Origin of the sequence: Loigolactobacillus coryniformis subsp. coryniformis KCTC 3167 = DSM 20001 (assembly GCF_002706425.1) — a bacterium.
Lineage (GTDB): Bacteria > Bacillota > Bacilli > Lactobacillales > Lactobacillaceae > Loigolactobacillus > Loigolactobacillus coryniformis.
Window position 1 is genome coordinate 2,767,174 of sequence record NZ_CP017713.1, and the last position, 57,671, is coordinate 2,824,844.

Below are 57,671 nucleotides of genomic sequence, written 5' to 3' on the forward strand. Positions count from 1 at the left end.
TACTGGCAAGTCAAGCGGGACCATTCCGCTTTTGACGACTTAATCGGTGTCCACGGTAGTTTAAGCACTAACATTCAGCTGGCAATCGAAGCAATCGTCTATCCAACACATGGATTGCCGATCTTCATCACTGGTCCAGCCGGTAGTGGCAAGTTGCCATTTGCTCAGGCAATTTATCACGAAGCCATTCGTCGTGAAGTGCTTAAGAAAACAGCTGTGTTTAAAATCATTGATTGTGCCAACTATAAGGATCATCCAGGGACACTCAAAAAGAAGTTGCAAAGTGAGAACAATGCAACGACGGCAGATGGCACCGCCGAAAGTGGCTACTTGTATATTAAAAATGTGCAGATGCTAGGCTCATCAGATCAACACTATCTTTTCACGCACACCAACCAGCAACAAACCACTGCTTTTCGTTACATCTATTCAGGAACAACTGAAATTTTCAAAGCAGCGCGCGTCTGGTTCAAAAGTGCAGCGGTTCAGATTAAACTAAGCGCTTTTAGCGATCGACCTTTAAACGAGCGCATTACGTTTGCGGCGATGTACCTTCAACAACAGGCTGATCAAATCAATAAAGAGATCTTGATCGCACCAAACGAGTTGATCAAACTGGCAAATTTTGATCACGTCAATAACATCACGGCATTGAATAACCGTGTTCAGTTGCTTTGCGCTGGCGCCTATGCCAAAGCGCCTGACCACACGCAGCTACGGCTTGGTCAAACCGATACAAGTGCGATTCTGGTAACGCCTAAACAACAGACCTTGCAAGCAAGAATCACATCTTTGATCACCAGCGCGTTGCAGCTTGGCCCAACAACTGATGCGCTTTTTAAGAAACTTTCTGACTCGCTAAACAATGGCGAGTCCATCACTGAACAGAATTTTCTTCTGGCGAAAGTGCTCAATCAAGTCGATACCATTGCTAGTGAAAAACTTCTATCTGTATTTGCGCAAGCCATTCAAAAAGACGCTAAAACGTATATCACGCATGTATATGGTGTAACGTTTCCAAGCGACAATATTTTCTGGCAAAATGTGGCACTTGCCTTCGCATTCGCGGGTCTTTGTCGCGACAACTTGCCAGACACACAATCAGCACTGAAAATTCAGAAAGCAATCAAGCACCGTTATCCTCGAAGTTACTACCTTTTCAAGCACTTTTTGACTAAGTTAAAAGCGCAGTATGTTCAAAGCCCTTACTATTATTTGCCATTCTTCATGATGATGATTCATTGCGAAAGTAAAATCGAATCAGTGCAATACAATGCCATCCTGCTTGCTCACGGCGAACACACCGCATCGAGCATCCAGCAAGTGGTGAATTCGCTTTGCGGTAATTACTTTTTTGAGGCATTTGATATGCCCATTGATGTGACACTTGATCAAATCAACGGTTACGTTCAGGAATACCTAACCGATCAAAGTCCATCTGCTAAGGGTAATATTGTCTTATTCGATATGGGTTCTTTGCGCCAGATGTTCAGAGAAATTAAAAAGGTATCTGATCAAGAACTGATTGTGGTCAACAACGTAACTACTGCTATGGCGCTCGATATTGGCCTGCGCGTTCAGCGTAATGATGCCTTCCAGTCCATCGCTGAAGCCAGCGAGCAATATGGTGCAACAACTGAAGCCCAATATTACGAAGGCTTATCAAACAAGAAGAACATTATCGTCTCTTGCATGTCTGGCGTCGGTCTGTCTGAAGAAGTCAAAAAGCTAATTGATGCGACCCTTTCGCCAGCACTTGAAGTCATTGCTGTTGACTACAAAGAACTCCATACCCTGCTCACCAATCATGATCGAAAATTTTTCTCCAATACCCAGTTAATCTTAACCACCACCGATGTTGCTGGCGATATCGGAGCCGATATCGGCATCGATATCGTGAATGTCTATAATGTTTTCGATAAGGCTTCCTCACAAAAAATGCAAACTGTCCTACGCAATTGTGGTGAAAGCCCCCAGTCCATTAATGAACTCATTGATCGATTGGTTCGCTTCTTGTCGATAGAAGGTATCCGCGGCCGCCTGCAGATCCTGAATCCCGATATTGTCATTCAAGAAAGTCAACGCATTGTCTCCCACTACGAAGATTTCTACAACGTCAAATTCGGATCCAGACTAAAGCTCAATCTCTTCATGCACTTGTCCTTAATGATTGAACGCATGATGACCAGCAAACGCAGCACTACTTCAATTGATCGCGCAACCTTAACCCCCCCTGAGCAAGAATTCTTCTCCCTTTCCAGCGGCATTTTTCAGCCAGTTGAGCAAAAATTCAATATCAAGGTGCAGGACTACGAAATTGCTTTGCTTTATCAACTGCTCAAGGACTTTATTTTTGGATAACAATGTGTTGAGTCAACTTAGCCAGTTTTACAGAGATCTAAGTAAGGTTGACACCAATGGTTCAGCATATTGGTCCAACCTATATGCTGATATAGTAAATAGTTTGGAAAATAAGCGTGATAAAGGGGGGCTTTTAAATTCATATAAAAAGTTCAATAAGTTTTCGTCAACTAAACGACTGTATCATGAAATAAGGAAAGATATTGGAGACTTTGAGGATCTAATAAATCCTCTAGAATTATTTGTACCCAAGATAGTTACCCCAAGAATTATTGATCAACGTATTAAGAATCAACAGGGGTTATTTATGTTTGTCCCTTTTGTTGATAATTATGGTGTTAGCGAAAATGGACAATCGACATTTATTGGCTCTGATGATGTTAAAGAGCGTACTCAAACCAGAATAAATATTCTAAGGCTTCTTTCTAGTCCTGAAAATCAACAACCAGTGACGTTTGTGATCCCACATGAAAAAAAAGAGTCAATAAGAACAGAGCTAGAAAGTATGGGGATTACAGAAAGCTTCATTTATCCAGATCCATCACATATTGCACATGAAATTTCAAAGTATTATTAAATCTAAATTGCTACAGCAAGATTCATTAGATGGATTAAGCTTACGGCCACTAGGGTATACCCTAGTGGCCGTTTTTGATTCTGTGCTATACTAGGAATTACAAATGTTCATTAGAACTGTCCAAAAGGAGAACTGGAAATGGCTAAAATCGGTTATGCGCGTGTGAGTTCCAAGGAGCAACATTTAGATCGACAGTTAGCGGCTTTAAAAGACGTTGATAAATTATTTACGGATAAATTAAGTGGGGCTAACACTAATCGGCCAGAACTGCAAAAAATGCTGACCTATATTCGTGAGGGTGATATTGTAATGGTCACTGAATTAGATCGCTTAGGCAGAAACAACCATGATTTGACTAAGATCATGAACTCCATTCAAAATAAGGGTGCCACCCTAGATGTGTTGAATTTACCGTCCATGACAGGGATTGCTGACCCAAATTTACGTCAACTGATGACCAACTTGATTATTGAACTCTATAAGTATCAGGCCGAAAGTGAACGTAAGCGAATCATTGAGCGCCAGCAGCAAGGGATTGCCTTAGCTAAGCAGCAGGGTAAATATCATGGGCGCAAACCCCAATACACCCAAGACGATCCCCGCTTGCAACATGCTTTTAAACTTTATCAGGCAGGCATGAGTGATGTCGATGTTGCCCGTAATACAGGAATTAAACGGACAACCTTTATAAGGTATCGAAAGAAATTTAATGTTAAGGTAGATTGTAAAATTAATCCGAACGCTGTTCGGACAAAAAAGATCAGCTTCCTTTAAAATGGTGTTTACCACAAACCCATCTTTTAGGAGCTGATCTTTTGTCTAGTATAGTGGCCGTTTAAAAACTATAACGTTCAAGCATTTCAACCCATAAGCTCATTATTGCGTTATAATAAATCCATAGAAAATTACCGATTTCGCACATTTCTCGTGCATTTTTCCAGAATATCCTTGGAGGTTATTTCATGGCATATCGTCACAGCCCGCTTCAACTATCATTTGAATCTTTTGGCGCTGGTCTAAGCACACCTCTTAGCCCAGATAACGAATGGGTTCAATTGGCGGAGGTTATGCCATGGAAGGCGCTCGATGACGCATACCAATTGGAGTTTACCAAGAATCTTGGCCGCGCTGCGAAGCCTTTTCGCATGCTTTATGGTGCTGGTTTGATTCAACAACGAATGGGGCTAACAGATCGTGGTGTAGTTGCGGCGATTCGGGATACACCGGCGCTTCAATACTTCATTGGTTTGTCTGAGTACAAAGCAGTGGCGCCATTCAGCTACTCCAGCTTGGCTCACTTTCGCAAGCGGATTGCCGACATTTCTGAGCTGATTACCAATATCATCAACGACACTGTCCGGGCTAAGATTGAAGCGTTGGTCCCGTTCAAGGTAGACACAGTCATCACTGATGCAACAGCGGTACCCGTTAAAATCAAGTATCCGCAAGATACTGTGTTGCTCAATCTTGAAGCGATGGCAATCGATATGGCACACCAATTGGGTGTGCCGAACCCACGCATGTATAAACGTGAAGCCAAACACTGTTGGACGGCGTTTTCGCGCCATCCAAAGCAACAACGCGGCGGCTTTCATAAGCAGGTCAAAGCACAATTGCAATACGTTCGTCGCGATCTGCGCTACATCAACGAGTTCTTAGACCTTGGGGCAACTTTGCCAGAAAAGCAGGCAATCCGCCTGGGAGTTATTCGGATCTTGTTTGACCAACAGTGGTACATGTATACCCATAAGACGCATCGCGTCGAAAATCGTATTGTCAGTCTCCAACAGCCATACATCCGCCCGATTCAGCGTGGCAAAGCAAATGCCAAAGTAGAATTCGGCGCGAAGATTGATTGTTCTCTAAGCGAAGGCGTAATCGATATCGAACGCTTAGACTTTAATGCCTTCTCTGAAGGCAAAGACTTTAAGGAGACCTTGGACCACTACTTTGACTTGCACGGACATTATCCTGATGAAGTACTAGCGGACACATTATATCGTAATCGAGAGAACCTGAAGCTATGCAAAGACTTAGGTATCCGCATCTGTGGTCCCAAATTGGGGCGTCATCCGAAACACGTTAACACTGAACAACGCCGAAAAGATACTGACGCCGAGAATCGACGAGGTGCCATAGAGCGCCGGTTTGCCTTTATGAAGGGTTCACTGGGGCTTGATTTGGTGAACACTCGAACCGCTGAATCGTTGGCCGTAAAGATCGATGAGGCAATCGTCCTGAGCAATGTGTTGGCCCTGATGCGGGTTTTTGCTATACCAATTTTTGTTTTGGCAGAATCAGAAGGAGTAACCTATCAAATTCGCTATAAATTTACTACGAAGGTTGAAGATATGGTGGCCTAATTAAACAGCCACTAAAGTAATTGCAATTCTTTTGGATAGTAATGATGAACTTGATGATGATACGTACGGAGAAGTCCAAAAATCTGTTGAACAAGTTGCTGCTTCGGCTGTAGGTGGAGTATCCGGTGCTGCTCTAGTTTCTGTGTTTGCAGCGTTAGTTCCTCTTGCTGGTACTATTTTAGGTGCTATGTCGGCGCTTAACTGGAAAAAATTATTGAAATAATGGTAACGTCAAAAGTTCTATGAAAACCGTGGTTCAGAAGGTGGTGTAGATGCAACTGTAGAAATCGACTTAAGGATTGAGTGGTCTAGTTGGTTAGTTCTGTACGCGCACAGTATTAATCCGGCCAATCGCCCGTTTCGAGGCAACACAAAGTCAGCTTAGACAAGTTTGATTCTAGTCCTAAACTAATGCTTGCTTATGCAGTTGGTAATTGGCTTTGTGCTAGATCAATCAAGGCCAACCATTTATCGTACATGCGCGGTTTATTGTCCAGCTCTGGTAGGTGTACCGGCACCTTATAATCTAGCGCTTCGTGCGGGCGTAAAAAGTTATAAGCCGCTGAATATAAGGCGGTATAACTGGCTGAACCGGTTGGTGAGTTAAAACCAGTGGCCGACCGATAATTGCCCTTAAAACTACGGTTTAAACGCTCAATTGTTTGTTTCAAGAAACGATACTCTTTACTGATTGGATCTTTGTTGGTCAACCCTACTACTTGCTTGATTTTAAAATTGATCCCTTGTTGAGCAAAATAAAGTTGTGCTACTTGATAAATGGGATTGGCGTCGACTACGAACTGTAGGTCGGCTGGACGTTCGGACATCTTCTGTAGGACTTGATTGATGGCAACGACCGCTGATTCAGTTGTGCGGTTGGGCGTTATATAGTCGGCTAGAATTAGCTTTTTAACCGCGTCGTAAAAGTAAAAGATATAGTTCCACTTACCTTTGACCTTGACGTAAGTCTCATCACCAACTAATTGGTTGGAAAGTTCGTAAGGATAGTTAGCCCAGAATGGTCGAATAACGGTCGCTACCGCCTCTTCGTAGTTGTGAATGGTTTGGTGGGAGATCTTAACGCCGTGAACGTCGTACATGATGGCTGCGGTACGACGGGCCGACAGGCCATAGTTAATGTGATAGGTCAGGACAAGCCCTAAAACCTCAGGGCTGGCTTGGATCTTACTCAAATCGACCTTGGCTTGAACTGGCGAACTAGCCGCTAAGCCTTTGAGATCGAATTTAAAGTTACGGAAAGTGTAGCGTACTTTGAAGCTAGATGGCTGTTCCTTGAATTGTTTGGCTTCAGCTACGGATAACTGCTTGATTTGTTTTAAACGAAATGAACATTGGTCATTAGGACAACGTAACACATCGAAGTTACTACGGTGGTGATGAGCTTCCAATCGATGTTGGCAGTATGGGCAACGAAGTACCACCGCTTTCTTCTTCTGCGCATCACCATTTTGGAAGCTAAAAGCGCAGATCTTACACTTAAGCTGATTACCTTTACCGTTATTAGCGTATAGATAGTCGCTTGGGGCATTACAGCGTGGGCAACGTTGGTTCTGGAACGTGATCACGGTGCCTTGTCGGCGCCGAATTGGTTTTAGATCTTTGCCGGTTTTGGTCATGTAGTCAATGATCAGTTGCTCATAATTAAGTGATTCTGGACCAATATCGGCTGCTAAAATTGGTAATTTATCGTCAACTTGAAATTGATTAAAGCGTTTATAGGTTGGTTTATCGGTGCTGGGCAAGCGCGAATGGTCAAAAATATCAATCAGCTGGGCCAACAAAAAGATGATCAATGCACGTTGGAACTTGATTATTTGGACTAAATAAGTTAATAATGGTGTAAGCACTCGGATCTCCTTCTTTCTTGGAATTCTTGTTGGTTGCACACCAAGGATAACAGAAGAATTGGTCCGGGTGTTTTTTAATTTCACTTAGATAATACAAAACCATTAGAAACAATAATTAAAACTAGACAAAATCGGGTACGTTTGACAGTACCGAAATAATTTGGAGGTAAAGATTATGGGAGCACCAGAGGGACATCCTTTCTTTGGAAATCAGTATACAAATGGTGGGTATCAACAAGGAAGTTATTCTTACGATGTTGAACCAGTTGTCGAAAAAATTCATAAAACTTTGTCTGAAACTTCAGCTAAATCATCGTATAATGGTTCAAACAATATGACAAGATCAGCCTCAAGTTCTGCCAAAGGTATTAGTGGTAAGGAAGCTATTATCATAGGTAGTGTAGTCCTAGCTCTGACGACAGTTGGCGGAGTTATTGCTTACAAATGGAAAAATAGAAAGAAAAAAGAAACAGTTAAAATCGATAATGTTGGTGTTTGTAGCAATTGTGGGAAGCCTTTGTTGGGAGCAACGTTCCACCCTAAGGACGATGAGAATGGAATTGAATCATACATCCAGTGTAAATATTGCGGAACCAAGAATTATGCTCACTATAACGATGAGCAGGAATCAATGGAGGAATAGTCGATGGATGAACTGGTAAAAAAACTTGCAGGCTTTGGTATACCTGCCATAATTCTACTTGTGGCAATGAGTGCTACAGGACTTGCTGGAGCCGCCGCATTTACAGCTGCATTGGCTGCTTTAGGGCCTTTTGGTATGCTTGGTGGTGCTGGATTGTTGCTTTTGATTGGACTTTCTGCTGATAAGATTACAGAGTTCGGCTATGAAAAAATTACTACAATGGTTATCAAGGAACAACTCAAAACAAATACAAAGGAAGATATGATTGAAAAGGTAAAAAAATATCCGATTACCAAAGGTATGAAATTGAAAGTAATCGACTTTATTCAAAAAGCCTAAAAAAGAAATCAACGATGTTAAAGCATTTGAAGTGCTTCATAATTGTTAGACAAACAGTCTAATGATTGTGAGGCACTTTTTGTATGGTCAAATATAATCCCGAGTTAAAAGCACAAGTCGTTGGTCAATTTCTTAATGACAAGATGAGCGTTGTTGAACTTGCTCAGAAGTACCGTGTATCTAAACGTCAGATTTGGTATTGGATTCAGCGGTATCGCTTAGGCGGCATCGAAACGCTAAAGCGAAAGGCCAATAAGCGAAAGTTTTCTACTGATTTCAAACTAAGTGTGATAGACTACTACCAAACTCATGATGAGTCTTTAGCTGCTGTCGCCACAAAGTATGATATTTTAGCCTGCCAAATTAGTGTTTGGCGAACTGGATTTAATCGTGATGGCATTGAAGCTTTACGGTCTCATCAAAAAGGTAGGCCTGCCAAAATGAAACGGAAGAAGAAGCTAACATCATCTCCAGAAAAACAAAGCGAAGTTGAACGACTGCGTGCAGAGCTCATGCAAAAAAATAAAGCGTTATACGAAACAAGGTTAGAGAATGATATTCTAAAAAAATCAATGGCTCTGTTCGGACCTTCAAAGGACGACGTAAAACACAAATAGTTGATCAGATCAGAGCTGACCAAGCTAAGCTTCCGAAGCCTGAACGTTATAAAATCGGAGATATCCTTAAGGCCATTGGCCTTAAGAAAGCGACTTATCATGATGAGCGTAAACGAATTAGTAATCGTAACGACAAATATGCGCGTGTGAAAGAGAAAATTATTGAAATCACAAATAATGGGAAATATCGGGGACGTTTAACTTATGGCTATCGCCGGGTTCAGACCGAACTGATCAAATTAAACATCCATTTAGCAGATACCGTTGTTCGCCATTTAATGAGTGAATTAAACGTTCAAGTGCGCCTATATAACCGACATAAGAACGGAAAATATTCATCCTACAAAGGGACTGTTGGCAAAATTGCAGCTAATATTTTAAACCAGGATTTCAGTAAAACTAAACCCTATGAGGCGCTTCATACCGACGTGACTCAAGTTCGTTTAGGAAATAATAAATGGGCTTACATCTCGGTTATCACCGATGAAGCAAGTAAAGAAGTTCTCGCATTTCAAATTAACGATAGTCCAAATCGGCAATTAATTATGAGTACCCTTAATGAACTAATCACAGCACTTTACAGCTTTTCACTGACCCCCGACCAACAAGAAGCCAACCACTGAATCACCACTTTGGCCGGTGTTGTTTTTAACCGCCTTTGCACTTGCCGCGCTAAACTAGCCAAAAACAGCGCCGCTTGAATTTGCCGACTTAACCAGAGTTTGCGTTCGCGCAAACTTTTGGTTGCCAAAAAAGCTAGTCTAGGCTGGGTCAATGGTAAAACGATCATCAAGGTGTACGCCGTATTCAATAAATGATGATCGGCTTCGATCTTGGCTACTGAACGCACGGCGTAATCACCGAAGTGCCAGAATGTTTTCATTTCATAAAAATAGGTCTCGATCGCCCAACGTTTTTGATAGTAGGCCAACGCTCGTAGCGCTGGCGCAGGGGCGCTGGTCTCCGGCGTCCGATAGGTGAGCTGGGTCGGATCAACGGCTAGGGTTTCGGTTGTGATCGCCGCTAATTCTTCGGGCGCGCTCGTCGCCATGAACAGACGACAAGTCGTCTTGCGTTGTACGCGGATCATGTAAACTGGCTGGGGCATCAAGCGTGTCAGACACCGCACTATACCGATCTGATCTCCGGCCGAACAAAGATTTAATGCAATATTTCCCAAATGGATCTGGTCACCATATTTCCGCGGCCGACCGCGCTTACCGGTGCGTTTGGGTAAGCCAAACATGGCGGTATCTTTACGCACATTGGCGATCATAGCTAGATTAGGTTGCGTCATGACCAGTTGGTTGATCTCAGCTTTGGGATACCAACTGTCACACAGTAGGAACACTTGTTGGTCGCTGGCGATCGATTTCAAAGTCGTCTTGATCATTTGCGCCGCTTGCTGGTATTTGGTCGCCTGTTCCGCCTGATAAAGGTGCGTGGCTAACGGCAAGAACGTATAAACTGGCTGGTCATCTTGGTCCCGCTGTGTTGGGATCATCAGACCTAAAGTAACGAAATCATGGGCATTGACGAGCCGCTTACCCGTATGTGCGGCGTGATCGAATAGATATTTGACGCCGGTAAATTTGTGGCCGAACTTGGGTTGGACCGTGTCATCCAGAACCAATAATAAGGGCAAGTCCTGACAAGTAGTGGGAATCAAGGTCAGTAAATACGTCAAGTTGCGCACTTCTAACTGTGGCAAGTGGTCACCGATCACTGCCAAAGCCCGATAAAACGTGTTCAAAGAATGCTTCGTCACCCGGCCCAGAAATTGTTCAAATAAGTGGCGGATCGAGTGGCGGTCACCGATCACTAACAACGCTAGACACAACCAAAAATAGTTAAGGCCCATTGGCTTAGACAAGCCAGCCGCTTTTAAATCAAAAAAATAGGCGTGGAGGGTGGTTAAAAGTGATGATTTTTGATAAAATGAGTTCAACACGAATCCTTCTTTCTGAGTGGTTTTTAGACGAACTCATTTTAGCAAAGAATAGGCATTCGTGCCTTTTTATATCCAAATTTTTTTAAAAAGCTGTAAAGTGCTGAACTAATCATTAAACTCCCTAAAAATGTTAAACCAATTGTTCATTCGGACCAAGGTTGGCAATATCAGCTCAATTATTATACGCAAAGGCTTTCAGATAATGACTTTATTCAAAGTATGTCTAGGAAGGGCAATTGTCATGACAATGCGCCCGTTGAAAGCTTCTTCCACATTTACAAGACAGAATGTTTGAGTGGACTTCCACCATGCCAAGATCTTGAGGAACTAAGTCATATTTCAAAAGACTATATTGATTGGTTTAATCATCATCGAATTTCTACGAAAACAAAAGGTATGTCCCCTTGTGAATACCGAGAACATACCTTAGCTGCGTAAAACTATTTATTTTTGTCTAACTTTTATGTTGCACTTCACATTTAGCAAAACACGCTAAGTGCTTTTTTCATACACAAAATTTGAAAGGTGGTGATTAAATGGCAGACAATTTTGGTTTAAAGATTGGTGTTGAGGGTGAAAAGGAGTTCAAGAACTCACTCCGAGAAATGGATGTAAGCTGATTCCTGAGACAACTTTTAAGAGAGGGTATAATGAATAAATCGTCTTTCGAAAGGAAGGAATTTTTACATGCCAACTCGTTACGACAAAGAATTCAAACAAAAACCTATATAAGCAAGGCGAATCAGCTGCCCAACTGGCCAGAGAATATGGCATTGGCTATTCAACAGTTCATAAGTGGATCCAGGGCCAGGCCAAAACTCAATCCGGTAAATCGCCAGACGAAATCAAAGCGATGGAAAAGCGACTGGCTTCGCTGTCTGAGGAGAACGAAATCCTAAAAAAAGCCCTGGGCTTCCTTGCGCAGAAGTAACCAATATCTTTGATTACATTCACCAAGAAAGCCATCACCACCAGGTAACCAAGATGTGCCGAATCCTCGGTGTTTCCAGAGCTCAGTATTATCGTTATCGATCCCCCAAACCTTCAAAACGCCGGGCCGAAGATGCGGGCTTGAAACAACGGATTCTGCGGATCTTTGCGGAATTTAAGCAGCGATACGGTGTTATGAAGATCCACCATGAATTGAATCTGGAACTTCAACCACTGCAGCTTCGGTGCAGTCCACGACGGATTTCCCGGCTCATGAAGGAACTGGATATCCACTCCGTTACCGTCAATAAGTGGAAAGCGGCTTCGGCTTCCAAAACCAAGGTTGAACAGCGTCCCAACTTGCTTAAGCAGGATTTCTCGACCACTGGTTTAAATCAAAAATGGACCGCTGATATGACCTATATTCAAACGAAGCGTAATGGCTGGTGTTACTTATCAACCATCATGGACCTGCACTCACGACGGATTATCGGCTATTCGTTCTCAAAAAAGATGGCTACTGATTTAGTCTTAAAGACCCTTGAAAGCGCGGTTAAAAATCGAACCATTACTGGGGACCTGATTATCCATACGGATTTAGGATCACAGTATACCAGCGATGATTACAATCAACGTTTAACTGAGCTACATATCCGCCACTCATACAGCCGTAAGGGTTGTCCGTATGATAATGCGCCAATGGAATCCTTTCACGCTTCCCTCAAAAAGGAATGTGTTTATCCAGTGCCGGTCTTTGAAGATTATGAAACTGCCGCTGCCGTCCTTTTTGAATAGGTGCATGCTTTCTACAATAGGAAGAGCATTCATAGTTCACTGGGCTACCAGACCCCCTTACAAGTTGAAATTGTAACACTTACGAGCCAAATGGCCGCCTGATTTAATGCTTTCCAGGGTTCAAATAAGTTATTAATCGCGATTAATGATTTATTTGAGCTGTGGAAGGTAAACGCGGTTCTGAATGTCTCTTAAAATCTGTCTCAAATATTGACTTCAATCCAGATACGCATCAAAAAAAGCGTATCATTGAAAGCGTATCATTGAAAGCGTATCATTGAAAGCGTAATGATTAAAACGTTTTTTACAAATGTTATAGAGGGGAGAAGTTAATATGGACTTAGTCGAAGAACTAGTCAATGTTGTTGGTAAAAAAAATGTTATTACTAACAAAGCAAAATCTTTACGTTTTAGGAAAGGGTACCGCTCAGGTAAGGGCGATGCAGTTGCAGTCGTATTTCCAACCACTTTAATGGCAATGTGGCGTGTGCTTAATGTTTTGCATGATAACAATATTATCATTATTATGCAAGCAGCCAACACTAGTTTGACTGAGGGATCCGTACCAGCCCCAGGTTATGACCGTTCTGCAGTTGTTGTGAACGGCATGAAAATTAAAGATTTACAGTTAATCAATAATGGGGAACAAGTACTAGCATTCCCCGGTACGACACTGTTTCACTTAGAAAATGAATTGCGACCACTTAAACGTGAACCACATTCAGTCATTGGCTCATCTAATTTGGGTGCATCGGTCATTGGTGGTATTAACAACAATTCTGGTGGTGCTTTGATCAGAAGAGGTCCAGCTTATACAGAGCTATCATTGTATGTTTGGATTGATGAACATGACGAAATGCACTTAGTTAACCATTTAGGCATTGATTTGGGCAAAACGCCCGAAGAGATTATTACTAATTTGCAGAACCGCAATTTTGATTTGAATCAAGTACCAGCTACTGAACATCATGGTTCAATGTTCCATCATGAACAGGTTGTGCGTGACGTTGAATCTGATAAGCCTATTCGATACAATGCAAATCCTAAAGAATTGTATGAAGTATCTGGATCGTCCGGTCACGTTGCGGCATTGGCTGTCCGCTTAGATACATTCCCAATGGATAAAAAAACACAAATGTTTTACATTGGAACGAATAATCCCGATGAGTTGGAAGATATTCGTCGCCATATTATGACGACATTCAAAGAATTGCCTGTTTCTGGTGAATATATGCATAAAAATGCTTATAAATTGGCCAAGAAATATGGTAAAGACTCACTAATTGTGATTGAAAAAATTGGTACGGGTCATTTGCCCCAAATGTTTGCGCTAAAAGCATGGGGCGAACGCTTTTTGAAGCACATTCCGTTTTTCAAACCTTATTTCCCAGATCGTTTGCTTCAAACATTAAGTAATTTATTTCCTAATCAAATGCCAAAGCGGTTAGATGATTATTACGAAAAGTACGACCATTACCTACAATTGAAAATGGCTGGTAATGGTATTGAAGAAGCGCGAGAGTATCTCAAATCTTATTTTGACAAAGCCAGTGGCGACTACTTTGAAGCCGATGCCAATGAGACCAGTAAAGCGGCAACTCACCGCTATGTAACAGCTGGGGTTGCGATTCGATATCAAGAATTAAAACAGGATAGTATTGACATTTTGCCACTAGATATCGCGTTGGCAAGTAATGATTATAAGTGGTTCGAGCATTTGCCTAAAGAGATTGAAGACAAAATAGAACACAAAATTTATTATGGTCACTTACTTGATCACGTTATGCACCAGGATTATATTCTAAAACCTGGCGTCGATGCGCATGAACTTAAAAAAGAAATGCTTAAAATTTTGGATGAGCGTCACGCTGTTTATCCAGCCGAACACAATGTTGGGCATCTATATTTGGCAGCACCGGCCTTAATCAAGCACTATAAGAAAAATGATCCAACTAATAGTTTCAACCCTGGCGTTGGTAAACAAACAATGTCTAAATATTGGGGCGAATGGTAGATTGTAAAATTAATCCGAACGCTGTTCGGACAAAAAAGATCAGCTTCCTTTAAAATGGTGTTTACCACAAACCCATCTTTTAGGAGCTGATCTTTTGTCTAGTATAACCTATTCCGAACGAATTAAAATCGAAACCTTTTGTGAACTAGGGCTGTCCAATATCCAAATGGGCGTTCGGCTGAACCGATCACCGTCAACAATTTCTTATGAATTATCTCGATGTCAACCTTATCAGGCTGAATTAGCACAAACAGATGCCGAATACAAGCGATCACGATGTGGTCGGAAAACTAAGCTAAGCGATGAGTTAAAGCAAAAAATTCTCAACCATTTACGTCTAAGCTGGTCACCAGGAATGATTGCTCACGAATTTAAACTAGCTACTAAATCTATTTATAATTGGCTAAATCAGGGGAGAATTGGTTTCTCCTTGAATGATCTACCCGAACATGGCGTACGCCAACGGCGTAACGTTGACCAACGATCCAAATATAACCAATCTTTGGGGCGATCAATTGAATAGCGTCCCATGATGATTAATCAACGTAATCGCATCGGCGATTTTGAACTAGATACAGTCGTTGGTCCTCGTGGGCATAGTAAGGCAGTTTTATTAACTTTAATCGATCGCAAATCACGGTTCCTTTGGGCATACCGGTTAAAAGATCGGACGACAGCGACTGTTAATGAAGCACTAACTAAGTTCCTAACCACTTTTAATGGTCCGGTGCACAGCTTTACTGTGGACCGTGGCACTGAGTTTAGTGGGCTAGTATCACTTGAATCACAATATGGTATTAAGACCTATTACTGCCATGCTTATACGCCAGCTGAACGTGGTAGTAATGAACGCTTTAATCGGAATTTACGTTATTTTTATCCTAAAGGGACTCGTTTTGAGCACATTAGTGCTCAAGATTTAACGACGACGTTACTCCAAATTAACCAGCGACCGCTTAAAATACTCGACTGGCAAACACCGTATCAGGTTATGCTGACAAATTTGTCCAAAAATTCGGATTAAATTTGCAATCTACCAATTTATCAATCCAATTGTCAAAATCCATTAACGAGCCGATAGTTGTTATTTTCCCCGTATCAGCTTCTTTTTTAGCTTTTGATGCCCCGGGAGAATCCAGAAAGTTAACCAACACTTCATTATTGGCAGTTTTAACCGGTGCAATCGTTTTATCTTTTCTAATACTCGGTACTCATTTAATTCGCCTCCAGATGTTTACCGTGTTTGTGCGACTGCAATTAACCTAATCCGTTATTGTAGGTGGACGGAAGCAAAAAAGCACGATTTACCGGCATAAAAATGCCACTAAATCGTGCTTTTTTAAGTTAGGGGCTCCCCTGCTAATTGAAACGCCCTATTCAGAAACCGCTGGAACCGGGGTGGCCAGAAATTCAACGGGAATTTGATGGCCATAACTCAGTAGTTGCTGATACCAGTAGTAGCTGTCTTTACGGTAACGGCTATAAGTCCCGTTGCCCGCATCGTCTAAGTCGACGTAGACGAGCCCGTACCGTTTGGACATTTGGTTGGACGATGCCGAGATCATATCGGTGGGGCCCCACATGCAGTAGCCCATTAGCTCGATGCCGTCCTCGGCCATGGAGATCAATAGCTGCTGAATGTGTTGGCGTAAATAGTCGATCCGGTACTGGTCGTGAACGTGATGGTCCGCCGTTAAAGTGTCCGTGGCCCCCAACCCATTTTCGACGATGAAGAGTGGTTTCTGGTACCGGTCGTACAAGTCGATCAGGGATAACCGTAACCCAACGGGGTCGATCTGCCAGCCCCATTCACTTTCTGGAAGGTAGCGGTTGTAAACCCCGGCCGTCCGGTTCGCCTTGGTCACTTTGAGACCAGTTGGATCGGCTGCCGTGCAGATCGACGAGTAGTAACTAAACGCAACGAAGTCTGCCGTGTTTTGTTGTAACAACGCGCGGTCTTCGGCGGAAATCGTTAACGGGATCCCCTTCCGCTTAAGTGTCGTCAGTAAGTACTGGGGGTAGCGCCCCCGAACCTGAATATCACTAAAGGCGTAGACGTCACGCATCGTTTCAGTCGCGGCCAGGACGTTTTGTGGATCACTATTATACGGATAAACCATGGTTCGTGTAATCATGGACCCCACTTGCAAATCCGCGTAACGTTGGTGACAGTATTGAACGACTTTGGCGGCGGCTAAGAATTGGTGGTGCATTGCTTGATAAATCACTGCTTCAAAGTTCTGGCCCTGAAATCGATCGGCAACTAGCCCGGCAGATGAAAATGGGTGGCGAATAATGCTATCGATCTCGTTGATTGGAATCCAGTACTTCACATCATCGTGCAAGTAATCGATCACCGTTTGGGCAAACTTGTTAAAGTAGCCGATGACTTGTGGATCGAACCAGGCGTCGTAGTTTAAGACGAGGTTTAGGGGCATTTCATAATGAGACAACGTCACGATCGGCGTAATGTTGTACTTTTTAAGTTCTTGGACGACCGCTAAGTAGTAGTCAAGACCGGCTTGATTTGGCTGGGCGTCATCCCCGTTGGGAAAAATTCGGGCCCAACTGATTGAGAAGCGGTACGTGTTGATACCCGTTGCTGCTAATAATTTAATATCCTCCCGGTAACGATGATAAAAATCAACGCCATGCCGCTTTGCCCAACCTTTTGTTGAATGATCAGTCAATGCAAGTTCAATTTCATGGCTGTCCATTTGATTAACAGCTTGATAATCATTTGTATCTATTTTTGGTCGATAGCGCATGCAGTCAGCAATTGACATTCCTTTTCCGTCTTCATCCCAACCACCTTCCACTTGATTCGCGGCAGTGGCAACTCCCCACATAAAATTCGGTGCCGTCTTGAAATAATCCATTGTAATTCCTCCAACTATGCCAGCATTAACAAGTTATTACCAACTTTTACAGATTGATTCGATTCCGGTACGGGCAAGACTTCTAAGAAATCCTTTGTATTTAATACAATAATCATCACGGTAGGATCATACCCGGCAGCCTTGATTTTCTCCAAATCAAACTTCAACAGTGGCTGTCCTTCATGAAAGCGTTCACCTTTCTTGACTAAGGTTTCAAAATACTTGCCGTGCAATTCAACCGTATCAATCCCGACATGAATCAACAAATCAGCATCATTATCCAAATGAATTCCAATTGCATGGCTAGTGTCAAATACTGCGGATGCAATACCATCGGCCGGTGCAACGACCAGGCCTTCACTCGGAATCACCGCGATACCGTTTCCCATAACACCACTCGCAAATGTCTCGTCGTTCACTTCACTTAATTTCCGTGTTTCACCGACAACTGGACTGTTGATTGTGTGTTTAGTCGTTACGACTTTATCAGCCTCAGCTTGTTCTTTTTTTGTCGTCTCATCACTCACTGGATCATCAAATCCAATGAGCCAAGTGGCAACAAAGGTTGCGATACTTGCAATAACAATGGTGGCAATGGCTAACACAACAAAATTTTCCGTCTTCGAGACCCACATCGGTAGACTTAACAATCCGGGGGTAACATAAATAAAAGCCTTCATTTTCATAAATCCAGCAAATAATCCAGCAATGGCACCACCAATCATCGCACCATACATCGGCTTCTTTAACTTCAAGTTAACACCAAACATTGCAGGCTCAGTAATACCACCTAAATAAGCCGTAACTGTCGAAGAAAGTGCTAAAGCGCGTAATTGCTTATTTTTAGTTTTTAATCCAACTGCTAATGAAGCTGCAGCTTGGGACATGTTCGAGCAAAGTGCGACCACTCGGATGATTGGATCGAATCCTTGCGTTGCAACTAGTTGAATACTGATTGGGCTCAATGCCTTGTGAATACCAATCGAGACCAACCATGGATAAGCTGCTGCTAACAATGGAATGGCAATGAAACCAGCATGTTCATACAAGAACATACTTACAGCGGCAATTCCCATAGAAATCAAGTTGGCAATCGGTCCAAGAACGATAAATGTTAAAGGCGCTGTGATTAACATGATTAGCATTGGCTCAGCAAACACTTTAATCATTCCTGGCGTAATCTTTTTAACAAATTTTTCAATATACGACATGATCCAAACGGCTAAGATCGCCGTGATCAAGGTTGACGAATAAGAGACCAGCTGAACTGGAATCCCGATAAAACTAACGGGTTTGGCAGCCGCAACTAAGGCCGTCCAGTTCGGATTGACCGTAACCAGGCCCATGAAGGCTCCTAAGTATTGGTTAGTTTTAAAAATTTTGGCGGCGGAAAACCCGATAAACGCGGGCATGAAGAAGTAGCCGGTATCAAAAATCAAATTTAGCATTTGATACGTTTGGCTCTTGTCGGAGAGTGCCCCGGTAAGCGTTAAGATAAGAAGGAGCACCTTCCCCATCCCGGCACCAGCTAAGAGCGGAATTACAGGGGCGATCGAACCGGTAATGGTCCCGATCACTTTATCAAATAAGTTGCGATTGTCTTTCCCCGAATCGGCGGTCGTGGCCTGGTTATCTAAGTCGAGCATATCAGCGAGCTCGTTATAGACATCTTCAACGTTATTGCCGATCACTAATTGGTATTGACCAGCTTTTTTGACGAGTTGTAGGATTCCTGGAATATTTTTGACGGCATCATCGTCCGCCTTGCTTTCATCATTCAAAACAAAGCGTAAGCGGGTCGCACAGTGCACGACCGATTTGACGTTGCCCGGTCCCCCGACGCCCTTAATAATGGCTTGATTCATTGCTTCATACTTCATCATGTTGCCTCCCCGTATTTTCGGTGATCCGTGCAATGTGAATCGTCATGTAGAGTAGGTCCTCATTGCTAAGATCATAATTATAAGTTTGGTGAATAAACGTTTTAATCTTTAACGCGCATTCGTACGCGGCGACCTTTTTACCTTTAATAATTGCAAGCATGTCGTTACTGAGGTCACCAATGGATTGTTTTTCATTGTTGTACATCATGTATTGCCAGAAAAATTTTAAGTGCGTGACAAACCGGTTATAATCGAGTGATTCCCGATCAATATCTATTGCCAGTTGGTACGTGACGATGCTGGTGAGTTTCTTAATAAAGTTGACGACAGCTTGAAAGTCATCTAACCGGTTCCCGAGTTCCCCGCTAATAATATGAATTGCCATGAACCCCGCCTCGTCTTCTGGTAGTGGTACCCCGCACTGTTGTTCGATCAGCTGTAATGCCCAGAGACCAATCGAAAATTCTTTGGGATAAAAGCTGCGAATCTCCCAAATAAATTGGTTGGTTAAAAATAAGTGTTCCTTGGCTCGGTCGACAGCGGACGCAATGTGGTCCGTTAAGGCGATGTAGACGCTGTCGGTCAGGTCGATCTGATCATCTGCTTGGGCCTTATCAACGATGCGTTTGGCAATTTGGAAAAACTGGATTGGGATATCGTTGATCATATCTAAAATTAGTTTTCGGTCCCCACGGCTAACCGGAGCAAACGTTTTATAAATCTTACTTTCATCAACCTCCTCATTGACGTGTTTACCGTAAGCCACGGCCTTGCCAATAACGATAAGTTCTTGGTGATCATCAGTGTGCGTGATAAATGCATTATTGTTCAGGATCTTTTTGATTTTCATCACATCACTCCCCCTTAAATGACGTTTTTTTAATAAAAAAAGCCCACTTAGCCCCTCGACTAAGTGGGTTTTGTGTAGCACTGAAACTTTGCTATAACAATCCCAATGAATTATTCGTCATTAATTTATGTGTTAATGTTAGCGCTTTTATTTACGGGTGTCAATCACCTTTTAAGCCTATTCAATGATAGCAATGGTCGACTTCCCTGGTTTAACGGGCCTGATCGTTAGTCAGAAGTTTCTAAGTCGGTACTGTCACCTAGTATCTGTGAAACATTGATAGTTGGTAAAATTAATGCTGGATATTCATTAGACGCATTAGTTATCCCTGATACTAAGGCCCGAACATAGGGATAAAGGATTGCAACGGCGTTTTTATTGATCAAGGTGTCAATGCCTACTTGTGCTTGGTCGCGGTTTGCTTTGATTAAAGCAACGACCGCTTTGGTCTCTTCCTCTTGGGACATCAAACCAACTCACAATCGAATGTTTTTCACTGCGATAATTTGTTACCTACAGGAAACAAATTACCTAATGATTAGGAATTAACTAAAATTTTCAGTATAAAATATCCGGTGGCGGTCATCAAAATTCATTGACTCTTGGCACCGGATATTTATAAAAATTATGATTAATATCGTGCTTTCTTTAAACCCCAAATTGCAAGAACAAATTAGCCACGCAATAAATCCCGGTAAGACAGTATTTTCATTGATATTCATATTTTAAAGATTCAATCTTTAGCCAGCGGCAGCGGAGAAAAGCTCTTTTGGGGTTTGGTAACCTGACTGCCGGCGTGGTAAGTTGTTTAGCTTGGCTTCCACTGCTTGGATATCACTAGGGCCCAAAGTATCCATGGACAGGCCCTTAGGCACATCACGACGGATCATTCGATTATGCGCCTCATTTGTGCCTCGTTCTGAAGAGCGGTAAGGGTGGGCATAATAAAGGTCGGCAACCCCGTCAAGCACCGTCCCCGCCGCTGCGAATTCTGCCCCGTTGTCAGCGGTAACGGACTTCATGATGTGTCCATATTCTTGGCAGATCTTAGCCAGTTCGTAGTTGACTGAATCGGCGTCACGGCCATCAATCAAACGCAGGATCTGACAGCGAGATTGGCGCTCGATCAGCGTTAGAATGACACTTTCTTGGCCATTACGTTTACCGACTACGGTATCCAACTCAAAGTGACCGAACTCTTGGCGCTGATCAATACTTTTAGGTCGCTCTTCGATACTTCGTCCGGCCAGACGCTTATGCTTGGGTGAATGGTGGTGTTTGGTGCGGCGCCGGTTTTTTTCGAGCAGATCAAGATTACGGACTTCAAGTAGTTGCGCATCGATATAGTGGTATAACGTCTTGGTCGAAACCATCTCCTCAGGTTGATATAAGCCTTCAAGTTTAGCACGGCCCACCGCGGCATCAGGCGACCAACCGTCTTGGTGCAAATGGGCCGTAAAGTAGTGGATAAAGTCAGCGACACCAGCGAGTTTCAAAGGTCGATGACAGGACATTCGGTTAGCTTCGTATTTGGCCTGTGCCGCTTCTGGCGAGTACTCGCGGTGATATTGCCGTTGACCGTTCACTTTTTTAACTTGGTCGATCTCACCACGGCGTAGCTCATTACTGATTGTTTGATGACAAACGCCGATAACTCTAGCAATTGCGCGGTTAGAGTATCCTTGGCTGTGTAGCGTGGCGATTCTGCCGCGCTCAAATGAAGTTAGGTGGTGACCTTTTTCTCGGACTGTGGTATTCTGTTCTTGCATCAAGACAATAACCTCTTTCATTTTTGTGTTGGAACATCAATGATAACAGAGATTTGTCTTGGTGTTTTTTATTTTTTCAATTAGCCGGATCTAATTGGCTAACTTGATTATAAAACGCGCGGTAATTTCTTTTAAATATTTGTAGGTTCCTTTAGTCTGCAAAACGGGTAATTCACTGGCTAAAACTGCTAATTCGTTGTTCATTTTATGATCTCCTTTGCTTTGTTAATCTCACCCGTTGTTCAGGTTTACTTTTAGGATTGTAAAAGTGAACCTAAATGACGGGTTAACCAACCGGAACGTAGTGTAGGGCGGTAGGCAGGTTCTAATCAAAATCAAAACTTAATTTATGGCCGTCAAGCTTTAACTTGGCAGCAAACGACTTTCCTTTTTTGCTCTTGAAACCCTTTAATTTGCTGGTTTCCCCCTTGGTGACCAGCGCTTTAATTGCGGTCTTACCAAGCGTCTTACTGCTCCATTTCTTGGGCAGGGTAAAGTCTTCGCCTTGCTTAGGCTTTACAATGTAAAACTTCTGTTTATTTAAAACGGTCGCTTGCGGTGTTTCTAAGAATACTTCGGCGGCTTTTTGCGCTTGCTGTTGGTGATCGATTTGTTGCTTAATGGCTGCACTGCCAGTCAATTGCGTGGGAACATCAGCAATCAATTTTTCCACGAACTTTTTGATTTGGTTCAAAAAGTTATCCGGGGTGCGTTCTTCGGTACTGATTTGCTGTAATGCTTGCTCCCATTTAGCCGTCATTTCTGGGCTAGTGAGCAAGGGTTCGAGTTCAACCGCTTTACATAAAGTAATTCCGGCTTCACTGACGTGGAGATTGTTCTTTTCAGTAACTAAATAGCCACGTTTCTTTAACACTTCTAGCACATTGGCCCGGGTCGCACTTGTCCCAATGCCTTGCACGTCTTTAAGAATCGCCTGGGCTTCCTCATCATCAAGCGTTTTGCCGGCGGTCTTCATTGCCGTAATTAGGGTACCTTCGGTAAAGGGTACCGGTGGTGTCGTTTCTTTTTGCGGTGTTTGCAGATTTGCTTGGACTTGATCACCTTGGTGAACGAGCGGTAAAGTTGCTGCTTCTTGCTGTTCGGCTTTGTGATCATCAAATAAAGCTTGCCAACCTTGCTTAGTTGGGACCTTACCGGTTGCTTTAAAATTGGCGTCACCAACTTGGGTAATAATGGTGGTTTCCTCGTACTCGTACGGATCAGCAAACATCGCTAACGTCGTTCTTAAAACCAGGTCGTAGACTTGTTGCTGTAATTTAGGCAAGCTGGCTAGTTTCTCTTTCGTCGGCACGTAACAAGAATACTGTTAAATCATCTATTAAAAACACTTATGCATAAAGAATCACAGAAAATAAATTAACAAGTTCATACATTCATTAACACCGCTAAATATCTGATAACAATTAAATTGCGCACAATTTTCATGATAACGTTGTGACCACGAAATTAAACTGCGTCTCCAAGAACATTGCAAGCAAATGTTGTCCGTCATATTTCTGTTAAATTCAGTCAAAAATCAGGTCATTTTTCGATTTTATGTTAAGACTTGTGCAATTTTAAGCAAATATCTAAAAATAATTCAAAAAAAATTCGCTTTTTATGTGACATTTACACATATTTAAACAAGTTCTAAGACCAAAGGCTTAGGCTTTCATGATTTTTCAATTACGTTATGTTACAAACATGTAACGATATTTCAATTTCGGCCAGTTTTGTAATATCGTTGGTATTGGTTTGTTACAGTACACCACTATAATTATCACTGTTGAATCGATAGTAACTAAGCAACGTCAGTCGATAGTCAGAAATTTATATAGAAATTAAAGCATAAATCCTTTAGGAGTGATTATTATTTTATTAAGCAAACGCGTTAAAATGTTAATGTTCACCACAGCCGGTGCCGCAGGTTTATTCCTAGTCGGTGCACAACAAGCACAGGCCGCAACTGTAACAGCACAATCTGGTGATACAGTTTCCGAGCTTGCTGATAAATACGGTGTTTCTATTGATAGCATTGAAAAAGCTAACGATATTGACGCTACTACTCATTTGATCTTTGCTGGTCAGAATTACGAAATTCCTGACGGCACAGATACAACAACTACACAGGCTGCGACTACACAACAAACTGCAGCACAATCTGCTCAAGCTACACAAGCAGCTCAAGCACAACAACAAGCTAGTGCAGCTCAAGCACAACAAGCCGCACAAACACAACAAGCTGCTTCAGCTACAACTAGTACAACTTCAACTTCTACTGGTTCAAGTTCAGAAGAAGCTGCTAAGGCTTGGATCGCTAACAAAGAATCTGGCGGTTCATATACAGCAACAAATGGCCAATACTATGGTAAGTATCAATTAAGTTCTTCATACTTAAATGGTGATTACTCAGCTGCCAACCAGGAAGCAGTTGCTAACAACTACGTAACTTCACGTTACGGTTCATGGGTTAATGCTCAATCTTTCTGGCAATCAAACGGTTGGTACTAAGCCAACACATAAATTCGAAATTTCAAAACGTCCGCATTTGCGGGCGTTTTTTTTATGCACTTTTTAGGCTGAACGAACAGCAGGACTGCCTTTCCCGTCGGTTATATGCTATGATTAAAGCGATAACATCTGCGTTAAGCGCGAACAGTAAGCCCCAGATGGCGCTGTTCGGTTTGACGGCTTTTAGCTAATTATGTATATAGGAGGTTTTTATATGTCAACGAAAACATTACCTACGCGTGAGCAGGTGCCCACAGAACTAACTTGGGATCTGACCACGGTTTACCCCAGTGATACAGATTGGGAGAACGCTTTTAAAGAAATCACAACGCTGGGGCAGGATGCCGCTAAACTTAAAGGTACCCTTGGCGATAGCGCACGCGATCTAAGCGACGGTTTGGATCAGATTTTTGATCTTTATCGTAAACTAGAAAAATTATACGTTTATGCTAGTTTGAAACATAACCAAGATAACGATAACCCCACTTATCAAGGTATGGATCAACGAGCTGGTGCATTAGTAGCACAAGTATCTGCTCAGGTTTCCTTTTTAGAACCAGAAATTTTAGCGATTCCGGCTGATGAACTGAAAAATTATATTGATAGCAGCACTAATTTGCAGGTTTACCAACATTACTTAGAACAAGTTACGGCAACGCGTAAACATGTGCTTTCCGCTGAAGCCGAAGAATTATTGGCTGGTGCTAGCGATGTTTTTGATGCTTCTGCCGCAACGTTTAATGTCTTGAACGATGTTGACCTACCATTTCCAACCGTTAAAGATGCTCAGGGCAATGATGTTGAATTGTCACAAGGTGTTTATGGAACTTTGATCGAATCAACCAATCGTGACGTACGTAAGCAGGCGTTCCAACAACTCTATAAAGTTTACCGCCAGTTCCGTAATACACTGGCTTCAACTTTGTCCTCACACATTAAGATGCACAACTACCAAGCGCGAGTTCATCACTATGATTCTGCCCGCCAAGCCGCCCTTTCTGCCAATCATATTCCCGAAAGCGTTTATGATACGCTAGTCGCTGAGGTCGAAAAAAATCTACCGTTACTACATCGCTATGTGGCTTTGCGCAAAAAGATCCTTGAGGTCGATCAACTCCACATGTACGATATGTATACGCCTTTGACTGGTGAACCTAGCCTATCTTACACTTACGACGAAGCTAAAGCTGAAGTATTGAAGGCCACCAAAGTGCTGGGTCGTGAATACACCAGTATCGTACAAGAAGCTTTTGATACCCGGTGGATCGATGTCGTTGAGAATAAAGGCAAAACAAGTGGTGCCTATTCATCCGGCATGTACGACACTAATCCCTACATTTTATTAAACTGGCAGAATAATTTAAACAATCTGTACACGTTAGTTCATGAAATGGGGCATTCAGTCCACAGCCATTATACGCACCATAATCAGCCATACGTGTATGGTGACTACGCTATTTTTGTCGCCGAGATTGCTTCAACAACCAACGAAAATTTGTTAACTGATTACCTATTAAAGCAACAAACTGATCCACGGACGCGGGCCTACATTCTGAATTATTATTTAGATGGCTTCAAAGGCACAATTTTCCGGCAAACCCAATTCGCTGAATTTGAGCACTTCATTCATACCGAAGATGCTAAGGGCGTACCGTTGACTGCAGAACATTTATCTGATTACTACAGTAAATTGAACCAGAAGTATTACGGTCCAGCGGTCGAAAATGATCCCGAGATCGCTTTGGAGTGGTCACGGATCCCTCATTTCTACTTCAATTACTACGTTTATCAGTACGCAACTGGTTTCGCGGCCGCCACAACGCTAGCCGATAAAATCATTAATGGTGAGCGCGCTGACCGCAATGCCTACATTGATTATTTGAAGTCTGGCAGTTCTGCTTACCCAATCGCAATCATGCAAAAGGCTGGCGTTGATATGACACAGCCAGCTTACTTGGAACAAGCATTTAAAGTCTTTGAGCAACGTTTAAACGAATTAGAAACACTATTAAAAAATTTAGACTAGCTTATTGCAATTAAATCCTCTAAAATGAAGCAAAGAGCGCCACAAACGCAGGGAGCACCCTCTGACGATTGCGACGCTCTTTGTTTATGGAAAAATTGCGAAAACTTTAGCTAAAATTTAGAATTTTACGATAAGCTAAAACTTGGGTGATTTAACATTAACAATGCTAAATTGGAACTGAAAAAGTTTGCTATACTAACTATTTAAAAAGGAAGTTATATGAGTGAATCTACGATTAAAAAAGCGGCCACCAGCCTTGTTGGTCGTTTTAATAATTTTAATGATATTAGCGCTGCTAGCACATTTTCAAGCGGCACCGCTGACCTTTATTGATCAAGCCTTGACCACACCGCTTCAAGCAATCGTAACGCCAACTAAAACTTTTCTCATGCGTTTGATCAGCGTGATCGCTAAACCGGCAATGGCGGTTCTATACGCAGTGGTATTAAGCGGCGCGCTCTGGTATTTCCAGCGGCGCGCCGCCGCAATTTGGGTTTTAGTCAGTTTCGGTATTGGGGGCGTCATTTCTTGGCTACTTAAATTTATCGTTGCCCGACCGCGGCCAACGTCCCATGTCCTACTGCCGGAAAACGGTTATAGTTTCCCCAGCGGTCATGTATTTAGCGCCGTTATGATCTTAAGCTTGGTGTATTTTATTTTTGCCCGACCATTACCCCGATTATGGCAACGTTTAGCTAGCTTGATTGCTATCGGCTTGTGGCTAGGACTCGTCGTCGCTTCACGCGTTTACTTAGGTGCCCATTATCCGAGTGACACGATCGCTGCGCTATTACTTGGCTACTTATGGCTACACATTGCACTTTGGTTACATCGCCATTATTACGCGTGGCTACAGGTACATTTGGCGCATACCCTACCAGAAATGCGCCACGCTAATCGGAATAAGTAACAATTATCCCAATAATATTAAAATAATATATCATTTTGATGACATTGCGCCTTTTGACTGGTTTTTTATTGAAAAGTCCCCTAAAATAGGAAACAACAATAAGCGATTTATTTTAGGGATGTGATATTATTTTTGGAAAACGGCCCCTTTTACGGCAACTATCTGATGGCGTCCAGGAAGAATTACCCCGTTATTTCACAAATTATCTTTGGAACTTTTATGATTCATTACGCGTCCAAGATACACGTTTCCCTTACAATGTAGCTTTTATCATTACGAAGCGTGGACGGCACTGTGACATTTACTGTGAACAATTTGACCCCGCTGAACACTTGACACTTGAACTCATTGACAATGCCTTAGTTTTACCTGATGAAGTTGTCATTCAACGCCAAGCCAATCGCCAATTGATGCGTTTGCCTGATGAATATTAGGCACTGTAAATTGTAAATCAACTAATTTAGTCTCAAATTTATTACGCGCGTTTTAGCTATTATTACGCTACTTTTTCAGTTAAAAACTATAATTTCATTAGTAAAAAAGTAGGCACCACCTCAGATTAGCTGCTGGGGTAGTGCCTACTTTTTTATTTATTCTTATTCTTCAACCGTCCGCCGCAAGATCGCAGTGGCATCTGTATGCAATTCATCAGCCGGTAGCACGTAAACTTGCCCGCCTAATTGTAAAACCTGGACACTAAGTTCGTTCAGCAAGTTAGTCGCTTTGGCCGCTGGACTACTAGTATCGAGTTCTTCACCGACTAACCGACCCGCAACATATGCGCCCTGAGCGACAAACAAGGTCGCTACATTGCCTTCAGCTGCCCGCTGCGTGATCGCACCGAGGTCACTAATATACTTTTTTGCTGAACGAGCACGATCAACTTGGCTTTGTAATACAGCCAATACCTCAGTTGCCAGCTGTTGATTGACCTGCGCAACGATTTGCGCAATTGCCTGACGGTCTAGTTTTGCTGGCACTTTACTGATCTGCGTATTTTGCAGCAAATATTTATTCTTACTTAATTTACGGAAAATAGCCTGATTTTCACTGACCGCTAATAAAACAAGCGGTTTATGCGTTGATTTGGAGTAATTGGTCAGAATATAGTCATCAACTTGTTTAAAATAATTCTGCGTATCGCTAGCCTGGCTTGCTTCTTTAGGATCATTACCGTGCGAAGCTTGACTAGCACCTAAGCCAGTCCGTGTAGTCCGTGTTTTCCCGGTTGTCAGTTCGGTACCCAACGCTTGTTCCCGCGTCAAGGGTGCCGCTGCTGGCAAATCAACTGGGGTGGCGACTCCTTCAGTAACATCCCACAAGGCCATACTATCTTGGCTAACTTTCAACAAATGATAGTCCCAGCTAAATTGATCATTGGCGATCAGCGGTAAAGCATAGACCGTATCACCGACATGCGCACTATTAGCCACTTCCTGTGCTAACGGATAGATAAAGGTATCATTCTGGCCAACGACGACAACAATACTAGTGGCGCCGTTATTGCCTAGTGCCCGCTGCTGCAATACTTGTGCTAATTTATCCTGATACGCCGCCCATTCTTTTTCAGTAAAACGAGTGACAAACGTTTTTTTCGCCTGTTGCACCAAATTACGGAACGTTGCCTTATCTTCAGCAATATCACGCTCATAAGGTGAGACTTTCATGAAAATGGAGACAAATGGGCCTTGTTCACCTTGCGCCCGAATCAATTGTGCTAGATCATTTTGTAATTCTGCCATAAAGATTCCTCCTACTCCACAATAGAGATAATTTGTCCCCCAGCCTTTACTGTGGCAAATAATAGCCGCGATAAAAACAGGGATCAGACTGAATTTGAAAACGTTTCATTTGTACAGCTTCATCTTAGCATTTTTGCCTACTTTGTTCAAAAATGTTTAAATAATAATTCGGCGACTTAAATGCAAATACGCATAAAAGTGAAAAATAATCCCACCGACTAGCAATAATGCACCTAACTCAACTGAGAAGAATGTGGCTACGATCGACAAAAAATAAATGACCATACTGCGTAACGGATCATAACTGATCGTCGCAAATAATTCAGGACTAACGCGCTTAGATTTTAGTTCCGGATGCTGCGATAAATAACTGTATAGTAACAAAAAAGTCAACGAAATAAATAGTGCAATAGCGGCGTAACTAATAAATGCCACCTGTAGATCAGCGCGTTCATGTTGCATCAACGTATGTGATAACAGTGCCGTTGGGTAATTGATCAACGTAATGGCAAACAACATCAATAAATTCAGCAAATTCACGTTACGGTCGATCTGCGCGAAAACACTGAATAGGTCGTGATGAAATAGCCATAAGATCCCGATATACATAAATGATAAAATATAAGCCGCTAGCACTGGCCATTGCTGTAGCACCGCCGTCAGTAAATGCCCCGTTTGATAATTGGGCACCTTAAAATCTAAAACTAAGATCGTGATCAAAATCGCGAAAACCCCGTCGCTAAAAGCTTGTAAGCGACTTAACTTCATCCACTGCACCTCCCTTAATTCAACTGACTTCATTATACCGCGCCAGTCACTGAAGCAGTCATTGTTTCACTCTTACACTTAATAAAAACGCAGCGAGCGCAACGCCACCAAAATTGGCACGTACACGCTCGCTGCGTATTTTATTTTCTATTCAAACACAAACTGGTTGTGGTAAAGTTCGGCGTAGAAACCGCCTTGTTCAACTAACTCATGATGTGTGCCTTCTTCGATGACTTGACCATCCTTAAGCACGACGATCTTGTCGGCGTTCAAAATAGTCTTCAAACGATGGGCGATCACAAACGATGTCCGGCCGGCAATGGCTGCTTCCATAGCCCACTGGATCTGTTGTTCTGTAACCGTATCAACGTTAGATGTTGCTTCATCCAAGATCAAAATCTTCGGATTAGTCAAGATCGTCCGCGCAATCGAAATTTGTTGCTTTTGACCAACTGAGAAAACCGAATTGGTGTCATCCACTTGCGTTTCGTATTTATCTGGTAGACTATCGATGAATTCATGAATATGCGTAGTTTTAGCTACGGTGATCACTTCATCCATTGTGACGTCTGGCTTACCAAAGCGGATATTATCGGCGATCGTGCCGGCAAATAGCACTGACTCCTGGAGCACGATCCCCACATTGGCGCGTAAGCTATCCAGATCAAAATCACGAATATCAGTGCCGTCATACTTGATCACACCACGATCAACATCATAAAAACGATTCATCAAGTTCATGACCGTCGTTTTCCCCGAACCAGTTGGCCCCACCAAAGCAACCATTTGGCCTTTATTCACGTTGATATTCACGTCTTTCAAAATAGGCGTTTCTGGTAAATAGCCAAAATCAACGTGTTCGATTTGAATGCCTTCATCCATATGGTCAAACTGCTTCCCGTTTTCCGGCCGTACTTCATCTGGTTCATCAAACATGACGTTCAAGCGCGTTGCACCGGTTACGGCCAACTGTAACTGACCAAATGACGACGAGATCTGCATGATTGGATTGTAATATTGTTGTGCGTACTGAATAAAAGTGACGACTAAACCTAGTGCTGCAGCGGCACCAAGTGATTTATCATTCAACGCGATCTTAGTACCCAAGAAAATGACTAACGCGGTGGTCAACAAGGAGAAACCATTCATCAATGGTAAGATCATTCCTGACCAAACTTGGGCGCCAAAAACAGATTTCTGCACTTTGGCGTTGCGTTCAACAAAACCATCGATGGCGTCTTGTTGCTGGCCTTCAACGATGATCGCCTTTTGACCAGAGATTTTTTCATCCATGTAGGCATTCAACACCCCGATCTCCGCTTGTTGGCGATCAGTATTACGCTTAGCTTGGATAATGATGATAATGGCACACAATACTGCCACCGGCGTGGTTGAAACTGTGACCCAAGCCATGCTGACGTTTTGGCGGAAGATCATGACCAATACCCCAACAAAGAGCGCAATATTGGTTGTCACGTTGACTGCCGCTTGGTTCAAGGTATTTTGAATATTATCAAGATCGGAAGTAAAACGAGCTAAGATATCGCCGTCTTCGTGGCGATCAAAATAAGCGATCGTCATTCGTTCTAGTTTACCGAACAAGCCTTTACGCATCCGGTTAGTCGAGTGAGCCACGATTCGCGCAAACAGCAGCGTATAGATCAACTGAGCCACGCCAGTCATGACATAAAAGGCCAATAACTTCCACATTATTGCAAAGAAATCAGCTTTACTAGCTGGCGCCGACAAGGCCACTTGGTGCAAGCTATGAATCGTCGTCCCTTTTGGCAATGACGACAAAATACTTGCAGGCACGTTAGCATCGGTGAGTTGCTTCCAGTTAGTCGGCATGTCGGCTAATTTTTGCAAGCTATCAATGGTAGTACCCTTCGGTAATGACGATAAAACTTGTTGCGGCACATTGCTATTAGTCAACGTTGTCCAATCAATATTATGCCCCGTTGCTTGACTCATTTGCGCAGCAATATTGCGTAACGCCTCCCGCGATTGACTAGCGCCAGCAGCAATTTTCTTCAACGCTTTGATTGCATCATCCGCATGCTGGTGGGTGAAGAAGTCGGTCACATATGTCGTTAAATGGGTGATCGCATCGCCCATCACGACTGGTGCTGCAACTTGGAGATAAGTTGCCACAACAATAAATACCGCAATGATCAAGAATTGTAGCTTATATTTTTTAAGATAGAGGTAAAAGAATTTTATTGCTCGCATTGTATCATTCATATTTCTAGTCCTCCTTTGCCTTCTGGGTCGCGTAGATTTGTCGATAAACTTCCGAGTTTGCTACTAGTTCCTTATGGTTACCGACAGCTACTAAACGACCTTCATCCAGTACCAAAATTTTATCCGCGTGGACCACTGATGAGATCTTTTGCGCAATAATGATCATCGTGGTACCACTAAGTTCGCGGTTAAAGGCGTCCTGAACTAGTTTTTCTGAACGCGCATCTAACGCGGACGTTGAATCATCTAAAATCAAAACCTTCGGCTGCTTAATGATGCCACGGGTGATCGACAAGCGTTGCTTTTGGCCACCGGAGAAGTTATTACCCCGTTCTTCAACCTCAGCGTTATACCGCTCCGGTAAACGATCAATAAATTCAGCTGCTTGGGCGATTTTAGCGGCACGATCCATATCAGTCGTATCCGCATCCTGTTTCCCTTGCTTCAAATTACCAGCGATCGTCCCGGAAAAGAGGATCGCTTTTTGCAAGACGATTGAGATCGTCTTTTTCAATGTTCCCTGCGATACTTGACGAATATCCTTACCGCCGACTTTGACTGTGCCTTCAGTCGGATCAAACAAGCGGGGAATCAATTGGGCTAAGGTTGATTTGCCGGCCCCAGTTGCGCCGACAATACCAACCATCTGGCCTGGTTCGATTTTAAAACTGATATCCTTCAACGTTGGTTTTTCATCGTTAGGATAAGCAAAGGTCACTTGGTCAAACTCAACAGTACCGTCAAGCTCCTCATCGGTAGTTGTTGTAAAGTGCATCGACGTTTCCGCATCCAAAACTTCGCGGATCCGGCCCATTGAAACAAAGCCCCGAGAAGCAAACATCGACATCATCCCACCCATAATAATGGCGAACATAATTTGCATCATGTACTGAATAAATGACATAATACCGCCTAATTGATCCTGAGCAACTGATGGCGATTTAGTGATAAAAGTTGATACCAACATAATTGCAGCAAAAATTGCTAATTGCGAAATAATCATAAACGCCGGAATCATCGTCGAGAACGTATAGCCAACTGCCAAATTATGTCCCAACAGATCATCAGATTCTTTATCGAATTTTTTAGCCTGATTCTTTTCTTGGACGAAGGATTTCACCACTCGAGCACCACGCAAATTATCACGAGCGATCGCATTGATTCGGTCCATCAACTTCTGAAAAGCCCCAAAATGTGGACCCATTGAGCGCATCGACAGCCCAGTGACGACCACGATCAAAACGACCATCACAATAATGATCCACCACAGTTGTGGTAAGGTAATGATCGATAGAATAAATGCACCAATGAATAATAGCGGTACGCGAATCAATACTTGGAAAATCATCATCATCAACGTTTGGATCTGGTTGATATCGTTGGTCATGCGCACAACTAAATTAGCTGAATTGAATTTCTCAATATCCGCGTACGCGAATGTTTGGATCTTACGAAAAGTCATTTCCCGCAAATCGGCTGACACAACTTGCGCCAACTTAGCCGCAGTGATCGTATTTAAAATCGAGCCAACTAAGCCGATCACAGCGATCACGATCAATGCGATCCCGTAATTACTGATCTTATCGACCTTCCCCGCCGTTGTCAGCGTTGTATCGGCCATTACACTTAATATGCGTTTCATATAACTTGGCTGCCATAATGCCGCACCGACTTGCAAAAGCATGGTCAACAATGCTGCAATGACCAGCGCTTTGTACTTGCCAATTGCCTTGATCATCATATAAGTATCCCCCCATGTACAATTTGTCATAATTTCGGTTATAATAAATTAGTGCTCCAACACTGTTGGATACCAAAATAAAAAAATCGCTTTGCAAAACAAAACGGTTTTAATTGTATCAAAAGTTAATGGATAAAACAATATTATTTTTTAAAATTTGAGAAGCTATTCAAATAAAAATGGAGGCTTGAAATCAATGGCAAATCGTAAAATTGATCGGGAGCAGATCATTGCACAAGCCTTGAAGACTTTGGGTAATACACATTCCTTCACCGACTTTTCGCTGCGCAAAGTGGCTGCCGATCTACACGTTGATGTTTCAACGCTTTACTGGCATTTTAAAAACAAACAAGATATTTTACAGGCTATGGCTGAAGCGGTGATCGAACACGTTGAGCTTCCCGATACGCAGCTAGAATGGACTGTGCAGCTCAAACAATTATTCAGTAACATCTTTGACGTTTATGAACGTTACCCATTGGCAGCCGTTCTAATGGTTGAAACGATACCGTCTGCACTAGTACGACTACACTTGATCGACCACACGATCGGAATCATCACCACCGCTGGCATCAACGAGCAAACCGCCAACATCGCCGTCACTTCGATTGATTTCTTACTAACCGGCTTAATGATCGACTTATCGATTGAAAATCGCTTCCGCCAGCAGATCACAACTCAACAAGATCCAGGCTTAGCCGAACACGTCAAAAAAATTCATGCACAAGCGCAAAGTCATCATTTAGAACACATGCAAGCCTCAATTAAAATGCGCAACCAATTGTCCGCTAAACAACAGTTTGAAAAGGGCTTGGATTTGATTATTGCTGGATTGCAGCAGTATTTAGCTGAATAACAAAAAAGAACACAATATGCTGTGTTCTTTTTTCGACTTCATATTAGTCAACGTCAACTTTTTGGATCCAGCCTTCTGGCGCTTCAACATCACCGAATTGGATACCAGTCAATGTATCATACAATTCTTTAGTTACAGGACCAACTTCAGTTTCAGAGTAGAAGACATGTTTGTTACCTTCATGAGTCACACTGCCGATTGGTGAAATAACGGCAGCGGTCCCGCAGGCACCAGCTTCCTTGAAACGATCGAATTGGTCAACGTAAACGTCGCCTTGTTCAGTACCTAAGCCTAAACGTTCCTTAGCTAAATACAATAAGGAGAATTTAGTGATCGATGGCAAGATCGATGGTGATTTTGGTGTCACGAACACGTTGTCTTTAGTAATGCCGAAGAAGTTAGCAGAACCGACTTCTTCAACTTTACGATGAGAAACTGGATCAAGGTAGATACAGTCACTATAGCCATTTTCATGCGCATATTGGCCGGGGAACAAGCTAGCTGCATAGTTACCGCCGACTTTGTTAGCACCAGTCCCTTTGTGCGCGGCACGATCATATTCGGAAGTAATAAATGCTGTTGGAGTTAAGCCACCCTTGAAGTAGTTACCAACTGGCATGGCGAAGATCGAGAAAATATATTCTTTAGCGGGATGAACACCAATGTTACCGCCGACACCAACCATGTAAGGCCGCAAATATAAAGTCCCACCGTTACCGTAAGCAGGTACGAAATCTTTATTCGCTTTAACGACTTGCTTAACCGCGTCAACAAATTTATCTTCTGGGAAAGTCGGCATCAGTAGACGTTCACAGGATTTAGCCATCCGTTTGGCGTTTTCGTCAGGTCGGAATAAATTGATGCTACCGTCTTTAGTCCGGTAAGCTTTTAAGCCTTCAAACGAACCTTGACCATAATGGAGAATCGTTGAACCTTCACTGATATGGATGTTGGGGTCATCAGTTAAACCTGCTTCTTGCCACTGGCCGTCACGATAATACGCGCGGAAACGGAATGGCAGGTCCATATAATCGAACCCTAAATTATCAAAATCAACTTCACTTGCTTTAACTGACATGATGTTTCCCCCTTAAAATTACAAAACGATTATTTTTATTATTTAATTTTAATATTAAGTGTAGTAACCTACCGTCACTTTGTCAACCTTGTTTCTGAAATTCATAATTAAAGTCGGCAATTTAAGTATCATAATTACATTTACTTTAAGCTTAATCTCACGTATGATAAAAGTAGCGAGTGCGCAGATCGGCTTTGTTAGTTCGATTTACACTACCGGCTAATTTCTTATTGAGGTGAAGTTTTTATGAAAAAAGTAATTGCAACAACCAAGGCACCGGCAGCATTAGGACCTTATTCACAAGCTGTCCTCGTTGACAGCACACTATATGGTTCCGGCCAAGTTGGTATTGATCCTGCCAGCGGTAAATTAGTTGGTGCGGGCATTGAAGCCCAAACCAAACAAGTTTTGGCGAATATCAGCCAAGTTTTAGCTGCTGCCGACATGACTTTTGCCGATATTGTTAAAACAACGATCTTCCTTGATGATGTCACCACTTTTGCCCAAGTCAACGACTTGTACGCTGCCGCTTTCACGGATGCCGCTACTTTACCAGCACGTTCAACAGTTGAAGTTGCTAAATTACCTGCCGGTGCACTGATCGAGATCGAATACATTGCCAGCAAATAAGTAAAACGCGCACCGTAAACGGGTTGCGCGTTTTTTCGTCAACGTGGGTAAACCGCCAATCGTTGTTCACTTAAGGCTGCCGTCTGGATCGGCGCCGGATAAAAATCGGACAAAACAGCTTCAGTCAATAAGTCAGTCCGCTTGCCTTGGCGAATTACTTGTCCATCGCGCAATAACATCACATTTTGAAAACAAGGTAATAGCTCTTCGGTGTAGTGTGAAACAAACAACAACGCCGGGCTATCCGGTGCTTCAGCTAGCTTAGCCACGCGCTGTAATAACCGCTCACGAGCAAAAAGATCTAACCCATTACATGGTTCATCAAGGATCAATAGTTGCGGTCGCGCCATTAATGCCCGTGCAATCAACACCGTCTGCCGCTCACCTTGCGATAGCACCTGATATCGTTTGCCGATCAGCTCAGCGCCACCCATTTGCCGTAGAATCTGCTTGGCTTGTTCAACATCCGCTTGCGTATATTTTTCGTAAACACCAATACTGGCAAATTTGCCCGATAAGACAATTTTTTCTACCCGATCGCCAACGTGCAGCGCATCCTGTAAGGCCGTGCTGACCCAACCAATTTTTCGTTGTAACTCAGGGATCGAGGTATGACCAAAAACACCGCCGAGCACTTCTAAACGACCAGTTGTTGGCCATAGATCACCGTGGATCATTTTGAGTAACGTGGTCTTACCGGCACCATTTAAGCCGAGAATCGCCCAATTTTCCTTGACGTGGGTTGTCCAATTGATGTTCTTTAAAATTGTCCGCTCGCCACGCTCCAAGGTTACATTTTGAAAATCTAAAATCTTTGTCATACCACACCTCCAGCTGCTACACAAACAAACCTCATTTTCTGGCGGAAACGTAATCTGAGCGTTTTTTAATACACGCTGCCTTAAACCATCATCGTGTACAGCATCTGATTGTCCTTTAAATTAATGTACCGTGGATCAAACTGTGACAAGCGTTCCAGTAAACCTGGTAATGTAGCCCGATCTCCTAAACGTACGCCAATCAAAACTGGTCCTTCACCGCGATTAACTTTTTTAGTGTACTCAAATTTCGTGATATCATCGTCGGGGCTAAGAATTTCATTGACCACTTCGCGTAAAGCGCCAGGCCGTTGCGGAAAATTGACGATGAAGTAGTGTTGGTACCCTTCAAAAATCAATGAACGCTCTTCGATTTCTTGCATCCGATTAATGTCGTTATTACCACCACTGACGACGCAGACGACTGTTTTACCAGCAATTTGCTCTTGTTGTGCCGCTAAAGCCGCTACACTTAAAGCGCCGGCTGGTTCCGCGACGATGGCTTCCTTGCTGTACAAGTCTAAAATAGCGCTACATACTTGGCCTTCTGGTACGGCGATCACGTCATCAACGTATTCTTTCACATTGGCGTAAGTTAGCGCGCCAACTTTTTTCACCGCCGCGCCATCGACAAATTTATCCATTTCGCGCAACGCGATCGGCCCACCAGTTGCCAAAGCTGCTTTCATTGAGGCCGCACCAGCTGGCTCGACACCAACAACTTTAGTTGCGGGGTTGGTGCCTTTAACGTAAGCGGCCACACCACTGATCAGGCCACCACCACCAATTGCCGCAAACATATAGTCAACGTTGATTCCAGCTTTAGCCGCGTCAGCCAGCGTTTCTACCGCCAACGTCCCTTGACCAGCCATCGTCCGTTTATCATTAAATGGGGCAATAAACGTTTGCTCATTTTCTTTGCAAAAAGCTTCCGCAGCCGCTGCGGCCGCATCAAAAGTGTCACCAACTAATTTGATCGTCACATCATCGCCGCCAAAAAAGCTGACTTGACTGACCTTTTGCTTGGGTGTCGTCACCGGCATAAAAATTGTTGCTGGTACTTGCATTTGATGACAGGTCCACGCCACGCCTTGGGCATGGTTACCGGCACTAGCACAGACCACGCCACGTTGGCGTTGTTCGGCCGGTGTATCGGCGATTGCATAGTAAGCGCCGCGAATTTTAAATGAGCGGACACTCTGCAAATCTTCCCGTTTTAAGTAAACTTGACAGTGATATTTTTGTGATAAATAAACATCGTATTGTAGCGGCGTGTGGCGAATAATCGGCCGCAACACCTCATAAGCTTTGTCGACGTCGGTTTTAGTAAGTAATGCGGATTGTTGCATGACGACCATCTAGTCACATCCCTTCAATTTTTTAAGAGTATCGTCTCAATTATGTGTGTAAATATATTTCGCCGTTAGCTACCGGCGATATGTAAAGAAAAAGAGTCAGGGACCAAGTTACCCTCGACTCATTTTCCGGTGATCTTGTTTAAGGCGTCTGGAAAGCTACTTTTGGGGCTAAAACGTGGCATTAATTTCCAAACACATTTTAGGCTATGAGTATTGTTTAAGTGTTGAATCGATATTCCTGATCAGTCACTGTATTTGTCAGCATCATTGACAAATGGCATATGGGCACGTAATTCAGCACCAACTTGTGATAATTGTGAGTTAGCTGAACGTTCGCGTAAACGATAAAGTTCTGGGAACCCAGCACGGTAGTCAGCCATAAAGTCTTTAGCAAATTTACCGTTTTGGATGTTAGTCAAAGCGTCTTTCATTGCTTGTTTAGATTCAGGACCGATAACCTTAGGACCGACAACGTATGAGCCGTATTCTGAAGTATTTGAGCAGTCAGCGTACATCTTGTTGAAGCCGCCTTCGTAGATCAAATCACAGATCAATTTCATTTCATGTTCAACTTCAAAGTAAGCCAATTGTGGTGAGTAGCCGGCTTCAGTCAAAACTTCAAAACCAGTTTCGATCAAGGCAGTAACCCCGCCCATCAAGACGTTTTGTTCACCAAACAAGTCTTCATCAGTTTCTTCTTTGAAGGTTGTCTTCAATAATCCGGCACGAGCAGCACCGTTAGCTTTAGCTAATTCTTTTGAAGTATCTTCGGCATGGCCAGTATAATCTTGTTCAGCGCCGTAAAGTGCAGGAACACCAAAACCTTCTTTATAAGTACGACGGCATAAGTTACCTGGACCTTTAGGTGCCATCATTGTTACATCAACGAATTCTGGAGGAACGATTTCTTTATAGTAAACGTTGAAGCCATGGGAGAAGCCAAGAGTGTTGCCTGGTTTCAGATGGTCAGCAATTTCGTTTTTGTAAACATCCGACATGACTTCGTCTGGCGTAAGTACTTGAACAACGTCACCTTTTTCAGCCGCTTCTGCTACTGAATAGACTTCAAAACCATCTTTTTTAGCTTTATCAAATGACTTACCTGGACGAACACCGACGATAACGTGGAAACCGGAATCGCGGAAGTTATTTGCTTGCGCATGGCCTTGAGCACCGTAACCAATAACAGCGATCGTTTGACCTTCCAAATAATTAGTGGTGACATCCTTCTCGTATAACATTTCTACTGACATATAAAACCCTCCATTTTTCGAATTGAAAACAGTAACCACACTGTTTTCTGTAACCAAATTTATCGCAAACTTTCTTTTTTCTTCCTATATAATAGGAAGAATTGAAAATTGTGACCTACATTAATCAAACTTTTTTGAGATAGTGTGTGGGATTGAACGTGATTATTGAACGGTTCACTCACTTTTGATAGCGGAAACGTGTTCCAAAGGGCAACTTCTTCCATATAGCTACGCTTGCCGAACACTCCACTACGTGTAGCTTATCGTCAAGCTAGGCTATATTCCAGAAGTTAAGCGCCCTTTGTCACACTCTATCCTTCTGCTCTGGTAAAGCCTGCAACCCCGGTGCGTACGACTTGGGTAACGCCGTACGGTTGGACTACGCGGAGTAGTGCGTTGACTTTCTCGCGCGATCCGGTGATTTGGATCATTAGTGAATCTAGTGCGACATCGACGACATCGGCACGAAATGGTTGGACCATCGCGAACAACTCCGCCCGTTTGTTCGTTGCGGCGTTGACGCGGATCAGCGCCAACTCGCGCTCGATGTGTGGTTGTTCCGTAATATCGTGGATCTCCAACACATCGATCTGCTTATTTAACTGGGCAACTAATTGCTTAGCCGCCGCGGTGTCATCTAAATAGATGACTGCAGTCACCCGCGAAGCACTTTTATCGCCAACTGGACTAATTGAAATACTGTCAATATTGACTTGACGCCGAGTCAGCGTCCCAGTAAAGCGATTCAGCACTCCCGGGTTATTACTCAAGAGACAAGTAAGTACCCGTCGCATCTAATCACTCTCCATCATTTCATTATTAGCGCTGCCTGGCGCGATCATCGGCATTACGGGTTCCAAAGCTGGAATCGCAACTTCGATCAGTGCGGCATGTGGTGCTGCAAATGCTTTGGCCAAATCGGCCGCCACTGTTTGTGGATCAGTGAGATGATGTGCTGCCAAACCATACGCTTCAGCCAACTTCATGAAGTTAGGCTGATGTTCAAACATCGTTTGTGAACGCCGCTGATCATAGAATAGATCCTGCCACTGTCGGACCATACCTAAAGTGTGGTTATTTAATAGTACAATTTTGATATCCAAGTCATAAGTTGCGATAACTTCTAGCTCTTCACTAGTCATTTGGATACCGCCATCACCGATAAATAACACCACTGGTTTATCCGGCGCAGCTAGTTTGGCGCCGATCGCTGCAGGTAAGCCAAAGCCCATCGTGCCTAGGCCGCCGCTGGTGATCAATTGGTGCTGATGTTTAAACGGATAATACTGTGCTGCCCACATTTGGTTCTGGCCGACATCGGTAACCACATACGCATCGCCATGCGTTAGCTCTCCCACTAACTCAACAACTTGTTGTGGCTTGATCTCGGTAGCACTCTTTTGATAATGCATTGGATGTTGGCTCTGCCATTCCTGCAACTGTTGGTGCCAAGCGCTGACTTCTGGTCGTGTTGCTGAACTACGCAGCATCAACTTCAAAACAGCTTTGGCATCGCCCACTAGTTGGTAAGTGGTGGCGATCACTTTATCCATTTCTGCAGCATCAATATCGATATGCGCGATCGTTGCGTGTGGTGCAAATCGCTGTGGCGCCGTGGCTAAACGATCATCAAACCGCGAGCCGACATTGATCAGCAGGTCACACTCGGAAAGTGCCATATTAGCTGCATAAGTACCGTGCATACCGCCCATACCCAAGAACATTGGATCGTTGGTTGGCATAACTCCAAGTCCAAGCAGTGTAGCCACGACTGGCACTTGGTAACGCTGCGCGAAACGTTGCACTTCCGTTTGCGCTGCGGCGGCGTGAACGCCGTTGCCGACTAATAATACTGGTTTGTGCGCCTGGCTTAAAGCCTGCATTAGCTGTGCGACCCGGTGCTTATCAACGGTTGGTGCTGGTTGATATTGCGGTAAATTAACTTGCTCTGGAAACGGTGCGTTCGTCGTTTGATTGGCGATATTCTTAGGTAGATCGATCAACACTGGTCCTTTGCGACCAGTTGAAGCAACGTAGAACGCTTCATTAATAATTCGCGGTAAATCACGCACATCGTGGACCTGATAATTATTTTTGGTGATCGAAGCCGTCATACTGAGAATATCCGCTTCTTGGAATGCATCACTGCCAATGGCTTGAGTACCGACTTGGCCGGTAAAAACAACCAAAGGTATTGAATCCATCATCGCATCCGCAATTCCGGTGATCGCATTGGTTGCACCTGGACCGCTAGTAACAAAAACGACACCAGGTTTGCCGGTTGCTTTAGCATAACCTTCGGCAGCGTGAGCAGCAGCCTGCTCATGCCGGACAAGAATATGACGGAACTTTTGCCGATAAACGGCATCGTACAATGGGAGGACTGCGCCACCCGGATAGCCGAAAATCATTTCGACATTTTGTGCAGTTAATGTATCAAGCAATAATTCAGCGCCATTACGTACTGGCATGGGCTGTTCTTCTGGTGCTTGCATCTGCTCACCTCCGTTTTGATTAAAATACGATTAGATTTTATGTAAGTTACTTTACTCTTTTTATTAATAATGTCAACTGCTTTTTGAAATTTTTTTGAAACTGTTTTTAGCTAGCGGTTTAGGGTATAAAAAAACGTCCTTCGAGATAAAATTACTTATCTTGAAGGACGTTATATTAACGTGGTACCACCTTTATTTGTAGCGACATTACTGCAACTACCTCTTCACGTGCGGGCAAAAATTGCCGATACGCTAGCCAGATAATGGTGGCAGCCAGTGAATTCTACTAAAAATTTCGATTCATTGCTCAGAGCCGATTTTCTTGATCATAGTTGGTACCGCCTCTCACCAAACGCGGTTCGCTTACCCAAGCCATGAAAAATACTTTTGCTCGTCAACACATTATTAGTTTAAATGTAACTCGATTTCTATGTTGCTCATAATACACGTGATCTTAGTTCATTGTCAACACTTTTTTAGAAATAACGATCAAAATCTTTTTCAAAGCCACAAACGCTGCAATATTTGGCGTTAGGCGTTTGTGCACCGCAATTGACGCAGAAGCTGGTGCTAAACACGTTATGCCCTTGTTCTTCAAAGAGATGCTGTCCGCAGCAAGTACAGAAGTTACCGCTGGGGACGGTGTGATTACAGTTAGCGCAGACGATCATTTCATAAGTTGTTTCCATAATGGAATTCCCCTTTTCTATTGATAGTTACGGTTAATTTATTTTCTTCTATGTTACGGACAAATGACTCACATCACACTTCATGCCGCGAGTAGCTTTAGCGCAAATTCAGATACTGCCTTCAAGATATAGTTGTCAAAGAACAATCTAATCTAAAGGGAGAACGTGCTTCAAAAGGCAACTTCTTCCGTATAACTACGCTTAGCGAACGAGCCACTGCGTGTCTCTTATCACTAAGCTAGGTTATACTCCAGAAGCTGAGCGCCTTTTGTCGCACTCCACAAAAAAAGCGCCCAAAGTGATCTATGAGATTAGATCACTAAGGACGCTTATCGCGCGTTACCACCTTTAATTTACATCTACGTCACCGCAAATGCCTCTGCCGCGCACAAACTTCTAGAAATCAGAATACTACGTCTGCTTGGAGCCTTCAGATAGATCACAAACGTAGAAACGAGCTAGCTCATCCCTTCTAGAGTTGATGCGTTGGTGCGATAATGGGCACTCCCAATCCCGCCTACTTTGTTCAGCAGATAGCTCAAAGGTTACTTTCATCAATAACAGTACTGCCTCTCTCAGCTCACAAGGCTCTCTGTTCAGGTACTGCAATCGACTACTCTTCCTCGTCGAAGCTTTTAGATTAGATAATAATTAAATTTTATTTCGATTGAGGCTCATTTTACACGGCTAAAGATACTATGTCAACAGTGTTTCGTAAAAAAATTATTATTTTTCTTGGTTGACGATTAAAAAAATCGGTGTTAATATTCGTACCATTACAACTTTTACTCATCAAATTCACATTTTAAAATTAAAAAGGAGCTGATCACATGAGTGACACCTTAAATTTTTCGATCTCTGGTAAAGATATGCAGAAGCGCAGTGACGAAATTAAGGTTGGCGATGATCGAGCACCGGGACGTAGTTTGTTATATGCCACTGGCAAAGTCAAAAACACCGATGATATGAAAAAACCGTTTATCGCCATCTGTAATTCCTATATTGAAATTGTCCCTGGCCACGTTCATTTACGTGAACTTGCCGATATCGCAAAGGAAGCGATCCGCGAAGCTGGCGGGATTCCATTTGAATTTAATACGATCGGCGTTGATGATGGGATCGCCATGGGCCATATTGGGATGCGTTACTCATTACCAAGTCGGGAAATTATCGCTGATGCGGCCGAGACCGTGGTCAACGCCCACTGGTTTGACGGTGTCCTCTACATGCCTAATTGTGACAAGATCTCCCCAGGGATGATGATGGCAGCGGCGCGGACCAACGTGCCTTCTGTGTTTGTTTCCGGTGGCCCGATGAAAGCCGGCTTAGATCCTAATGGTAAAGCCGTGACGCTATCCAACATGTTTGAGGCAGTCGGCGCCTTCAAGTCTGGCAAAATGACCAAGGAAGATTTCCTTCAATTAGAACAAAATGCTTGTCCCAGCTGCGGTTCCTGTGCCGGCATGTTCACCGCCAACTCAATGAACTGTTTGATGGAAATGACTGGCTTAGCCTTACCATACAACGGTACTGCCCTAGCAGTTTCTGAAGAACGCCGTGATTTAGTTCGCAAAGCTGCCAAACAATTGATGACCGTGGTCAAAAATAATATCCGGCCACGTGATCTTTTGACTAAAGAAGCTTTTGATGATTGTATCGCACTTGACATGGCGATGGGAGGTTCAACTAATACCGTATTACACGTGTTAGCCATCGCTCACGAAGCCGGCGTCGATTACAGTGAACGTGATATCAACGCAATTGCTGCGAAAACCCCATTCTTAGCTAAAATTGCGCCATCCTCTTCGTGGACAATGCAGGATGTCCACGAGGCTGGCGGTATGCCAGCCATCATTAATGAACTGATCGAAAAAGGTGGCATCATTCATCCCGATCGACCAACGATCACCGGCAAAACGTTACGCGAAAACGTTGCGGGTGCTAAGAGTTTAAATCACGAGGTCATTCGGCCGTTAGATAATCCATATTCTAGCGAAGGCGGCTTATCCGTTCTTTACGGTAATATCGCTCCTGATGGTTCCGTCCTTAAAGTTGGCGGTGTCGATCCTGATATCCGCGTCTTCACTGGTAAAGCCGTCTGCTTCGACTCCCATGATGATGCTGTCACCGGGATCGATGATGGCACTGTCAAAAAAGGCGATGTGGTCGTTATCCGTTATGAAGGTCCCAAAGGCGGCCCCGGTATGCCAGAAATGTTGAATCCAACTTCGGACTTAGTTGGACGTGGCTTAGGCCGTGATGTTGGTTTGATCACTGATGGGCGCTTTTCCGGTGCCACTCACGGGATCGCTGTCGGTCACATTTCACCAGAAGCTGCCGCTGGCGGTCCGATCGCATTGATCAAAGATGGTGATGAAATCACTATCGACATGATCAATCGGACATTGAACGTTAAAGTCTCTGACGCCGAATTTGCGGAACGGCGCAAGCATTTAAAGCCGTTCCAACCAAAAGTACGCCAAGGTTACTTAGCACGTTATACCTACTTAGTCACTTCCGCTAATACCGGCGGCATCATGAAAAGTGCCGACGAATTATTTGGCCCCGCAACTGAGCAAGAATGAGTTGAAAAAGCGATAGTTTTTTCGACCACGTTTAAACTGCATTAGGCAACCGTAATCAGTTTAGTTGTATCCTTAAAAACGCCTAGCACCAACTACGCAGGGCGTTTTTTGTTCCAATTATATAGCAACAATGGGTCTCATTAGCCAAGTGTGCTAATAAATGACTTTAACTGTGTAATAAGGAGGTATCAGTTTATGGCCGAAAATACCGCAACACAAAGCGCCACCGAATTGCAAGATCGGATGCTGGATGCGTTAAGCACTGTTATTGATCCTGAACTTGGTTGCGACGTGGTCAACTTAGGCTTGATCTACGGCCTGAGCATGGTCGATAGTGTCGTCACCGTCACGATGACCTTGACCACCATGGGCTGTCCGATCTCAGATGTGTTAGAACAAATGATCGATGATGCCTTAACTGCCTTACCAGAAGTCACCGCGGTTAACATCAATCTCGTTTGGGAACCCGCCTGGGGCATCGACAAAATGAGTCGCTATGCCCGTATCGCCCTCGGTGTTCATTAAAAAATAATCTAATTTGGAGGTTTTTATATGCAAAAAGTTGAATCACTGGGCAATTGGGTCAGCAAATGGTTTACCCTACTTGTCGTTATTGTCGCTGCGTTTAGTTTCTTCGTTCCTAGTGTGGGGACCGCAATTGCGCCACACACGTCATTACTTTTAGGTGTCGTTTTGTTCGGTATGGGGCTAACCCTATCACGTAAAGATTTCGCGCGGATCCTACGGCGGCCCTGGCCTGTTATCGCTGGCACTGTGGCTCACTATGTGATCATGCCTGGCATCGCCTACTTACTCTGCCTGATTTTTCACTTATCTGGTCCAACAGCAGTGGGCGTGATCTTAGTTGGTTCTTGTCCTAGCGGAACATCATCAAACGTCATGGCTTACCTTGCTGGCGGTGACGTAGCCTTAGATGTTTCGATCGGTATGTTATCCACTTTACTAGCACCGATCATGCTACCATCCCTACTGATGCTTTACGCTGGCCAGTGGGTGACGATCCCGGCGGCATCATTGTTTTTAGGCGCGATCCGCATTGTCCTGTTACCCGTCTTCTTAGGCGTCTTGGTACATACCCTCTTCGGCGATCGCATTGCGGCGGTTAATCACATATTACCGTTAGTTTCACAAACAGCTATTCTTTTGATCGTCTGCGCGGTTTTTGCCGCTAACCACGCCCATTTGTTTACTAGCCAAACAGCTTTAGTGATCCCCGTTGTCATGCTGCATAATCTATCCGGTTATGGTCTCGGTTTTCTATTTTCCAAGCTGATCCGCTTGAATTATCCGCAGCGTAAAGCAATCACGTTTGAAGTTGGCATGCAAGACTCGGCTTTAGGTGCAACGTTGGCCATGCAATACTTCCATCCCGCTGCTGCGATCCCGTCAACGATTTTTAGTATCTGGCACAACATTTCTGGTTCCGTTCTGTCATCGTACTGGCGCAACAAAGCGGTCAAAAGTGAGCAAGCAACGCCGGCTAAGGCTGTCTTACAACATAGTTAGAGTGCGTTGAAAAATCGGTTTTTTCAACCACGTTTAGACTAAAACAGGACCGGCGACAGTATTTGTTGCGGTCCTGTTTTTTAATTTAAGTTCAATTAAGAAAGTAGGCGGGTTTATGACCCAAAATATCACTTGGCGGCAAAACCTCGCCGTTTTATGGGCAGGTAATTTCATGACGGGTATGGGCTTTTCCATGACCATGCCCTTTTTGCCGCTATTTATCAAAACTTTAGGTAATTTCACCAAACCACAGTTAACCTTGTTAAGTGGTTCGGCCTTTGCGATTACTTTTTTAGTCAAAGCAATTGTTTCACCATTTTGGGGGCGCTTGGCTGATGCCCACGGGCGCAAGATTATGTGCTTACGCGCTGCTTTGGGAATGACGTTTACGATCACCGCTTGTGGTTTAGTCAACAGTATTGGTAGCTTGATTATTTTGCGGGCGCTGCAAGGCGGCTTTTCCGGATATATTAACAATGCCAACGCGATCGTTGCGGCCGCCGCTCCTCGTGAACATAGCGGTAAGGCTATGGGTACACTGGCCACTGGAAATGTGGTTGGTACACTGCTAGGTCCCTTATTAGGTGGCGTGATTGCCGGTACATTCGGCTATCGCAGTACATTTTTTGTCACTGGTGCGCTAATGGCAATTGTCTTCATTGCCACCTTAGTATTAGTTCATGAGCAATTTACTCCTGTTGCCGCTAAGGATCTACTACCAACCAAGCAAATTTTTCACAAATTACGGTATCCGCAATTGATCTTAGGGATGTTCATCACGACATTGATCATTCAAACCGCTAACATGTCGGTCACGCCAATTATTAGTTTATTTGTCGGTGAATTACTGCACCAACACGGTCCTATCGCTATGGTCAGCGGTGTGATCGCTGCCTTACCCGGCGTTGTCACCTTGATCAGTGCCCCTAGTCTAGGTGCTTTAAGCGATCGTGTTGGCCCGGAAAAAGTATTACTCGTCGGTTTATTATTTGCCACCTTGGTGTTTATCCCAATGAGCTTCGTCCAAAATATTTGGCAGCTAGGCTTCTTGCGTCTCTTGGTCGGTGTATCTGACGCCGCCTTGTTACCTGCTGTTCAAACAATTATGACCCAGCATGTACCCCAAAGTGTTTTTGGCCGTATTTTTAGCTACAATCAATCGTTTCAGGCTATTGGTAGTGTAGTTGGCCCGATGTTAGGTGCCGTCATCTCCGGTCAGTTTGATTATCGCGGTGTTTTTGCCATGACCGCTATTTTATTACTGATCAACTTGATCGTGATCCATTTTGCCAGTCGGCCTTTGCTCCATACTGCACAAAATGAGGCTTAGATTAGAACCTCCTCACAAAAAAGGCGTTAGCTCGCGTTTTCGCGTATACTAAAAATATAAGTAAACGTTTGCTAAATTGTTTAATTGTGAATTGGAGGTTTTTTTGTGCGTAAAATTGGAATCATTGGTCTTGGTCACGTTGGCGCAGCCGTTGCCTATACACTGGTGACTAAGGGAATCGCAGATGAATTAGTCCTGATCGATCAAAATGAAGCAGTCGTCTTAGCGGAAAAGTTAGACCTTGAGGATACGCAAGCTGGTTTAGCCACACATACGCACATCATCACGCAAGATTATTGGCAATTACGTGATGCCGATATTGTGATCATAGCAGCTGGTGATATTTCGATTTTCAGCGATGGTAAAAATAATCGTCAAGCTGAGCTTAGAATCACTAGTCAAATTGCCGAGGAAACGGCGCCAAAAATTATGGCCAGTGGTTTCAACGGTATTTTGCTGGACATTACCAATCCTTGCGATGTCGTCACTACTTATTTACAACGATTGACTGGACTCCCCCAGCAACAAGTTTTCGGCACTGGCACCTTACTCGATACCATGCGGATGCGGCGTGCTTTAGCTAATGAGTTACATGTTTCACTGCAAGACATACAGGGTTACAATCTTGGCGAACATGGCGAATCACAATTTACCGCTTGGTCAACGATCACAGTCGCAACACGGCCGATCGCCGAAGTCTTAGCACAACGCAAGACCGATTTTACCGCATTAGAAAAAGCCATCCGCACACGCGCATGGCAAATCATTAGCGGTAAGGGCTTTACCAGTTACGGAATCGCCGCGGCAGCAGTCACTGTTGTGCAAGCCATCTTTAGTGATGCGCACGTTACGCTACCGATTTCTAGCTGGAATTCCGAACATCAACTATACATCGGTCAGCCCACGCTGATTGGCCGCACCGGCACTTTACGGGTCGTTGATGTCGCATTAACTGAGCAAGAACAACAAAAATTTAACCATTCAGCGACCTATATTCAACAAAATCTCGATTCATTAGTAGCTAACTTACCTCGGTAAACGGCTGCGCCAGATCAATCGTTACTGGATAAGTCGCGTTTAACGTTGCGGGTGTCACTGCACAGCCATAGGCTAGCAGGTGGACACCCGCTTTTTGTGCAGCCAAAATAGCGGCGTAAAGCGCAGGATCACGTTGTTGATAAATCGTCACCTTGCTGATCCCACTCATTTGGATAATAAAACATAAGTAAGCTTGATACCCAGCTGCTTGAGCGCGAATTAAGGTCGCAACATGCTTAGACGCGCGGCTAGTCGGCGCATCCGGAAAAGCGGCCAGCGCACCATTAGCTAACGTGACGCCTTTTAATTCGACAAAAAACGGCTGCTTAGCGGTACTGCCAAAGATATCAAAACGCGCATCTTCAAAGGTCACTTCGCGTTTTAACGATAAAATATCACGAGTAGCGATTCCCGGTAACTTGATTAACCCAGTTTTAATACTCTCAAATGCAACTTGATTCGGCGCTTGGCTATCAATATTGATCCAGCGTGGACCGACTTTTGCGGCAACTAAATCATACTGTGTTTTACGCTGTGGATTATCACTTTTAACCAACGCTACCGGTACTTCCGGTTGCAAGATCTCCTTATTGCGACCTGTATTTTTAACATGGACTTGAATCAATTCATCATGTAATCGGCAAGTCGCAATAAAACGATTCGGCCGTGCTACAAACCGTGCTAAATAACTATTCGGATACTCCAATTTTTTCACGCCCCTACAAAATAAGACGCTGCACCCTTACGGTCCAGCGCCTCACCATTAATTTTTATGCCTCATATTGGTCACTAGCCCGCACAACAATAACAGAGCAAGGTGCGTTCTGCGCCATGTAGCTGGCCTGCGAACCAATAAATAAGCGACCTTTTTCCTTAGTTTCCGAGCCGACGATCAATAGGTCCGGCCGCCATTCAGGAACGACTTGGTTAACGATCACTTTCCCTGGTTTACCCTCGCCGATCAAAGATGAAACTTCAACTACACCGAAATCTTTAGCCTTCTGTGCGTAGCGATTGACCTTAGCCAATACTTCTTCGCGTCGATTTGCCAAAACATCAGGTGACAGTGAATCATAGATATTTAAATCACTTGTCTCTAAAATCGTTACCACCGCTAACGGCACATGGTAGGATTTGGCCAACGTCACCGCATAGTTGAAAGCGCGAATTGACGAGGTCGAATCATCCTCATCTACGGCCACTAACAGCCGCCGAAATGCCATTGTTTGCACTTCAAAGTCTAATGGATCCTGCGTATTTTTTGCGCTCATCTTTACCTATACCTCACTTTTCTGAACTAACCTGTCGGCAATCAACCTTATCCCGATTGCCAAACATGCTAGGAATCTGTTCCAACTCCATTATAGCTGGTTCGATTTACCAATAGCAAGCGTTTTAGTACGCCGACTGCTGATCAGAAAATAAAAAGGCCACCAAATATTGGTAGCTTCGCTTAATGAACATTATTTAGCTTTTGCCGTTGTCGGCTTAGTGACGTTGATCGATACAATATCTGCATAAGATCCATCATTCTGACTTAATTTATGCGTCAAGTAATCCAGCATTTGCTGTTTTGCTTCGCGCTTAGTCGCGTTATGCATAATGCAGTGTTCTGTTTTACGCGTATTCGCCATCGTGTAAACGCCAGTTACCAAATAATCCATCGGTTTATTAAAAAACATTGTTACTGCCTCCAATAGACTGTTATCCAGTGGCTACGTATCTGCGCCACACTTTTAAAATATAAATTAGCTTAGGACTGTTATATCATCATTTTCACGAAAATACTATTACAAACATGTAAAATTTTGATGGCAATGGCAACACTCAATCACGACGGCGCACCAATTGTCCTGGTGAACTAACTAATTGCGCCAACATAAATCCAACCGCGATCGCACCAGCAATCATCATGACTTGCACCATAAAGCCAATACCTTGCGTATAATCACCTAAAACAAAGGCGCGCACCGTTCGATAAGCAATTCCCCCAGGCACCAGTGGCACTAAGCTAGGAATGTTAAAAATAATCACCGGAATTTTATCATGCCGCGCAAAAAATAAACTGACCATCGCGATGACAAAAGCGCCAACTAAATTAGGCAGCATATGGCCCAATTTTAATTGGACCAAGCCCCAATAAACCAGCCAACCGGCGACACCAGTGAGTCCGCACGCATTCAGCGCACGATGGGGCACATTGGTACAAATGCCAAACGCTACCGTTGCTAAATAACTAAAACCAACTTGTAACAATACTTGTTGCCACATGCCGCCACCTCCACTATTTTTCAGCCGCTAAGAAAAGAAACGGAAAATCAACGCAATACCGATGCCGATCGCACTCACACTAAATAAAGCTTCCATCCCCCGCGCCAGCCCAGATAACAAATGACCAGCTAGCATATCGCGCACTGCATTAGTAATCGCTACCCCAGGCACTAGTGGCATCACGGCACCAATAATAATCATATCTAAGCTCTGACCTAAATGCCAATGCACCAGCGCCCATGATAACAAACCAATCGTGAAAGCCGCCATAAATTCACTGAGGAAACTGACAGCTAAACGTTCGCGAATAAAATAAAACACTACATAACCGATGGCACCGACGACGGCGCTAGGAATAAAATCCGCCCAGACCCCACCATAAATAATCATTAAGGTACAACTGACTACAGCAGCTGCAATAATTTGTAACCATAGCGGAAAAAACGGCACATCGTGATCCAGCATTTCCAAGCGTTGATGCAATTGGTGCAAGGTGACTTTATGCTCAGCAAATTGCCGCGATAGTGCGTTAACGCGATCCACCTTCTCCAAATTGATTGTTCGAGTGGTGATCGGCTGGATCTGAACTGTATCTTGCGCTGGTAACGCCATAAATAAACCGGTCGGTGTCGAAAAAATACTGCTGGCGCTAGCGCCAGCATTGTGTGCGATCCGCTGCATTGTATCTTCAACCCGATACATTTCTGAACCACTTTCGATCATGATCCGTCCCGCCATCAGACAGGTATCTAAAATTTCATTTTTCTGCGTCACGCACACCACCTCCGATTGCATTTAGTATAGCGACAAACCCGTAACGACGCAATAGGATCGCATTATATTCAAAGTTAAGCGTGCTCGATAACGCGCTTAACTTTACCAAAACAAAAAGAGAGTATGCTCTAAGGCGCTCAGCTTTTGAGCATTAGCCTAAAGCGGCGAAAAAAGTTGCCTTATGGCACTGTTCGAACATAAAAAGAAAGGGTTGGACATAAATTACTTATGTCACAACCCCTTCTAATAAGTCATGGCCCGATAATGTTGCGACGCCATTAGCTCCCACAGATGCTGACTACTCATACGACGTTCAGCTTTACCAGTGTAAGGATCATTATAAATAAAGGTACTTGTCGAATAGCCGGTCAACAAGATGGCATGCGCCGGAAAACCGTGCATTTCCACCCAAACAACGATCGGCTTGCCTTTGGCTAACTGTTGCCGGAACGTACTTACCGGCTGTTTGGAAAGATCGGTAAAACTGCCTAGATGCTTTTCAAAATAGCGACGCCACGCGGGTGGATACATCGTATAACCAGTATCATTAAACGGATTACCCCAAAAACCAGTTTCAGGATCATCACTATAAGGAATCTCATTAGCAATTTTAGCCAACGATTGCTGCTTACCACGAAATTCCAGTAACATCGCAACATCGGCGATCTCACAGCCAGTGGGCAAAATTGGTCGTTGCGCTTTTGCAGCAACTTGTAATTGAAAAGCCACCGGTTGCTGCCCAGTCAGCTTATCCCAACCATTTTCCAACGCCACTGGTGCGGATGTTTGTGCCGGCACCGTATGCCAACCAACAAATAAAAGACTGGCGATCACTATTGCAGCTAAAGGTATCAGCAATAGTACACCACGCCATAATTTTTTAACACTCAAATTGTTACCTCGTTCTATTGAAATATCACGTCTACATAATTTGATCGTTATACATTATAGCAAATCTCTATAAAGATAGTCTTAATTTGATTTATTTTTTCAGAGTACACTTGCTTGATCTACGATAACTACAAGATCACAGTAAGTTCAATTTACCCAAGAACTCCCGTAATACGGCTTCGTAACGCGCCCGATTAAACATATAAGCTTCAATATGATTGGCCTGCGGTACAAAGTACGCCATTTTTCGCATTGTAGCTGCGTTGTAAAGATCATGAAAAGCCTTTGGTGGTACGTAATCATCCTGACCACCATGAATAAACAAGGTTGGTGTCTGACTGTGTAGGACTTGCTTCAAAATATTACCTTGATAGTAGGAATAGCCCGCCTGCTGCTTCGCAAATAGCGCCATCAATGGAATAAATGGATACGTCGGAATATTATACCGCGAGCGCGCTCGATAACTTACTTCTTTGACCACTGAGCTAAAGCCACTATCTTCGATCACCGCTTTGACTGTTGCTGGTAAAGCCGCTTCACCACTAGCTGCCATCACGGTTGCTGCGCCCATACTAATACCAAATAGTACCAAAGTCGCGCTACTACCAAATTCTTGCGTCATTAGTTGCGCCCATTGGACGTAATCCTTGCGGTCTAACCAACCGAAACCGATCGTATGCCCATCGCTATCACCATGGCCACGCGCATCTGGAACCAATATATTGTAACCAAAATCATAAAACAACTTAGCGTATGGCGCCATCTGTTCCCAGGAATGATGATAACCATGCGCTAAAATAGCAACCTTAGTCGTGGCTTGCGGCTGCCGAATCAAAATTGCACGCAAAGTTAGCCCATCAGCCGTCGTTATTTGTCGCGGTTCGCGTTTTTGTGCTTGAAACCACTGCTTTTCCAATACCCAGGGATCACTGTTGTCAAAATTCAGATCACGTTGTTTGCGGCTATCTTTACGCCAATTCATCGTTGAACCCTGAAAGGTCAAGTAGCTCCCCAGTAAGAAACCTGCGCTACCAACTAGAGTTGTTGTTAATAAACGTCGCGTTGATCGCTTCAAATTAATGTCCCCCTTGCTTTTGATAATGTCGATATAGCTGATAACTTAAACCTAACGTTGCCGCCATGACCACATCGAATTGCCGATCAGACAACAAATGCCGCCCAATCAATGACGCACGGCTGCCAAAACCACCAACATAGCGTGTGCGCGGCCGCTTAGCTGTCGCCGCACGCTCCATCAAATCGGCAATCACGGTGGGCGCTGAGCCCATTTTAGCAAATAAACTTAGCTGCCCGGCCATTTCACGAACCGCCGCCGTATAAGCACCATGGCCCGATATCTGCGTCAATTTAGCTTTAGCAATGCCAGCCCATTCAGTTTTAGTAGCTCCCGGCTCGATCAACACCACATCAATACCGAATGGCTTAACTTCCATGCGTAACGAATCGCTCATTCCTTCTAACGCGTGCTTAGTACCCATGTACCATGCTGACAACGGCTGATAAATTTTACCACCGATCGAGCTCGTATTAATGATGCGGCCAAAATGCTGGCGCCGCATGATCGGCAGCACCAGCTGAATCAAACGCATCACACCGAAAACATTAACTTCAAATTGCCGCCGACCATCTTTTATTGGCACATCTTCCACCGCACCATACTCACCAAAACCAGCATTATTGATCAAAATATCCAACCGCTGCTCGCGGGTCATGATCTGTTGCACCACATTTTTTAAGGCAGCTTCATCCGTCACATCCAAAGGCAATACATGTACGCCTAAACCAGTTAAATGCTGCATCCGTTCCACGCGCCGCGCCGCCGCATAAACAATAAAACCGCGCTGCCGCAAACGAATCGCAGTCGCTTCACCAATGCCCGATGATGCCCCAGTTAATAGAACAACCTGTTGTGTAAAAGGTCTCATCCGCTCATCCCATTTCTAATTAATTTAATCTGTTGAAAAATTTTTTCAGTCGATTTTAATTTAAAAAGCGCTCTCAATACTTTGAATATAGCGTATTTCCTAGTGAAGTCAAGCAGCATCTGTACTAAGTAGACTGCGGAAAGTGTTATAATTAAACTAGTCAGTTTCAGTGTCAATAATGAAAGAAGGATTAAAGTGGCACAACCTAATAGTACCGCCCCAGTAGAAAATGAGCAAAGTCGGCGCTTTACCGCTGGTGATCAGGTCAATGTAACCAAAGAACAAGGTATTCCCGATTGCACTGGTGTTATCGCCAAGAAATACGTTAACAGCGCGCTAGTCAAACTCGAAGTCGGCGGCAAGATCACGCAAAAGATCATGGAAGAAATCAACGGTCGTTATGTTGTTAGTTATCGGCATTTGAAAAAAAGTAAACCTGCGCTCGACGCAACTAAATAGTTTTTAATAAAAAACAACCAGGCAGCTGGTTGTTTTTTATTTATTTTAAAAATGCAATCGGCCTAAAGTCGGGTTATTATCCCCACTTCAGCCGGATACAATTATTTGCGTAGATGTATATATTTTACAGGTACTGAAGATTTAGCGGGGTTTATCTATAGCAATAATTTTCCCAAATTGCAAGAACAAATTAGCCACGCAATAAATCCCGGCAAGACAGTATTTTCATTGATATTCATATTTTAAAGATTCAATCTTTAGCCAGCGGCAGCGGAGAAAAGCTCTTTTGGGGTTTGGTAACCTGACTGCCGGCGTGGTAAGTTGTTTAGCTTGGCTTCCACTGCTTGGATATCACTAGGGCCTAAAGTATCCATGGACAGGCCCTTAGGCACATCACGACGGATCATTCGATTATGCGCCTCATTTGTGCCTCGTTCTGAAGAGCGGTAAGGGTGGGCATAATAAAGGTCGGCAACCCCGTCAAGCACCGTCCCCGCCGCTGCGAATTCTGCCCCGTTGTCAGCGGTAACGGACTTCATGATGTGCCCGTATTCTTGGCAGATCTTAGCCAGTTCGTAGTTGACTGAATCGGCGTCACGGCCATCAATCAAACGCAGGATCTGACAGCGAGATTGGCGCTCGATCAGCGTTAGAATGACACTTTCTTGGCCGTTACGTTTACCGACTACGGTATCCAACTCAAAGTGACCGAACTCTTGGCGCTGATCAATACTTTTAGGTCGCTCTTCGATACTTCGTCCGGCCAGACGCTTATGCTTGGGTGAATGGTGGTGTTTGGTGCGGCGCCGGTTTTTTTCGAGCAGATCAAGATTACGGACTTCAAGTAGTTGCGCATCGATATAGTGGTATAACGTCTTGGTCGAAACCATCTCCTCAGGTTGATATAAGCCTTCAAGTTTAGCGCGGCCCACCGCGGCATCAGGCGACCAACCGTCTTGGTGCAAATGGGCCGTAAAGTAGTTGATAAAGTCAGCGACACCAGCGAGTTTCAAAGGTCGATGACAGGACATTCGGTTAGCTTCGTATTTGGCCTGTGCCGCTTCTGGCGAGTATTCGCGGTGATATTGCCGTTGACCGTTCACTTTTTTAACTTGGTCGATCTCACCACGGCGTAGTTCATTACTGATTGTTTGATGACAAACGCCGATAACTCTAGCAATTGCGCGGTTAGAGTATCCTTGGCTGTGTAGCGTGGCGATTCTGCCGCGCTCAAATGAAGTTAGGTGGTGACCTTTTTCTCGGACTGTGGTATTCTGTTCTTGCATCAAGACAATAACCTCTTTCATTTTTGTGTTGGAACATCAATGATAACAGAGATTTGTCTTGGTGTTTTTTATTTTTTCAATTAGCTGGATCTAATTGGCTAACTTGATTATAAAACGCGCGTAGCAATAATTTTTATACATAAATGAAGATAAAATTGACAGTAGATTCTCATTTCTGTATAGTGTCTCGGTACGCAAAAAAGCGAGGAGGTGCCAATTTGGCATTCTTAGAATTACACAACATCCACAAGTCCTATTTCTTAGGTAAGGAAGAATTTCCCGTTCTTAAAGGAATCGACCTTAATTTCGAATTAGGCGAATTTGTTTCGATTTTAGGTGAATCTGGTGGCGGTAAATCAACGTTGATGAATATCATCGGTGGACTTGACCGTAACTTTGACGGTGAAGTCCGCGCTGACGGCCAGCTGCTTGATCACAAAAAAGAAAAACAGTTAGACGACTATCGACGTGGCACGATCGGCTATATTTACCAATCGTACAATTTGATCAGCCACTTAAACATCGTCGATAACGTTCTAGTCTCACTAAATATGACCAATCTCAATAATCGTGATAAAAAAGAACGCGCCATCGACTTACTAAAAC

Annotated in this window: 52 protein-coding genes, 2 pseudogenes and 1 other annotated feature (2 of these 55 only partly in view); of the genes and pseudogenes, 26 read left to right on the plus strand and 28 right to left on the minus strand. The window is 43.7% G+C overall.

Annotated features, from left to right (window positions below; translation table 11 throughout):
* The 5 genes from LC20001_RS13370 to LC20001_RS13390 form a co-directional block, all read left to right on the plus strand.
* Positions 1-2,361: the 3' portion of a PRD domain-containing protein gene (locus LC20001_RS13370; protein ID WP_099267175.1), read on the plus strand. It extends 171 nt beyond the left edge of the window; 2,361 of the gene's 2,532 nt are visible here — the last part of the coding sequence; its start codon lies off the left edge, out of view; the stop codon is at positions 2,359-2,361.
* A complete protein-coding gene (locus tag LC20001_RS13375) occupies positions 2,354-2,938 on the plus strand; it encodes a hypothetical protein (protein WP_010009908.1) in 585 nt (194 codons plus the stop codon). Before LC20001_RS13370 ends, LC20001_RS13375 begins: the two co-directional genes overlap by 8 nt.
* A gap of 138 nt (positions 2,939-3,076) precedes the next feature.
* On the plus strand, positions 3,077-3,712 hold the full coding sequence (locus LC20001_RS13380) for a recombinase family protein (RefSeq protein WP_056943336.1): 636 nt from the start codon (positions 3,077-3,079) through the stop codon (positions 3,710-3,712).
* 188 nt (positions 3,713-3,900) lie between these two features.
* Positions 3,901-5,301, plus strand: a complete 1,401-nt coding sequence (locus LC20001_RS13385) for an IS5 family transposase (protein WP_010009912.1) — start codon at positions 3,901-3,903, stop codon at positions 5,299-5,301.
* A gap of 31 nt (positions 5,302-5,332) precedes the next feature.
* The gene (locus LC20001_RS13390) at positions 5,333-5,524 is read left to right on the plus strand and encodes a hypothetical protein (RefSeq protein ID WP_010009915.1); all 192 of its coding nucleotides are present in this window, start codon (positions 5,333-5,335) and stop codon (positions 5,522-5,524) included.
* 196 nt (positions 5,525-5,720) lie between these two features.
* Here the strand turns inward: LC20001_RS13390 and LC20001_RS13395 are convergent, their stop codons facing one another.
* Positions 5,721-7,169 (minus strand): DDE-type integrase/transposase/recombinase, encoded by a 1,449-nt coding sequence (locus LC20001_RS13395; RefSeq protein WP_056943358.1) that lies wholly within the window; start codon positions 7,167-7,169, stop codon positions 5,721-5,723.
* 175 nt (positions 7,170-7,344) lie between these two features.
* Here LC20001_RS13395 and LC20001_RS13400 point away from each other — a divergent pair, with 175 nt between their 5' ends.
* From LC20001_RS13400 to LC20001_RS14500, 4 genes are all read left to right on the plus strand, one after another.
* A complete protein-coding gene (locus tag LC20001_RS13400; RefSeq protein WP_056943355.1) occupies positions 7,345-7,812 on the plus strand; it encodes a hypothetical protein in 468 nt (155 codons plus the stop codon).
* 3 nt (positions 7,813-7,815) lie between these two features.
* Positions 7,816-8,151, plus strand: a complete 336-nt coding sequence (locus tag LC20001_RS13405; RefSeq protein ID WP_056943354.1) for a hypothetical protein — start codon at positions 7,816-7,818, stop codon at positions 8,149-8,151.
* Between the two features lie 83 nt (positions 8,152-8,234).
* On the plus strand, positions 8,235-8,768 hold the full coding sequence (locus LC20001_RS13410; RefSeq protein ID WP_056943353.1) for a helix-turn-helix domain-containing protein: 534 nt from the start codon (positions 8,235-8,237) through the stop codon (positions 8,766-8,768).
* Between the two features lie 146 nt (positions 8,769-8,914).
* Entirely contained in the window at positions 8,915-9,391 is a 477-nt protein-coding gene (locus LC20001_RS14500) for a hypothetical protein (RefSeq protein WP_176720008.1), read from the plus strand.
* On the opposite strand, the gene LC20001_RS13420 is transcribed toward LC20001_RS14500, so the two are convergent.
* Positions 9,346-10,719, minus strand: a complete 1,374-nt coding sequence (locus LC20001_RS13420) for an IS701 family transposase (RefSeq protein WP_145955958.1) — start codon at positions 10,717-10,719, stop codon at positions 9,346-9,348. The genes LC20001_RS14500 and LC20001_RS13420 overlap by 46 nt on opposite strands.
* A gap of 219 nt (positions 10,720-10,938) precedes the next feature.
* Between LC20001_RS13420 and LC20001_RS13425 the strand changes: the two genes are divergently transcribed.
* The 5 genes and pseudogenes from LC20001_RS13425 (at position 10,939) to LC20001_RS13440 (ending at position 15,482) form a co-directional block, all read left to right on the plus strand.
* On the plus strand, positions 10,939-11,157 hold the full coding sequence (locus tag LC20001_RS13425; protein WP_225358715.1) for an IS3 family transposase: 219 nt from the start codon (positions 10,939-10,941) through the stop codon (positions 11,155-11,157).
* A gap of 241 nt (positions 11,158-11,398) precedes the next feature.
* A complete protein-coding gene (locus LC20001_RS14810; protein WP_409338989.1) occupies positions 11,399-11,650 on the plus strand; it encodes a transposase in 252 nt (83 codons plus the stop codon).
* Between the two features lie 17 nt (positions 11,651-11,667).
* The gene (locus LC20001_RS13430; protein WP_258410017.1) at positions 11,668-12,444 is read left to right on the plus strand and encodes an IS3 family transposase; all 777 of its coding nucleotides are present in this window, start codon (positions 11,668-11,670) and stop codon (positions 12,442-12,444) included.
* 334 nt (positions 12,445-12,778) lie between these two features.
* Positions 12,779-14,458 carry a D-lactate dehydrogenase gene (gene dld / locus LC20001_RS13435; protein WP_010010295.1) on the plus strand — a complete coding sequence of 560 codons (1,680 nt, stop codon included), beginning with the start codon at positions 12,779-12,781 and terminating at the stop codon, positions 14,456-14,458.
* A gap of 94 nt (positions 14,459-14,552) precedes the next feature.
* A pseudogene (locus LC20001_RS13440) lies at positions 14,553-15,482 on the plus strand (IS30-like element ISLpl1 family transposase).
* A 349-nt stretch (positions 15,483-15,831) separates the two neighbouring features.
* Here LC20001_RS13440 and LC20001_RS13450 read toward each other — a convergent pair.
* From LC20001_RS13450 to LC20001_RS13480, 6 genes and pseudogenes are all read right to left on the minus strand, one after another.
* The gene (locus tag LC20001_RS13450; protein WP_010010297.1) at positions 15,832-17,337 is read right to left on the minus strand and encodes a glycoside hydrolase family 1 protein; all 1,506 of its coding nucleotides are present in this window, start codon (positions 17,335-17,337) and stop codon (positions 15,832-15,834) included.
* A gap of 14 nt (positions 17,338-17,351) precedes the next feature.
* Positions 17,352-19,217: a PTS beta-glucoside transporter subunit IIBCA gene (locus LC20001_RS13455; protein ID WP_010010298.1), complete on the minus strand. Its 1,866-nt coding sequence runs from the start codon at positions 19,215-19,217 to the stop codon at positions 17,352-17,354.
* Complete coding sequence (locus tag LC20001_RS13460; protein ID WP_010010300.1) at positions 19,207-20,070, minus strand: PRD domain-containing protein; 864 nt, start codon at positions 20,068-20,070, stop codon at positions 19,207-19,209. The genes LC20001_RS13455 and LC20001_RS13460 overlap by 11 nt, the downstream gene beginning before the upstream one ends.
* A 227-nt stretch (positions 20,071-20,297) precedes the next feature.
* Positions 20,298-20,537: a protein-export chaperone SecB gene (locus LC20001_RS13465; protein WP_010010301.1), complete on the minus strand. Its 240-nt coding sequence runs from the start codon at positions 20,535-20,537 to the stop codon at positions 20,298-20,300.
* Between the two features lie 273 nt (positions 20,538-20,810).
* Entirely contained in the window at positions 20,811-21,839 is a 1,029-nt protein-coding gene (locus LC20001_RS13470; protein ID WP_164512712.1) for an IS30 family transposase, read from the minus strand.
* Between the two features lie 325 nt (positions 21,840-22,164).
* Positions 22,165-23,151 (minus strand): annotated as a pseudogene (locus LC20001_RS13480) (DNA topoisomerase); the annotation flags it as partial.
* 584 nt (positions 23,152-23,735) lie between these two features.
* Between LC20001_RS13480 and apf the strand changes: the two are divergent.
* From apf to LC20001_RS13495, 3 genes are all read left to right on the plus strand, one after another.
* On the plus strand, positions 23,736-24,350 hold the full coding sequence (gene apf / locus LC20001_RS13485; protein ID WP_010010303.1) for an aggregation-promoting factor: 615 nt from the start codon (positions 23,736-23,738) through the stop codon (positions 24,348-24,350).
* A gap of 214 nt (positions 24,351-24,564) precedes the next feature.
* Entirely contained in the window at positions 24,565-26,376 is a 1,812-nt protein-coding gene (gene pepF / locus LC20001_RS13490) for an oligoendopeptidase F (RefSeq protein ID WP_010010304.1), read from the plus strand.
* Positions 26,377-26,599: 223 nt separating this feature from the next.
* A complete protein-coding gene (locus tag LC20001_RS13495; RefSeq protein ID WP_010010305.1) occupies positions 26,600-27,286 on the plus strand; it encodes a phosphatase PAP2 family protein in 687 nt (228 codons plus the stop codon).
* A gap of 596 nt (positions 27,287-27,882) precedes the next feature.
* Here the strand turns inward: LC20001_RS13495 and LC20001_RS13500 are convergent.
* The 4 genes from LC20001_RS13500 to LC20001_RS13515 form a co-directional block, all read right to left on the minus strand.
* Complete coding sequence (locus tag LC20001_RS13500) at positions 27,883-29,028, minus strand: baeRF6 domain-containing protein (protein ID WP_010010307.1); 1,146 nt, start codon at positions 29,026-29,028, stop codon at positions 27,883-27,885.
* 156 nt (positions 29,029-29,184) lie between these two features.
* A complete protein-coding gene (locus LC20001_RS13505; RefSeq protein ID WP_010010308.1) occupies positions 29,185-29,796 on the minus strand; it encodes a TMEM175 family protein in 612 nt (203 codons plus the stop codon).
* Positions 29,797-29,943: 147 nt separating this feature from the next.
* The gene (locus tag LC20001_RS13510) at positions 29,944-32,040 is read right to left on the minus strand and encodes an ABC transporter ATP-binding protein (protein ID WP_010010309.1); all 2,097 of its coding nucleotides are present in this window, start codon (positions 32,038-32,040) and stop codon (positions 29,944-29,946) included.
* Between the two features lie 4 nt (positions 32,041-32,044).
* Positions 32,045-33,781, minus strand: coding sequence for an ABC transporter ATP-binding protein (locus LC20001_RS13515; RefSeq protein ID WP_010010310.1), 1,737 nt, complete (start codon positions 33,779-33,781; stop codon positions 32,045-32,047).
* Positions 33,782-33,977: 196 nt separating this feature from the next.
* Here LC20001_RS13515 and LC20001_RS13520 point away from each other — a divergent pair, with 196 nt between their 5' ends.
* A complete protein-coding gene (locus tag LC20001_RS13520; RefSeq protein ID WP_010010311.1) occupies positions 33,978-34,637 on the plus strand; it encodes a TetR/AcrR family transcriptional regulator in 660 nt (219 codons plus the stop codon).
* 43 nt (positions 34,638-34,680) lie between these two features.
* Here the strand turns inward: LC20001_RS13520 and LC20001_RS13525 are convergent, their stop codons facing one another.
* On the minus strand, positions 34,681-35,715 hold the full coding sequence (locus LC20001_RS13525; protein ID WP_010010312.1) for a branched-chain amino acid aminotransferase: 1,035 nt from the start codon (positions 35,713-35,715) through the stop codon (positions 34,681-34,683).
* Positions 35,716-35,961: 246 nt separating this feature from the next.
* On the opposite strand from LC20001_RS13525, the gene LC20001_RS13530 reads away from it, so the two are divergent.
* The gene (locus LC20001_RS13530) at positions 35,962-36,345 is read left to right on the plus strand and encodes a Rid family detoxifying hydrolase (RefSeq protein ID WP_010010314.1); all 384 of its coding nucleotides are present in this window, start codon (positions 35,962-35,964) and stop codon (positions 36,343-36,345) included.
* A gap of 38 nt (positions 36,346-36,383) precedes the next feature.
* On the opposite strand, the gene LC20001_RS13535 is transcribed toward LC20001_RS13530, so the two are convergent.
* The 6 genes from LC20001_RS13535 to LC20001_RS14330 form a co-directional block, all read right to left on the minus strand.
* Positions 36,384-37,166: an ABC transporter ATP-binding protein gene (locus LC20001_RS13535; RefSeq protein ID WP_010010315.1), complete on the minus strand. Its 783-nt coding sequence runs from the start codon at positions 37,164-37,166 to the stop codon at positions 36,384-36,386.
* An 80-nt stretch (positions 37,167-37,246) separates the two neighbouring features.
* The gene (gene ilvA, locus LC20001_RS13540; protein WP_010010316.1) at positions 37,247-38,521 is read right to left on the minus strand and encodes a threonine ammonia-lyase IlvA; all 1,275 of its coding nucleotides are present in this window, start codon (positions 38,519-38,521) and stop codon (positions 37,247-37,249) included.
* A gap of 242 nt (positions 38,522-38,763) precedes the next feature.
* Positions 38,764-39,774 (minus strand): ketol-acid reductoisomerase, encoded by a 1,011-nt coding sequence (gene ilvC, locus LC20001_RS13545; RefSeq protein ID WP_003679829.1) that lies wholly within the window; start codon positions 39,772-39,774, stop codon positions 38,764-38,766.
* 311 nt (positions 39,775-40,085) lie between these two features.
* Positions 40,086-40,568: an acetolactate synthase small subunit gene (gene ilvN, locus LC20001_RS13550; protein ID WP_003679832.1), complete on the minus strand. Its 483-nt coding sequence runs from the start codon at positions 40,566-40,568 to the stop codon at positions 40,086-40,088.
* Complete coding sequence (gene ilvB / locus LC20001_RS13555; RefSeq protein WP_010010317.1) at positions 40,569-42,269, minus strand: biosynthetic-type acetolactate synthase large subunit; 1,701 nt, start codon at positions 42,267-42,269, stop codon at positions 40,569-40,571.
* A gap of 160 nt (positions 42,270-42,429) precedes the next feature.
* Positions 42,430-42,676 (minus strand) — a binding site (T-box leader).
* Between the two features lie 69 nt (positions 42,677-42,745).
* A complete protein-coding gene (locus LC20001_RS14330; RefSeq protein WP_137636541.1) occupies positions 42,746-42,958 on the minus strand; it encodes a hypothetical protein in 213 nt (70 codons plus the stop codon).
* A gap of 830 nt (positions 42,959-43,788) precedes the next feature.
* Here LC20001_RS14330 and ilvD point away from each other — a divergent pair.
* From ilvD to LC20001_RS13580, 5 genes are all read left to right on the plus strand, one after another.
* A complete protein-coding gene (gene ilvD / locus LC20001_RS13560; protein WP_010010318.1) occupies positions 43,789-45,543 on the plus strand; it encodes a dihydroxy-acid dehydratase in 1,755 nt (584 codons plus the stop codon).
* Between the two features lie 195 nt (positions 45,544-45,738).
* Entirely contained in the window at positions 45,739-46,068 is a 330-nt protein-coding gene (locus LC20001_RS13565) for a metal-sulfur cluster assembly factor (protein WP_010010320.1), read from the plus strand.
* 27 nt (positions 46,069-46,095) lie between these two features.
* Positions 46,096-47,070, plus strand: a complete 975-nt coding sequence (locus LC20001_RS13570; RefSeq protein WP_010010321.1) for a bile acid:sodium symporter family protein — start codon at positions 46,096-46,098, stop codon at positions 47,068-47,070.
* 115 nt (positions 47,071-47,185) lie between these two features.
* Complete coding sequence (locus tag LC20001_RS13575) at positions 47,186-48,400, plus strand: MFS transporter (protein WP_010010322.1); 1,215 nt, start codon at positions 47,186-47,188, stop codon at positions 48,398-48,400.
* Positions 48,401-48,505: 105 nt separating this feature from the next.
* Positions 48,506-49,438 carry an L-lactate dehydrogenase gene (locus LC20001_RS13580; RefSeq protein WP_056943265.1) on the plus strand — a complete coding sequence of 311 codons (933 nt, stop codon included), beginning with the start codon at positions 48,506-48,508 and terminating at the stop codon, positions 49,436-49,438.
* On the opposite strand, the gene sfsA is transcribed toward LC20001_RS13580, so the two are convergent.
* From sfsA to LC20001_RS13620, 8 genes are all read right to left on the minus strand, one after another.
* Complete coding sequence (gene sfsA / locus LC20001_RS13585) at positions 49,422-50,144, minus strand: DNA/RNA nuclease SfsA (protein WP_010010324.1); 723 nt, start codon at positions 50,142-50,144, stop codon at positions 49,422-49,424. The two genes, LC20001_RS13580 and sfsA, sit on opposite strands and share 17 nt — an antisense overlap.
* Before the next feature lie 64 nt (positions 50,145-50,208).
* A complete protein-coding gene (locus tag LC20001_RS13590; RefSeq protein ID WP_003679846.1) occupies positions 50,209-50,709 on the minus strand; it encodes a universal stress protein in 501 nt (166 codons plus the stop codon).
* Between the two features lie 192 nt (positions 50,710-50,901).
* The gene (locus LC20001_RS13595; RefSeq protein ID WP_010010325.1) at positions 50,902-51,120 is read right to left on the minus strand and encodes a hypothetical protein; all 219 of its coding nucleotides are present in this window, start codon (positions 51,118-51,120) and stop codon (positions 50,902-50,904) included.
* A 145-nt stretch (positions 51,121-51,265) separates the two neighbouring features.
* Positions 51,266-51,709: a threonine/serine exporter family protein gene (locus LC20001_RS13600; protein ID WP_010010327.1), complete on the minus strand. Its 444-nt coding sequence runs from the start codon at positions 51,707-51,709 to the stop codon at positions 51,266-51,268.
* A gap of 27 nt (positions 51,710-51,736) precedes the next feature.
* Positions 51,737-52,504, minus strand: coding sequence for a threonine/serine exporter family protein (locus LC20001_RS13605; protein ID WP_202813383.1), 768 nt, complete (start codon positions 52,502-52,504; stop codon positions 51,737-51,739).
* Positions 52,505-52,726: 222 nt separating this feature from the next.
* The gene (locus LC20001_RS13610; RefSeq protein ID WP_010010329.1) at positions 52,727-53,374 is read right to left on the minus strand and encodes a C39 family peptidase; all 648 of its coding nucleotides are present in this window, start codon (positions 53,372-53,374) and stop codon (positions 52,727-52,729) included.
* Between the two features lie 136 nt (positions 53,375-53,510).
* The gene (locus LC20001_RS13615; RefSeq protein WP_010010331.1) at positions 53,511-54,449 is read right to left on the minus strand and encodes an alpha/beta hydrolase; all 939 of its coding nucleotides are present in this window, start codon (positions 54,447-54,449) and stop codon (positions 53,511-53,513) included.
* 1 nt (position 54,450) lies between these two features.
* Positions 54,451-55,320: an oxidoreductase gene (locus LC20001_RS13620; RefSeq protein ID WP_010010332.1), complete on the minus strand. Its 870-nt coding sequence runs from the start codon at positions 55,318-55,320 to the stop codon at positions 54,451-54,453.
* A gap of 195 nt (positions 55,321-55,515) precedes the next feature.
* Here LC20001_RS13620 and LC20001_RS13625 point away from each other — a divergent pair, with 195 nt between their 5' ends.
* Positions 55,516-55,779, plus strand: a complete 264-nt coding sequence (locus LC20001_RS13625) for a hypothetical protein (RefSeq protein WP_010010333.1) — start codon at positions 55,516-55,518, stop codon at positions 55,777-55,779.
* Between the two features lie 257 nt (positions 55,780-56,036).
* Here LC20001_RS13625 and LC20001_RS13630 read toward each other — a convergent pair whose 3' ends face one another.
* Positions 56,037-57,065: an IS30 family transposase gene (locus LC20001_RS13630; protein ID WP_169925064.1), complete on the minus strand. Its 1,029-nt coding sequence runs from the start codon at positions 57,063-57,065 to the stop codon at positions 56,037-56,039.
* A gap of 218 nt (positions 57,066-57,283) precedes the next feature.
* Here LC20001_RS13630 and LC20001_RS13635 point away from each other — a divergent pair, with 218 nt between their 5' ends.
* Positions 57,284-57,671, plus strand: partial view of an ABC transporter ATP-binding protein/permease gene (locus LC20001_RS13635; RefSeq protein ID WP_010010334.1) — the 5' end (the start) only. The gene runs 1,595 nt beyond the window's last position; the window shows 388 of its 1,983 coding nt (coding positions 1-388); its start codon is at positions 57,284-57,286; its stop codon lies beyond the right edge, outside the window.

Excerpts from the sequence above, each read along its gene's own strand:
- LC20001_RS13380 (WP_056943336.1), top strand. The coding sequence starts at position 3,077 with ATGGCTAAAATCGGTTATGCGCGTGTGAGTTCCAAGGAGCAACATTTA.
- LC20001_RS13385 (WP_010009912.1), top strand. The coding sequence starts at position 3,901 with ATGGCATATCGTCACAGCCCGCTTCAACTATCATTTGAATCTTTTGGC.
- LC20001_RS13400 (WP_056943355.1), top strand. The coding sequence starts at position 7,345 with ATGGGAGCACCAGAGGGACATCCTTTCTTTGGAAATCAGTATACAAAT.
- LC20001_RS13405 (WP_056943354.1), top strand. The coding sequence starts at position 7,816 with ATGGATGAACTGGTAAAAAAACTTGCAGGCTTTGGTATACCTGCCATA.
- LC20001_RS13410 (WP_056943353.1), top strand. The coding sequence starts at position 8,235 with ATGGTCAAATATAATCCCGAGTTAAAAGCACAAGTCGTTGGTCAATTT.
- LC20001_RS13425 (WP_225358715.1), top strand. The coding sequence starts at position 10,939 with ATGTCTAGGAAGGGCAATTGTCATGACAATGCGCCCGTTGAAAGCTTC.
- dld (WP_010010295.1), top strand. The coding sequence starts at position 12,779 with ATGGACTTAGTCGAAGAACTAGTCAATGTTGTTGGTAAAAAAAATGTT.
- LC20001_RS13450 (WP_010010297.1), bottom strand. The coding sequence starts at position 17,337 with ATGGATTATTTCAAGACGGCACCGAATTTTATGTGGGGAGTTGCCACT.
- LC20001_RS13455 (WP_010010298.1), bottom strand. The coding sequence starts at position 19,217 with ATGAAGTATGAAGCAATGAATCAAGCCATTATTAAGGGCGTCGGGGGA.
- LC20001_RS13460 (WP_010010300.1), bottom strand. The coding sequence starts at position 20,070 with ATGAAAATCAAAAAGATCCTGAACAATAATGCATTTATCACGCACACT.
- LC20001_RS13465 (WP_010010301.1), bottom strand. The coding sequence starts at position 20,537 with ATGTCCCAAGAGGAAGAGACCAAAGCGGTCGTTGCTTTAATCAAAGCA.
- LC20001_RS13470 (WP_164512712.1), bottom strand. The coding sequence starts at position 21,839 with ATGCAAGAACAGAATACCACAGTCCGAGAAAAAGGTCACCACCTAACT.
- apf (WP_010010303.1), top strand. The coding sequence starts at position 23,736 with ATGTTAATGTTCACCACAGCCGGTGCCGCAGGTTTATTCCTAGTCGGT.
- pepF (WP_010010304.1), top strand. The coding sequence starts at position 24,565 with ATGTCAACGAAAACATTACCTACGCGTGAGCAGGTGCCCACAGAACTA.
- LC20001_RS13500 (WP_010010307.1), bottom strand. The coding sequence starts at position 29,028 with ATGGCAGAATTACAAAATGATCTAGCACAATTGATTCGGGCGCAAGGT.
- LC20001_RS13505 (WP_010010308.1), bottom strand. The coding sequence starts at position 29,796 with ATGAAGTTAAGTCGCTTACAAGCTTTTAGCGACGGGGTTTTCGCGATT.
- LC20001_RS13510 (WP_010010309.1), bottom strand. The coding sequence starts at position 32,040 with ATGAATGATACAATGCGAGCAATAAAATTCTTTTACCTCTATCTTAAA.
- LC20001_RS13515 (WP_010010310.1), bottom strand. The coding sequence starts at position 33,781 with ATGATGATCAAGGCAATTGGCAAGTACAAAGCGCTGGTCATTGCAGCA.
- LC20001_RS13520 (WP_010010311.1), top strand. The coding sequence starts at position 33,978 with ATGGCAAATCGTAAAATTGATCGGGAGCAGATCATTGCACAAGCCTTG.
- LC20001_RS13525 (WP_010010312.1), bottom strand. The coding sequence starts at position 35,715 with ATGTCAGTTAAAGCAAGTGAAGTTGATTTTGATAATTTAGGGTTCGAT.
- LC20001_RS13530 (WP_010010314.1), top strand. The coding sequence starts at position 35,962 with ATGAAAAAAGTAATTGCAACAACCAAGGCACCGGCAGCATTAGGACCT.
- LC20001_RS13535 (WP_010010315.1), bottom strand. The coding sequence starts at position 37,166 with ATGACAAAGATTTTAGATTTTCAAAATGTAACCTTGGAGCGTGGCGAG.
- ilvA (WP_010010316.1), bottom strand. The coding sequence starts at position 38,521 with ATGGTCGTCATGCAACAATCCGCATTACTTACTAAAACCGACGTCGAC.
- ilvC (WP_003679829.1), bottom strand. The coding sequence starts at position 39,774 with ATGTCAGTAGAAATGTTATACGAGAAGGATGTCACCACTAATTATTTG.
- ilvN (WP_003679832.1), bottom strand. The coding sequence starts at position 40,568 with ATGCGACGGGTACTTACTTGTCTCTTGAGTAATAACCCGGGAGTGCTG.
- ilvB (WP_010010317.1), bottom strand. The coding sequence starts at position 42,269 with ATGCAAGCACCAGAAGAACAGCCCATGCCAGTACGTAATGGCGCTGAA.
- LC20001_RS14330 (WP_137636541.1), bottom strand. The coding sequence starts at position 42,958 with ATGGAAACAACTTATGAAATGATCGTCTGCGCTAACTGTAATCACACC.
- ilvD (WP_010010318.1), top strand. The coding sequence starts at position 43,789 with ATGAGTGACACCTTAAATTTTTCGATCTCTGGTAAAGATATGCAGAAG.
- LC20001_RS13565 (WP_010010320.1), top strand. The coding sequence starts at position 45,739 with ATGGCCGAAAATACCGCAACACAAAGCGCCACCGAATTGCAAGATCGG.
- LC20001_RS13570 (WP_010010321.1), top strand. The coding sequence starts at position 46,096 with ATGCAAAAAGTTGAATCACTGGGCAATTGGGTCAGCAAATGGTTTACC.
- LC20001_RS13575 (WP_010010322.1), top strand. The coding sequence starts at position 47,186 with ATGACCCAAAATATCACTTGGCGGCAAAACCTCGCCGTTTTATGGGCA.
- LC20001_RS13590 (WP_003679846.1), bottom strand. The coding sequence starts at position 50,709 with ATGAGCGCAAAAAATACGCAGGATCCATTAGACTTTGAAGTGCAAACA.
- LC20001_RS13595 (WP_010010325.1), bottom strand. The coding sequence starts at position 51,120 with ATGTTTTTTAATAAACCGATGGATTATTTGGTAACTGGCGTTTACACG.
- LC20001_RS13600 (WP_010010327.1), bottom strand. The coding sequence starts at position 51,709 with ATGTGGCAACAAGTATTGTTACAAGTTGGTTTTAGTTATTTAGCAACG.
- LC20001_RS13605 (WP_202813383.1), bottom strand. The coding sequence starts at position 52,504 with ATGCAATCGGAGGTGGTGTGCGTGACGCAGAAAAATGAAATTTTAGAT.
- LC20001_RS13620 (WP_010010332.1), bottom strand. The coding sequence starts at position 55,320 with ATGAGACCTTTTACACAACAGGTTGTTCTATTAACTGGGGCATCATCG.
- LC20001_RS13630 (WP_169925064.1), bottom strand. The coding sequence starts at position 57,065 with ATGCAAGAACAGAATACCACAGTCCGAGAAAAAGGTCACCACCTAACT.